Origin of the sequence: Cysteiniphilum marinum, from assembly GCF_014857925.1 — a bacterium.
Taxonomy (GTDB): domain Bacteria; phylum Pseudomonadota; class Gammaproteobacteria; order Francisellales; family Francisellaceae; genus Caedibacter; species Caedibacter marinus.
On record NZ_JACYVZ010000007.1, the window covers coordinates 57672 to 115342 of the forward strand.

Here is a 57671-nt window from a genome sequence, read left to right on the forward strand (position 1 = left end):
AGGTCAAAACGCAAATACTATTAATGCTCTTGCAACACAGTGGTGTTGTTGAGAAGAAGCTTATTCATAAGAAATGTTATGACGAACCTTTTGATAGTTTTGATCGACGTATCGACGTACATATTTCGCAACTAAGAAAAATTCTTGGCAAAGAGATGATTGAAACCGTTCATTCAATTGGTTTTGCGCTAAATCACTAGGATATTAGGATGAAGGATAGACAATTTTTTCACCGTTATTTCTTAATCTACCTACTTTTAATTGCCGTTTATTTTATCAACCTGAGCCTTATTGATGATAAATATGCGATCACCTTACAACTAGATGATTTTTTTAATCGCACTGAAGGCATTTTATTTGCGCTGCCGTGGATCATTCTTCTGCCTAGCACTTATGGGTTTATGCGCCAAAATACCCAAATGATGCAAAACATTATGCTTTTTGCAGGTCTTATTTCAATGCTATTTTACGCTGTTGTTTATGATCACTACCCACATCATAGTGTTTTATATCTTGCCATGCTATTTAATGGAGGATTGGTTTTTGCTTTGCCACTTGCGATGATTAATACACTTCAGCGCACAGCTTATGCGCTATTTTTTGTTGTTTATTTCGTTGTCTGTGATTTCTTATTTTTATATATCGATATGTATATTTTTATCTTATATATAGCTGTTCCTGCCTTAATTCTTGTTCTCATAGCCAACCTACTTTCTAGCAAGTGGCAACATAAAAAGTGTCGACCAATCACTGTGATGGCTTATTTGCTTTTAGCCGATCGTAAGGCATCAGTCACTTTTCTAAGCCATACAGCAATCCTAATCATTATTACCTTGCTTTCAGTATGTGTCACAACCTTATCACCACTAGAATGGGTACAAGCCATAAGTTATCTAATTGGCTGCGTAATTATGTATTTGGTGGTTTATCGCAAACTTTCGATTAAGCCCCATTTGATACTGCTTATAACACTACTAATCAGTGCTTACTATGAATATTTTTTTATCGCATCCGTTGTGGCTTACTTGATGCTGACAATTGATTTGTCCAGACATATTGGCAAGCGTGATATCCTGATCTTTACAAGCTTTATTTTTTATCTGGTTGTTATCTATAATACATTACTTGCTAATGTGCTTTTAGCACTTCTCACCTAACTATTCACTAACAACAGAGCACTTATAATAGTTATCATAAGGTTGACGTTTACTTACATTTGTCAGCTTAACGACATAATGCTTTTTATTCTGCAATTGCAAAGCTAATGGAGCAGATGAATTGATACCTTGACAAAGATAATAGCTATAGCCATTACTCACTCCAACATACACATAATCTCCTTCATAATCATGTGCATATTGCCCAAAAGGCATCTGTCTAGTAAAGCTTTTAGCATTCTTATCAACAATAGCACTGAAACTATCTTTACGCATAGCTGTCCAACTATCGCTATCAGGCTTGATAATTTGATTTGGAAATATTGCAATATTAGGTAGACTTTCTGATGGCTGTTGCTCATCTGTCACTACAGTGATGTTAATATCATACTTACTTGATGGGAATGGAAAGTTATCCATCGCCCACGCACCCTGACATAAGCATATTAATATAAGACTAAATAATCGCATAGCACCCTACTCCTTTAATCTAAGTAACTTTTATATTTGCACATTACAAACATAGGTAGGATAAGCCGCCTGTGTATTAGTTACGATGACTTTAACATTACCCGATTTTTTCAATTGAATGGGTGCATTTTGATAGCTGCTATTCTGACATATTCTGTATCCACCATGCCCGTCTGGGAAACCAATATAAACATTGTCACCTTGATAGTCGTGCGCATATGTAGAGAACTTTACTTGCGAGGCACTTTTTGTGTTACCCGTAATGGAACCGTGATAGGCATCTTTCTTAACTAATTGCCAATAATCTGTTGCTGGCGCCGGCTGATCCGTTGGCAAAATAACAAGCTGAGGCAGATCTTTAGGTGCCACACCAGCGCCTTCAAAACTAATACTGAAACCACCTATTGCTTTACTAGAATCTATTGTTCCGGCATGAGCTAATGCACACAGCCCAGAAGCAAGTAATGTCGTTGTTACTACTAATTTATTTAAAGTTTTCATATCTTGTTCCTCTTTTTTGTTTGGTTAAATATGAAAGTTATTTTTTATGCTGTGAACTCACAATATCAGCGTTTGTTTTAATATGACTGCCTGTGCTGTCATGAAAGGTATTGTAAAAAAGTCTTTGTAAAGCGACTGCCATCAAAACGTAAGAAAAATGTAAATTGGGCAATGAATCATCGCACTTTACTTACATGCTCGACACCTGAAATAACCAATCATCATGACTTGCGGTTGTTTTAAGCATCAACATACATCCTTGCTGCTGAAAGCCTTCGCGGTCACATAAATACTTCTGTTGATAACTATTTTTTTGCCAGAAAGAATGCTGAGTATGGGTCGAATCCGGCATAAAGTAGCTGAAATCCAAATCATCTAACGACTTAAAGTTGTCATGAAAATTCTCTTGTGGGAATCCTATTTGACTAACAATCATCACCAAATCACTTCCTGAGACTTGATAATGACAAGATAAGCCGCTATCTGATGGGCGCTCTGGATAGTGTTTATTGTACATGCGCGCACCCATCCAACCAGAGCTAAGCTCAGCATAGTTAAAGCGCACTAAACCCGTCAGATTCTGCTGTTGTTGATACATGCGACTGCATTGACATTCATATTGTTTAACCCAAAGTATCTCAATATTTTTGAACCTATCTTTTGCAATAATTCGGGCATGACTTGCCAGTGGCGCTCTATCATCCTGAAGATAGCTTGCAACTTGCGCCTCTGTAGGACATTGAAACACTGCCAAGGTTTGTGCCATCAACAACATCGGATTAGCTATAGACAAGAGGCATAATACGCTTTTTATCATGACTAAAATTACCTACTTAAACACCACTGGCTTGACAGTAACTTGAGCTAACACCGGTAACTGAAGGCGCTATAGATTTAGCAAATTGACAATCATTATTGAAATCATGATTAATTGACCAAACCATTGCACCTCCGTATTGCGGTTGACTTGAAAGCGATCCATAAATATCTGCCATTTCACTATAAACAGTTTGACCCGGAGCAGGCTGCCACTGACTAAATACAGTAGCTAGTCCTCCCGCAGCTTGTAATGCTGGTTCACCCATAACAAGCAAAGTCTGCGCAGGAATATTAAGTAGCTGCTGCTTTGATGTTGTTTGCTGTGTTAAATAATAAAAGCTCGCATCGATATAGCCAGGCATTTCTTCTGAGCAATATAAGCGCCCATCATCATCTTCACCGTTGCAATAATCACTCTTATACTCTATACGATTACTTTCTTTGCCCGTGTTATAATCTTGTAGAAACAACATATCAAACGCCCCTGACTCCACCGCTTCCTTATAGTCTTGGTTCATAGCTGTTGTTACTAAGGATACACTATACATATCTTCTTTATTCGTTTGATTAAGCTGAGGCGCTGCAGTTACTGTAGCGATTTGTCCATTTGCTAATGGCTTTTGCTTTATCTTAGCAATAAGTTCTTTAAGCAACGTAGGGTTTACCGCTCCCTCCAAATCAAAGTCAATACCATCTAGATGATAGTAGTTTAAGAAATACCTGATATTTTCGGCCATGTTGTCAAGATTTTTATTATCAAGGCTTATGCCACCCGTTTCTCCACCAACAGAAACCAGTATTTTCTTTAATCCATATTTGTCTTTTGCTAATTGAATATCATCCAGCATTTTCTGCAAACTCGTTTGATCAAACGTGTTATAAGAGGTATAGGCTAAAAACATATCTCCATAAAACTGAATATTTGGTCTTGCACCTGTGGTTACAGGCGTGGCATCAGATAATCCACTAGCAAAAGCAATAACGATAACGTTATACCCAGCCTGTGCTGCATCTGAGATCGTTACTTTTTGATTCCAAGGACCATAATACTGATTTAAATAACCAACCATATAGTGTGAACTTTCTTTCTTATAACTGACATCTAAGTTAATTCCATCTTTATTTGCTATAAAGTTACTTGGTGAAACACTTGATAAATATCGATTTTTTTCTGTCATAATATTCGTTGCATCAGCATGCCAATTAAGGTTGTTTCGCGGAATATTTTGCACAGGGTAGCTGCCATTGTGATCCAATGTAATTGGTGCAATTGACGCACCTTTTTCATCCTTTAAATTCAGCTCAGCCTTAGAACCCTTTGGCAATCCAGATACTGTAATACTAACTTTCTCTGGTAAGATTTTCTCCAACTGATAAGTGATCTTAGCAGGCGTCGTTTTATCTGTTTGGATCGTAATATCGCGAGTTAGTTGCTCTTTGCCTTCCGGTTTATACTCGTAATCACCCTCGATAAATGAAGCAACATTAAGTTTATAATGCACACCTTCTGCAGATGATCTAAGTCCATCAATGAAGTTTGCCTTCCAGTCTAAATCTCCTTCCTTAACAACTACATTATCCATGGTTGTAATGACATAATGTGGATGTGTTTCAGGCGTTGATCCTTGTACAGTTGATGTGACTTTTAATGTTCCAGTTTCCACAGGCAGCTGTTTATACTTGATTTGAACTGATTGTGTTTGTCCGTTGCTAAGTACAAAGCTTGCTGGATCCGCTGATCCTGTCGCTTCATCTAAAGATGGTACGCTAATGGTTATTTTTGCTGTATCTTGATCGCTATTTAATGGTACTTTGACATCAAGCTTAGTATTCCATGGCTGATTATTAATCTCTGTGAGTTTATTGCCATCTTTATAAATAATAACATCAGCTAGGTGTCCTTCTTGGATAAAGTCTGGTTTTTCTGTCAGCTCAACTGAAATGTGTGCCTGAGATACTGGCGCCACAGGACCAACATGGAAATTGCTTATATTAAATTCATTACTTGATGGTGAGAATTGCATTGTCACCGACTGGTTTGCAGGTAATGTATATGGCTCATCTGGCCACCATTTTTTCACACTCACAGACACAGTACTGTCATCTTGCGTCAATTGGGTTTTACCATCGATTCCCCAAATAGAGCTAACCTTAACAGCATGATCAACATCAAAGCTGATTGGGTTATTGTATAAATCTGTTGGTTCATCACAGTGAAATGTGACACTTCCTGTCCAACCAGAACTAGACGAATCTAGCACGCAGTTAGCCATAGTAATTGTTGACAATGAAGTTAAAATCGCCGATGCGATGAGTTTTTTACTAAGTTTCATTATTGCTCCTTTTGGATTGTTGTAGGGATAGAAATTGCTACGAGATATTCTAAGAATCGACATGAATAAAAAGTGTTCTCCAAATGTAAAAAATAAGTAAATCGTGGCAAAACATACCGATCAAGTGACTTAATTTACTGGGGTTGCGCACTTTTGCTATTTCAACACCCCGCCTCGCAAGCTCGGCACCCCTCTTGCAAAGAGGGGAATTAAAATTATCGTTGCCCAATTCCCCTCTTTGCAAGAGGGGTGGCAGCCGTAGGCTGACGGGGTGTTTATAAAATCATAGCTTTTCTAAATACGTAACTTCAGTTATTTACTGATTGATAACCGTTTTGGTTAAACTTGCTAAGACATAAAGAATCTCGTGATAGCTTTGCGTTGCTGATTGTCCTGTTTTCTCAGAAAGCGCTTCAGATGCTAACATCGTAAGCTTTGCAACTTCATTGCCTTTTTCGGCACTATCGACCACTATTTGATAGTTTGTCACATCCCCTGATACCATAAAATCAATCACTTGCACACGATCAGATGCCGATTGCACTGTTTGATCAACTTGCGCCATTACCTCACGCATTTTGTCATTAAAAATATGCTTATTAAATAATTTAGCATTTTGGATTTGCTCATTAATCTGTGACACTTGCTTGGCAATCTCACGAGATTTTGCACTCACTAATGCTAGTTGCTGAAATTTTGGATTCGCCTGTAAAGAACCAATAACACTCTTTAACTGATCATCCGTTATATTGATAATACTTTTCGTCCCATCAATTACTTTATTAATCATCATAAATAATTGTTGTGGGTAGTCATAAGCTAACTGATTTAACATTGCCCAGCTTTTAATAGCCGCTTCTTTATCTTGCTGTTTGTTGATTGCTGCAATTCCTTCAACAATAAAGTAGTTACTCATATCATTGATGTAGTTGCCATTTTGCCACATGCTGCTGCGCTCATTCCAAATCGTATTAAAATCACTCTTGATGGCTTGCGTTAATACAGGGACTTCAACAAAGTTTTGAGTTTGTAATGCCGCAGTTAGCCCTTGAATACTGTTATTGATATGCTCAATGCTAAATTTCACCTTGTTATAGCTTGCTTTATAAGGCGAGAATCCAGTTTGAGCACTTTGTACAATCGAATTCAGCTCATCAAGTGCTGAGATCATTCTTAAGTGCTTAATATCCTCACTTAAATGTTTAAGATCTGTCACTGCAGGTGATCCCATCGTAATGCTTGAGTAGTCACTGACTTGTTGATAAACCTCACTACCATTGTGAACACTTGCTAAAGCAACACCTGTTGCCGCCGCTGTCATCATGATTGTAGAAAGTAGTTTTTTCATTGTTTATTTCCTCTTATTAGTTTTTATATTAAATTTGCTACCTTTTCGGTGGTTCAAATTTAACCAAACATCAAATGATTTAAAAACAAACAAAAACGCACATAGCTGTGCGTAAAGATTTATTCACATTAAAGAACAAAGAGCAAAAAATAATCAAATAAAGTTTTATCTATTATTATGTAAGGAGATAGCAATGAGCAGCAATACTTTACCATATGTAGTATGTCTGTTGGGATTGAGTTTATTTGGTTGTAGCGGTGGCGGTGACAATGACAGTAACGAAAATCAAACCAATCCAGAATCAACACAGTTTGAACCTAGTGTAAGTGTCATCGCAAACTTACCAAATGCAATTGCTTTGAACGAAGACGTCATTACATCATTTGAGATAGATTCCCACAAAAATGTCTACTTTGGTCAAATGGCTACAGCAGTAAATACAACACCATTGGAACTTCAGGGCATTAGTATTCCGCAACTCCATGGCATTGATATTCAACTGACTGATAATGATAAAACCAATAGTTGCTTTCCGACATCTTCAACCATTAAAAGGCTAAATAATAACGAACGCTGCCGTATTTCTTTTCGCATTAAAGCACATATTAGCCAGACGCTGGATGAACTAATCCGTATCAAGACAAATAGCGAAGATATTCATATTCGCCTTCACAGTCAGTTTGTTACTGACGACTCACCTTTATTGCAACATATTACTTTTAAGGAAAATTTGACGCTACGTCCGAATACTATTAGTACGCTGAGCTTTAAAAACACCGATACTCAACCTATTCAAAATATTCGTTTAAGCTTACCTGATTGGCTAAGCTCAGTAATAACACCAGTAGATAATGATCACCTTGAATATAATGCGCCAATTGCGCCGGGTGAGCGCGTTGATTTTAAATTCTTAGTCCATGGAGACTATGATCAAAAGCTAAGTGCTGAGCACAAAAAGATACTTGAAGATAATACTTCACAATACGCGATCACTGTCAAAGGAGCTAACATCAAAAAAGCATATCCAAAGGTTACACTCGCTACACTTCCATTTAATTTATATATACCAGATAAAACCTTTAGTATCACGCAAAGTGAGTTAAGTTTTGCCATTGAAAACATTTCTGATCAACTGCTGACATTGACTCAAATTAACGATTCAACAGGTGTTTCACTCACACAAAACAATGCACTAGGGCTACAACTTAACAATAGCTTACCACTAACCATTAAGCCGCATGAGCAACAGCTTTTAGATCTGAAACTAATCAATCCATATGCCCAATCTGATGATATGCAGATCGTAATCCATGACCAAACAGGGAATGTTTTTTCTCAAAAGAACCAGATAAGCATTGAGAATCCAGCGCCTGTTCCAGTGCCTAACCCCACTGTTTCTGGTGATTTAATTGGTAGCCAACTTAGTATTACAGTGATCAATAGCACAAAAGAGACTTTGAACGATCTTGCAGTTGATCTTGGAGAACTTACGCAATACGTTGATGATAAACAGGACAACACCCTAAATCTTGCCACACTTGCCAAAGGTGAGAGTTATACTTTTAAAATTTACTTTAAATCCGACAACACAAGTCTAAAAGCACTGTCAATGATGGAGGCACAGTTGCGTAATAATAAGACAACTCAACTGGTTAAATTCACCGTTGAATCGAATAACACTATTTACCCTAGTCTTAGTGTTTATATCACCCCTGCAACTTTAGAAAGCACAACACTGACAGACGTTGGAATGCAATCCATAACCTTTAAAAACAACACACCACATGCCTTAAGTATTAAAAATATTTACTTTGCAAAAGGCGCATCACTGACAGGTGTTAATCTATTAAAAAAACAGTTAGCTGCCGCAAGCTTTCAAAGCCTTAAAATTCCTCTGGAAATCATGCCACACGCCTTAGGGCAGGGGCAAATAGTCGTCGAATATATCGACCTTATTTCAGATATAGCCTTCAATCAAATCACAACAGCAATAATTGATGTTGATAGCCATATTAATCCACAGGCTATCGTCGTTAGCATGCCACTATTGTTTGCCAATAAAGATAGTGAGCAAACTTATAAGATTAAGCTTACAAATATGGCTGACTTTAATTGGACGCCATCAAACAATGTTAGTGACTACATTTTATCTAACACCGATGATATAAATATTGACGCACTTAATAGCAGTTGCTTGAATAACCCTGTTGTGATGAAAGGACAGTCCTGTCAAATTGAACTTATCGTCAAAGCAAATGCCAAAGCATCTGATTCAACACTTACACTCAATACAGCAAACACCAACTTAGCACAAGCCAAAACACTCGATATTAACGTTAGTGAAAACCCACTTAATATTACCGTTTTAGATATGCCCGAGGTGATTGCTAAAGGACAAAAAGCGATTGCTAAAGTCTCCCTTAACAATCAAAGCTTTACTTCAGCAATCGATATCGAAACAATCACTTTTAGTCAAGGCATCATCACACACTCTAATCACTGTCAGAATTTAAGCATCCTCGCACAACAAACGTGTGAATTTTTGATCGAAGTAGATGAGAGCCTTCCCCAAGTGCAGGGTCTAGCCCAAGGCGAAATAACGATTCACAGCAAAAACATAGCCCGTGTACAGCAACGCTTTATCACAGAATTTGTTGAAATACTCGATAATAAATTAGTTGATATTAATCTTATTGAGATCACACCTTTTTACAAAAAAGATGAGCATTACTACATCACGATTTACAATGGCTCGGATACAAATTTAAACAATCTACACATCTCAGTGCCTGACGCGTTAGAAAATCTTTTCACACAAAATGACAAAGTCCAAGTCAACACATTAGCCGCAGGAGAAACCACGACTTTACACTTTGCGCTATCTGATGCTGTAGACAACTACTTAACTAACAATGCAACTGCTATAGACAACAATAAAGAAAGTCATTTTATCGGTATAAAAGCGGCTAATATGTCACGCCCTCTTTTTGATATACTTGATAGCAGTCAATTCATTCGCTTTGACAATGTGGATCATATTATCCCAGAACAAATACATAGCGTAACACTTAATAAAATGATTCATTCCGATCTTTATTTGGTCGACTACCACGATGAATCTACTTACTTTAATCTTGATATTTTATCACCGACCAAGGATAAATTACCGCTTCTTATTACACGAGATAAGCCACTAAACTTTACCGTCAAATCCACAAATTACAGTAGTGCGAAAGATAATCGCTATGTATTTAGCTTGAGTGATCGCGCGGGTAATTTGTACGTTATTAGCACCAATCTAAGCCTTGCAACAACTACAGCACAAATTGATATGGCAGATAGTATTGTGGCAGGAGAAAGTGCTGAAATTAAAATCACCAATACTGGAGATATCCCATGGCTCTTGCCAAATGACAGTTCAGGGTTAGCATCTGGTTTTTCAATCGTGCCAAATGATCAAATACAACTAACTGATGTGGCACAAAAAACACCTTGTCACCATGGCATGCTAGCATCTGGTGCAAGCTGTTATATCCAGATGCAAACAACTAAAGATGCTAGCAACTATATCAGTAGAAACTTCAAAATTAATAACGCCTATCATAATCTTGTTTCCAATTATGGTAAATCATTCTCAATCACCGCAAAAACAACACCTGAGCCAACACCAGAACCCAACCCAGAACCAATACCTGCAAGCTCAGAACATATTGCTTTAATGCCATTTAAGGATATTACGTTTAATATGGTTTGGTCATCAAACCCTGCAACCTCAAATATTTGGGAAATTGCAGATAATACTCAACATTATGATTATATGTTTGCTTTCATTACACAAGATGCCGCTAAATCTAGCTGTGCTCCAAGCTGGGGTGGATTATCATCACTGGCACTAAGCAATAACCTTTATGTCGCAGGAGCTCAATATTTGCAACAAAACAGAGGACGCTTAGGCATTTCATTTGGCGGAGAGAATGGCAACACGATTGCCAATGTTTGCAGCTTAACGGAGCTTATTGATGCATATCAACAAACCATTGATATGTATAAACCTTTCGTTATTGACTTTGATATTGAAGGGGCTCATTTAGGTGATGTCAAAGCCAATGAAAAACGACTAAATGCATTAACCGCCATCAAACAAGCAAATCCTGAGTTACATATTTCATTTACCCTACCTGCTAATATTGATGGATTCCCCGCAAATGCGCTAGCTATTATTCAAAGTGCTAAAGATAAGGGCTTGGACGTTTTTGAATGGAATATGATGACAATGGCATGGTACTCACAAAAATTACCAAATACCCCTATCTCACAAAGTGTTATTGCCGCTAGTCAAAAAGGCGTCACTCAACTAAAAACGATCTATCCGCAAAAAACAAATGAAGAAATTAAACAAATGATTCGTTTAACTCCTAAGATTGGTATCGATTATGATGCCAGCGTATTTGACCTAGCTGATGCTGAAAACTTGGCAAAATACGTTACCAACAATGGCTTTGCGGGCATTTCATTTTGGTCTATTGATATTGATCGCAACCAAAATAAAGAAGGTGACTTAGGCGAGCATGCTAATGCCGATTATTCAGGTATTGATCAAAAGCCTTATGACTTTACCAGAACCTTCTTAGCCCATTTATCAAATACGCAACCACCCACAGACCCTAAACCTTCTCCACAAGAAGTAAATGTTCAATTTAACACAATAAATGTGCCATCTAATGCCGAAGGTAATGTCATCTTCACTAATTCAACAGGTGACAAAACAACCTTTAATCTCACTGAGTTAAAAGCCGCAGATGGCATAAAGCTCACCATCGATGACTATACGCTTAACTCGATTATTACACATGGTAATGACACTTATACGCTAACCACCACTAAGATTGCGGTAACGCAAGAAACAAGCGCCTTGATAACACTTAACTATCATAAAGCTACAGTAGAAACGGGTCGTTTACATGTGAGCTTAACAGGATTACCTCAAACAGCACCGCAACGAAATATAACGATCTATGATAGCGCATATGATGCTATCACAACAAAAGTAACTACTAACTATTTGGCTGAGTTTGATTTACCTATTGGCACTTATCATGTGGTTTATCAGGACTTTTTTGATGCGGTAAACCAGCATCATTACAGTGCTGCACAAAAGCAAAATGTATTGATCACACCAGATGTGCAGCTTAATTTAACCGCAAATTACACATTTGATAGTGCTTTTTATCAAATAGGCGCCTATTACCCTGCATGGGGAACTTATGGACGCAATCACCAGATTCATGATTTAGATGCCAAAGACCTAGATGTGCTTTACTATGCTTTTTTAAACTTTGATGCCGACGGTAATGTTATGCTCGGTGATAGTTATGCTGATACTGGAAAGCGCTTCACTGAAGATGTTATCACTGAACATGGTACTTATAAGGCAGGCACTTGGTTTGGTGAGGGCTCCAACAAGCCATTTTATGGCAATTTAGAGCGTATTTTACAACTTAAAGCGCTTGCCAAAGAGAAATATAACAATGATTTAATTGCTGTGTTTTCAATTGGTGGATGGACATGGTCAACACATTTCCCCGCCGTTGCCGCTGATCCACAAAAACGTGAGAACTTCGCCAATACTGCTGTTGCTTTAGTAGAACAATACGACATGGATGGTTTGGATCTTGACTGGGAATTTCCTGTATGGGGTGTGCAAAATGCCTATCTCAATGCTGCTAATGCTGAGATTGCAACACTTGATCCCAACCCAAGCACAACCCAAAAACAAGCTATTTATGACAAACACCTTATCTACCAAGAAGCACAAGATTATGTTGAGTTAATTAAAGTCGTACGCCAAAAGCTTAATACTTTGAGTAACACAACAGGTAAACATTACCATTTAAGTATTGCTATTAATCAAGCACCAGATAACATTGCTCTTAACCAATATGACAAGATGATGCCGTACTTGGATTCAATTAACATTATGTCATATGACGCAGCAGGTACTTGGAGCAGTATTACAGGTCATCAATCACCACTTTCCGCAGCAGAAGGACAAGATGCACCAAACTATGCAACAACAAAAGGCTCGTGGAATCTAATAAGCTCTGTCGCTGCTTTAAATGCCCAAGGTGTGCCCAATAATAAAATTGTTGCAGGGCTCCCCGCCTATGGACGACAATGGATTAATGTCCTTATGGGAAATGCTAACACCCCTGGGGTCTATCAAACAGGCTCAACAGGTTCTGGAGAATGGGAACCAGGTAATTTAGGCTACAACTGCCTAATGGGTAATTCATTTTCAGTACAAAAAGATACTCAGATATGCCAAAGCTTTGCCGATACCGCCAATCAGTATACCTATATTCTTGTGCGCGACGGTAATAACACACTGAAAAGTGTGGGTAACTTTGGCGAGGTTACGAGCTCTGGCTATCGCGTTGCTGAAGCACTTTACCCATTTGGTCAGATCGTAGAAAGCTACTATTACAACCCACAAACAAAAATGTTTATTACCTACGATTCAGCCACTATGGTTAAGATCAAAGGGCAATGGATCAAGCAACAAGGGCTACAAGGTGGTATGTTTTGGGATACTTCAGGGGACACCCCTAATCCGCATAATAATGCTGATCCATCACTTATTGATGCATTATCTGAGACTTTTAAAACCAAATAAACGCACATAACTGTGCAAAAACATTGATTTAAAAAGTCTCAAAATATGAGAAAACTTAAATCACCTAAATACAATATTTAAGATACATCATGAGAAAATTATTAACACAACACGTAAAGACAATTTTTGCTTTTACACTATGCTGCCAATTTATCTCATCCAATGAGGTATATGTTGGCACCTATACTGAATGGGGCACACCCCCTGGTCATGGCATTTATCACTTTAATATTTCAGACACTGGACAAATAAGTCCTATAGCGCTTGCAACACATGGTGATGATAAGTCTTTAAATCCGACGTATCTGTTGAAAGATCATGATCTGATATACAGTACCAATGAACTTGAGTCTGGTCAGATCACCACCTACCAAAGCAATATAAATAAGACATTGAGTAAAATAACACTATCCAGCAGTAAGCTTGCCAATCCAGTGCATGCTTTAAAAAGTAAATTATACCCTGTGATGATTGTTGCCAATTATGGTAACGCAGCAGGCGAAGAATCAGGGATCTCACTACTCCAGATCAGTAATGACGGCACACTTGATGCCAAACCACTTCAAGTTATTCCCTATCATGATCATAGCATTGATCCTGAACGACAATCTGGATCTCATGTTCATGGCATTGAAAGCACTGTTATTCATGGGATTGAGTATGTTTTTGTTTGTGATTTAGGAGGTGATACGATAACGGTTTATCGCCTTGATGGATCAACACATGAGCTCGTGCAATTAAGTAAGATCAAAACAACTTCTGGTGCAGGTCCAAGGCATGCGCTTATCAGTCCAAACAAAAAATACCTATATGTTGTGAACGAGTTAAACTCAAGTATTAGTGTTTTTAAATTCGACGTTAATACAGGAAGGTTAACCTATATTTCTTCTCAGCCAACAACCTTAAGCTCGCCACAAAATTCATCAGAAAGAAACTATCCCGCTGAACTTGTACTTTCAAAAAACAGCACAAAAGATAATAACTACTTATATGTCTCCAATAGAGGTCTCAATAGCATTGCTAAATTTAAGCTCAAACAAAACGAAAAGATGCTAAAGCTGCAAAATGAATATGACGCTTTTGGTAATTACCCTAGAGATCTAGCGATTGATAACACTGAAGAATATCTTGTTGCAGCTAATCAGCTGTCAAACAACATTAGTATTTTTAAGATTGACCATAGCGGAGCGCTTGATTTTCTCCAGAGTGTACATGTTAATTCGCCTGTGACAGTTACTTTTTAGCACATTACTGCATCTTAGCCAAACGTCCCTTCAACCCTCTCTGAAATATTAATGCACAACGTTGTGCGTCAACATTTGTACACAAGAAGAACGTATTTATTAAATAATAACGGTTAAAACATAACCATGTTGTATAACCATTTTTGAGGCAATTATGAAAAAGAAAACCTTCCCCAAAATCATTCTGTTATTATCATTAACACTTGCCGGTTGCGGGGGAGGTGGAGGCAGTGGTTCCTCAGGCCCCCCTTCACCTTCACCAACGCCAACGCCCATACCTATTACCAATCTAACGTATAGTGCCAGCGAAACGAATCCAAAAGAAAGCATCTTGGGACTTAATGCAAGTTATATCTATGAGATCAAAAATATTGGCAATGAAGATCAGATCATTAGTTCCTTTGATTTCTCTGATAACAATTATGTTTTGGATACGACACAAAGCAATAGCTGTCACAGTGGTTTAGTACTGGCAGCAAAAACTGGAAGTTGCTATGTATACTTACATGAGTTGCCATCTGTGAACGTAGAACAAAAAGCTTCTTTGCAATCTCTACAAAGTGGTACTCCGGGACTTAATATTCATTTTGCATCAGGTGAAAAGCTCAGTATTGCGATTGATAGACAAAAAGTCGATAAACCGACGACAAATATGAGTACAATGACACTTACTCAAGCAGTAAGTGCCATTATGCCAGAGGACATTCAGCTTGATATAAAAAATACTGGTAAGAACTATATAAACACCCCTCAGATCATTATCGATACCACTAAAACAATCGGTCATATAGATAGCGCTGCTATCACCTTAGCGGATCTTATTGATATCAATAACTCAAGGCTGATTGATTACACCTCCTTGGCACCAGATGAGAAACTCTCAACACCGCTATGGTTAAAACCAAAAGAGAATTTATCCAGTAAACAGATTGATCTGTTGATATCCGCACTTAACAACAATCAATCATTAAATGCACTACAAATTATGGGTAGCAACTCTCACAGTATTACGCCAAATATTGAGGTTAAACTTCCGCTTAATATCACTCGACAAGACACGATCACACACCTGCCTTCCGTCGGTGATTATAAACCTAGTATTAATTTGGGCACAATTAGCAACATCTCCGCTAATGTGTTTAATGTTGACTTTAGCGCATTTTTAGATAAGCCTGAGCTTGCATTTAATACTGTGGTCGAAGATAGCTGTTTTTATCATTTAACTGATAACATTAAAGAGCTCGATGCAAATACAACCTGCCAACTACTTTTTGACTCCTCTATTAAGGTTAGTACTAATATTCCTTGGTATATCACCTATCATCAGCAAGGATTTTCGTATCAGCCAAACGATTACATCACACCTATTAATATTCTTGGTGGTAACCGTTTAATCACAGACAATAACATTCCCCATAACATCTTTGCAGGGAATAAGACACAATTTGACATTCAAAACATTGGTATTGCTAAACTGCCAAATGGCAACTTTGTTGGCAATGCTTTGGCAAATATACATTTTCAAATTGTGGATGATCTAAAGCCCTATATTGACTCTGAAACGCCAAGCTTTTCACTTGATTTAGATAGCACAAAAACACTTACCTTAACTTTTAAAGATGATAATGCGCTAACGGTATTTGCGGATGCGCTAAATAACAACTTGCAAACTCAACTGATCCAAGTGGTCGCCAATGACACAAACACAGGTGATAGCATTAGCATTACCCCAGCGTTTCGCTATAGTAGCAGTCTTGAGATTTCCGGAGATACTACCCTTTTACCAAGCAAAAGCTATCAATACACGTTAACCAATAATGACCCAGATGACAGTTATAAAATCATCTCCATCAGTGAAGATCAACTGCCTCAAGGTGTAAAAATCACCAACAATAACTGTGATGTGCTAGCACCTCATCAATCTTGCCAAGTCGATATCGAAACCGACTCATTGCTTTCAGGTAATGGGCAATTTAAACTTAATTTCCGTAACAATAATAGCAGTACTGAAGTATCACACACTCTCACACTTGCACTTAAAACCAATGTCCAGCTTATCGATGCACCTTATGCTGATATTTCAACAGCTGCTGTTTTAAGTGATCAATCAGTGCCAAAAAGTATTAACATTCCGGTTATGCATAAAGGAAGTCAAGGCGATGTCAAAGATATTGATCAACTGACACTTGTCGTTGCTGATACAATTTTACCCTTAGTAGATATTGATAAATCAACCCTAAGCATCAATAAATTATCACCTGAGCAAACACAAACATTTGTTATTTCATTTAAAGCAGATGCTTTGTTTACTGCTGATGATATTCGTCACTTAGAAAACACTGACACGCCTGCTATTTTAATTACCGCAGAGAATATTATTCCAAAGCCTGTTTATATCAATGTAAATGAAGGGGCGAGCTTCATCATTGATAAACCGATTGATAAACCAGATGATTACACCTACACATTGACCAATAATGACGCTCAAGCTGTGACAGTCGAGCAGGTTGATACAACGCAACTACCTGATGGTGTTAACCTCAAGAATGAGACCTGCCATTTATCGACCCTTTTGCAGCATCAAAGCTGTCATGTCACCTTAGAAGTGAGCGCATCAGCCAAAGCATCAAGAGTTGCCACCAACACACTTTCTTTAGCCTATCATTTTGGGAATAAAGAAGATGGCAATATGTTTACACTCAACCATGAGGTAACAATCCCAAATGCCTCATTATCCCTTGTCTTAAAAGATCTTGGTACAAATACACCAACGGATTACTTCCGTGAGAACACATTGCAAGATATCGATGTCCTTGTGACAAACACGAGTCCCTTTGATGCTGATATCACAAAAGCACGGTATGGCTTTAGTGATACGACTGACCAAGCAGTCAATGGTTTCTCTACTAAAAACGTCATCAATACGATTATTCCTGCTCACAGTGATAGAGTATTTACCATCAGCAAGTCTCAAGCAGTACCATCTGGTGAGTATAAAATTAATATCACACCGGATATCACATCTAACATTGGTAATGTGACTTCAAAAAGCTTTTATGTTATCCCTCCATCAAGTGTTACGATAAGTGAAGATACGCAATATAACGAAAACCATCCAAATACCATTAAGCTTAATGTACATAATGATGATTCAAGCGACGTTAACTTAGCGAACTCATTTACTGGTAATAACTATATCAAAGCGCGAGCAATGACAGATAGCTGCACAGATACGCTTTCATCAGGTCAATCTTGCTCATATTATTACTACACGCCTAAGAGCTTTGATGTGTCACAACCCAAAACAATCAATATCACAATTACGGCAACTGCAGATCAGAAACTGCCTATCACAGTCAATTATAAGCTTATGGCAAAAACCTTTTTATATACCCCGCATTATTGGGATATCTTCCAGTATGGCTTTTTTGATGATGCACAAGCATCCATTAAAAACATCTCTGATAAATCGGCAAATGAGCCTCTAAGTGTTTTATTTTCAACACCTGAGTTCACCAACGAAGGAAGAATCTTAAATATGCGCAGCTTTGGTGACGGTCAAGTCGCACTGCTTAGATATGACAATAGCAATAGTTACAATCAAACCCTTTATACTTTCTACCCACAAGATCAATATTCTGGTGTTGATAGCAATAGCTTCAAATACCTTTATAAGGTTCCAAATGTAAACAATCTAGTTTCCAATTGGACAAGCTCAATTTCAGGCGCCATGGGTAGCGGACTTGTTTTAAATTCACGTGCTGTACATCAAAGCATTGACTTGGGCAAGACATGGAATAAATTAAAAGACAGCCTTAATACCAATTGGTTTAATAGTACTACCAAATCAGCAACGGTTCCTAATAGCAATGATTACTTCATCTATCCGCGCTGGGATGATAAAGACTATGGCGTCAATGCCAATAATGCACAAGGCGTTATATTGGTGTGCAATACCAACCAAACGTGCAAAAGGCTAAAGTTTAATTATCCATCTGGTTTTTGGGTAAAAGATAATCCTATGTATCAAACGTTAGTATCCGAGATGTTTAAAGTTACACCAAATGGACAGTATTTAGTGCTTCATGCTGATTCGTGGGAGTATGGTGTTACAAGCACACACCGTCGTGCATTTTTAACCTTTGATGTTCAAACCTTATTGAATGCGAACAATAATCAAACAGTAACACCAATCAGTCAAAGCAGTACATTTTCAGAAAATTTCTCTCCCATAGACTTAACTGATCAGACGATTTATACACTGTATGACAACAAAATCAGACGCTACAATTTATCGAACTATGCCACGTCAACAATCAGTATCCCATCTGGCACAGCAACAATTTCACATGACGATGATAATAACTTGTATGCACTTGTGAAAGATACAACGATAAATCCTAATAAGCATTATTTATACATACAAAAAAATGGCTCAAGCACTTGGCAGAAGCTTGCTAACTCTGACTATGTAGCGATATACAATCATGCAGGATTTGGTAATGCCTATAATTATGGTGATACTCTGTTACTTGCAAGCCCACTACTTTCAGTTTCACCTACCTCTTAAACGTTAGTCCATTATTGCTCGCTTTGAATAATGCACAGCACTGTGCATTAACATTTGTGTAAATGAAGACCTCAAAGCCAAATAATAGTGTTTAAAAATAAACCAAAATCAATTTGAGGTTATTATGAAAAAGAAGAAAATTACGCATTTATTTCTATCCCTTGCGCTTGGACTTAGTGGCTGTGGAGGCGGCGGAGGTTCAGATACTTCTGAGGCTGAAAAGCAAGAACTTGAACCAAAATTACAATCTTCAGGGTTACCTAGTATTATTGCCGTCAATCAAGAGGCAATTACTAGCATTGAGGTCGATGCCAAAGGCAACCCTGTATTGCGCTATAGCGTTGGTACAGTTAATGAGGAAGCTTCACTCCAGATTAAAACACTGAGTTTGCCAGTACTTGCTAATGCAAGTGTTAAAGCCATCAATACCACACAACCTTCAAGCTGTATTAACATTGAGGGTACCGGCAAGTTACTCCATCAAGGCGAAACTTGCACACTTGATTTATCACTATTAAGCACCAAAGCACAGCAAATCAATAACAAAGCGATTTTAAGCACCAGTAATGGTGACATTGAGATTGAACTAAAAGCAAATATTGTCGCTGAGAATTCTGCTGAGCTTCTCGCCGTTGCCGCTGACCCAACAATGACGCTGCGTCCAGATACCATCGTTAGCTATACATTAACCAACAAAGGTGACAGTGCTATTAATAATTTAAAGTTGGTCACGCCATCATGGCTTAAGCCTTATATCTCCGATTCACAGTCAACAAGTTATACGCATATCGCACCAGGGCAAAGTGTTACTTTATCCTTTATGATGAGTGGTGATTATTATAAAGCCCTTAGCGCTCAAGACATGGCAGCACTTGCTGATAATAAAGCAAGTAAAGCCATTTATATCACCTCAGCCAATGCGCAAGTGATCACCCCCAAGATCACACTTTTTGACTCCCCAATTGATGTCAATGTCGCTAATGTAACACTGGATAATACACAACGTAAATTATCTATTATTATTGATAATAAAGCCGATAATAAAATCACCCTTAGCGATATCACAACCGCTCAAGGTGAGTCGCTAATGCATAGCAATATTTTGGGTATTGTCAGTAGTAATCCATTCCCCATAATAATGAATGCTAAGTCACAAACTGCGATTACATTAGATCTAGATCAATCACCCAATAAATCAGCAGCTCAATCCGGTAAGTTTATTATTCATACGATAGACAGTAATCAAAACCAGTTTGCAAGCCAACAATACCTAAAGGTAAACAACACAATTGATAGCAATGATTTAGCTGTAGAAAATCATACCTTAAACACAGAGAGTAATCGCATTAAAATCACAAACAACAGTGCTTTTAATTGGCGCCCATCAACCAAGCCAAGTGATTTTGTTTTTGATGACAGTCGTATTGTCATTGATTCACAAAGTAGTTGTTTAAGTGGCAGTATTGTTAAACCAAATGACTATTGTGAACTGCAATTTACTATTCCTCAGAACTTTGACAAAGAAAGCATAAATTTAGCGATACAAGATACCGATGACTCAACTGAACAAAACGCGCTGACAAAAGCGCTTAACACCACGTTCAATGTGCAAATTGATACACAGTCAGTACAGGCTTTTGATGATATTAGCTTCCCTAAAACGATTGTTGAAAAACAAGAAGGGTATATTTATTTTGAGGTCAAAGCCGGCAAAGATATCTCTCAGAGTCTAACCATTACCGACTTACAGCATTTCTCCAATAACGAGATTGAATTCACACCTGATACTTCAGGCACGCTTAGCTTACCATTATGTCAAATAGGACAAACGTTAAACCCTGGTCAAAGCTGTGTAATTGCAGGTACGATTACACCACAAACAACAAATATCACTGATAAAGACATCAAGATTAGCTTTGATAAACCTGAATTTAATATCACAAAATCCTTAGACACCACGGTAGTTGATGAAAACCATGTAACCCTGCAAGCTCCTGCTACTCAAGCGCAGTTATTAGAACATAAGCTGATCTTGTCATTGACTAATGATACAGATCAAGTGCTCAATACCATTAAGCTTGAACTGGATGAACAGTTACAAAATATTATAGACAGCTCTGCTGTAAACACATTAAGTTTGAATAAACTAGATAAAACTGCTAGCACAAACTTGGTTGTACACTTTGCAACAACTGAGCACGCTAAACAAATCTTAAACGACCTATCCTCCAAGCTTAACGATAATCCAAACAGTAAACTGATCAAAGTGGTCTCTTCAGGGTCCAAAACAGCATATCCTGATATTAGCGTGATGAGCAACCTGATTGCACTACAAGATAAGCTCATTGCCAGCACTAAAAATCAAAGTATTTCACTACAAAACTTAAGTGATCGTGTGCTGACAGTAAAATCAATTATGCCGGTTGGCGGTGACGATCTACAGGGCATTGAAGTAAATAATAACCTTAATCTAATGATTAATCCACAAGCGCAAATCGATATCCCATTGTCTGTTCTTACAAATGCCAAAGGCTCCGGTAAGATTCGTGTGTTGGTAACAGATCAAGATGGTACGATGTATACCAGTGATGCCATAGCAACTATAGACCATAAGCTCAATGCAACCGATCTTTCTTTATCACAAACGAGTCTACTTGCCCCGCCTAATGGCTCTGAAGAAAACACTCTTTTCATTCAAAACAAAGGCGAGTTTGATTGGTATCCTGCTTCAGATCCTGCGCTGTATGTTTTTGAGAATGCCAAAGGTCTAACAATCGATGCAAATAATAGTAGCTGTCTTATTGCCGGCTCTGTTAAACCTGGATTAAATTGCAGTTTAGTGATCAATGCAACAAATGAAGCCATTGCAACTACGCCAAAACTCATAATACCTGCTCATGCCAATACGCTAAAAACAGATAAAACTATTGATTTAACCATCAGCGAATATCCTGTTGTCTTGACGCTAGATCAAGCTAATCCACAGTATATCCGTAAAGGTAAATCAGCAATGCTCGCCTTAAAGCTAAGCAATAACAGCGATGTTGATGTCAATATAAGTCATATTAATAAAGGGACAAATAGCAAAAATATCAGCGGGAGCTGTTTAACAAGCAATATATTGCCAGCAAACAGTCATTGCCTACTGATTACCGATATCTACAAGAATATGTTAATTCCAGGTGATACTGCCAATTCATTCGTTGAAGTGATATTTGACAATATGTCACCACATGCCGTACAACAAAACTTCTCAAGCACCTTTGTTGATGAGTTACACGCTGAATTAGTTAATCTCAATGATATCGACATCACACCTTTTCACTATGATAGTGGCGTCTATAGCGTCAACATTCGCAATAATAGCAATAAAGTGTTAAACAATCTTGAGCTGATACTCCCTGAAGATCTAAAAACACTTTTAAATAGTGACGATCCAATACAGTTAAACTTCTTAGCACCTGGGCAACAAACAAGCTTAAGTTTCACAACAACCGCTGAAGTATCTAACTGGGTGCAAGCACATCAAACTGAGCTTGATAATAATATGACAACAAAAGTGATCGGAGTGGATGCTGCGAATTTAGCACAAGCATACTTTGATCAATTTAATGAGAATAATCTTATAACGATCAATACCGATCATGCAACAGCACCTACTGAGGCTGAGATTATTAAGCTACGCAGCAAAACTTCCGCCCAATTAAAGCTTGCAAATATTGATGATAGCCACTTACCAGTTGGCGTTAGTTTAGATGTTACGCAATCAGCTCAACCCAATACATTACTTGCCAATGATCAAGATACATTAATTAAATTAATGAGTATGGCACATGCCTATGATACAACAAGCAATCATTACTTAACGATCACACTAGAGGATAGTGCCCAAAAACAATATCAACAGCAGATTGCCATTAATGTCAATAATGCACAAATTGATATTAGTGCTAATAACATTGTCAAAGGTGATACTCAAGATATCAAAATTAGCAATATCGGTAACGCAATTTGGGGTACCCCATCAAAAACAAGCTTTAAGCTACAGCATCAAGGCACAGATTACAGTGATGCGCTTACTACGCCAATACATCAGCCATCTTGTTTTAAGATGGCAATTAATACCAATGGCACTTGTTATGTTGGTGTCAATAGCAGTAACTTGCCGATTGCAGATTATCAATTCGTGATTTATGGTGCCGAGACTAATTTAGCACAAAACAACACGCAAAATATCTCAATCATCAATGAGGTTAGGAATTTCAGCACTCAGATTGACAGCAATCAAATTACCCCACAAAGAAAGCGTATTACGGTCACGAATACCAGTGATCACGATATCGTCATGCAGTTAACGTTAACAGATCCTGAGAATAGCTTTACCCTATATGATGGTAATAATGCACTCTCACGAAAAGGCTACTGGTGCTCACAGTCTGAATGTCCCATGCCTTTGCTTGATGGCATAACTTTAGCAAAAGGGCAAACCCGCTTTATTTATGTCTACGCCAAAGCTGAAGAGATCAACATTGATCAAATCAAAAGTGCTACACTTGAAATCACAGAGAAAGACAACCCTCAAGCGACTACTGATCATTATCAGCTTAAAAATAAAGGTGTCATGTATAATTATATGAGCGTTAGTAATACCAATAACTTTTATAAATATCAAGATGGTATGCAAACACTGATCCCAAATAATATTGGCTATACACTCTATAGCTCCAGACGCGTATTAGATAAAGATGCAACAGGGCATATTTATGGCTATGGCTCTAAAACAGGTGCCAGCATGATTATTCGTCTTGATGCAGGTGAGGTCAAAGAAGCTGATAACTTACCATTTCTTGATAAACATTTCACACAACTTTATTTTACAAAACACAGTAGCGGCTCTACCGAACTTAAAATATTAAACTACCAAAATGGCAACTATTTCACCACCCTGCCAACTTCTTTATCCATTTGGCATGCTGATTATAATAACTTAGTTGATGGCTATAGTTATATTGCCACCGATGGGCGTGTTTATTCTGGATCAGCTCAAGCCTATGTCCGCAATGGGTTTGAAGGCTCTAAGACTGATATTAGCACAGGACTTCCTGAAGGCTCATCTAATGGCTTTGTTGGTGGTACTTATGCTGAGGACAGTATAGGCAATATTTACACCATTCGTCATACTGCGGGTACGTCAGGATCTCGCTCATTATACCGCTTTGATGATAACGCTAAACAGTGGAGTAAAATAGGTCAGCCATTGCCTAATGCTTTTGATAATAACTACTATCCGACAAGTTTTACCATTCACAATGATATTATCTATACGGGGGCTTATGATCCAAGCAGTAAAGCATTCTTCTCAACTGATTTTGGTCAGACTTGGCAAGAATTATCAGGATCTCAATATGGATATTACTTCAATATTCTATTAGCCAATGAGCTTAGCCTAAGTAAATAATGGTTATTAATCGTCAGTGGTTCCCGCTGAAAAGCTTTCTGAAAGCCTATGGTTGAGAGGTTTATTAGAAAAAAGATTACGAAAATCATTTTCTGGAAGCCTTGATTTATCTAGTCTTGCGAGGTTAGTGGAAATTGCTGATTAATCGTCATATTCGGTCTTCATCCGAATATTCATAATTACCAATAAATTTCATCAGCTTATACCGCTTGTAAATCATTTTTAAGCGGTATATACCTCTCCCCTTGCGGGAGAGGTCGTGCAGCTTAAGCTGCACGGGTGAGGGGGATTATCCAGCACTTATTTGGACTTTACATATTTTTTACATTCACCTCACAGCTTATTTAACGATCACAAAACATACTACACACGTGTTCAACCACATCATTAATCATATCGGAGAAACAATGAAAAATACAAATACAGACAAATCCATGGGCAAGTTTAAAAAAGGGCTATTACCCTCTTTACTCTTAGGTTCGCTACTAACCCTTAGTGCTTGTGGTGGTGGCGGAGGTGGTGACACGCCTGCGCCAACGCCGGGACCAACACCGGCAACAAAGCTTGGTGTGCAAATCAGCATTCCTAATGCAACAAGTGGCAGCATTGAAGAAGGTAAAATCTCAGGCACAGGCATTGATGTTGTTATCAACAAGCAAGCCCTAAAACGCGTTGCCGGCATTGGTGCTGCCAATGATGGCTTTGCCTTAGTGCTCAAAGAAGACTTAAACCCACGTGATAGCGAAACAGCCTCACAAATGGGTACTAGCAATATTTTAGCAGGTGCGGTTGATCAAGGTAATAAAACGTATTTGATCAATGTTATGACAGACACTAATGGTTATGTACATATTCCTTTTGATGCGAGTAAGATTCAATCAAGCGGTAATATTTCAGGTATCCACCATTTTGAAGTAGTTAGCATCGATGGCAAACAGGATTTTGAAGTAACCGATGACAATATTCCACATGGTCTTAATATCAAAGTGCCAGTGAAATTCTTTTTACGTGATATGAATAACAATACAATTGATAGCAATCAAGAGATTGCCAGTGGATCACAGCTACAACTTTGTGCTGAAATCACCAAAGACTACAATGAGGGCGTCACTGTTTTTTATGCACAAAAAGATATCAATCAGAATTTGCGTCAGGGTTTAAAACTTAATGATGACCCATTTAGTGTAACCATTGCAGCAGGTGACGACAATCAAACGGCTTGTAAAACTTATACCGTTGACAACAAAGTAGATAAAGGACAAGAGTTATTAGCACAAGCTAAGAGCTATCAATATCTAGCGGATGATACCAAGAACACATCAATCCAAGCGCAATATGATACTGCTCAACCAATTATTACCGTAGATACAGATGACTATATCAATTGGCTAAACGCAAACAGTTGGCCAAGTGATGCTCAATTTGACGACAAAGGACAATTTCAACTTGCCGATATCAACGTCCATTTCGGTCATATGAAATCAGGTGATGAGTTTGTCAATGCACAAAATGATGATGTAAACGCAAGCTGTGAGGCGTTTGTTGATGGACAGTTAGATCCCAATGTAAGTTGTAGCTTAAATAATGGCGTATTAGCATTTACAGCAACGGGTGATAGTATATTTAAAACACATACCATTAACCTGACGTTCACACAACAAGGGACGAGTGTGACACGTAGTTATAATAACTTAACCATTAGTGGCGCCAACGAGCCTAAGCAAAATGTTATCCAATGGTCAGAGCAATCGGCTGGATTTGGCAATGCCAAAGGTAAAGATCAAGAGAAAAATAACTACCCTGTTGCAGGCGTATTCTCACCAACCGCCGTGGTTGTTCATGAAGATGGCAGCACATCGGATCAAGTCGATTACAGTTGTGAGGTTTATGACGATCAAACAAATACTGTTGTCACAGGAAGTGATTGTCGTCTTGTGGTAAGTAACAATGACATATTTGCTTCGGTGCCTGAGTATAAATACACTAACAAAGATGGCAAGATCAGTATGCCAAGCTTTAGTGTTAAAATTACCGCGCATGATGCCTCAACAGCTGATCCTAAACTTCAGGCGCATGATGTCACCACTAAAAATCAGCATCTTCCTTTCCCCGTGATTGATGAGGATGGTGTCTCTCTTCACTTTAAAGCAACGGATGGTAGTGAGCATATTGCTAAATCCATTGATGATGTACGCTTCCCACAAGTGCTTAATCGTGCTTCGGGGTTAAGTGCTGAAAGCTTTGCTGAAAACAATGGCAAACAAATCCAGTTAGATCAATTACCAGATTCATCTACCTGGAAAATACAAGATGATAGTTCCCCCCTTAATGATCAAGTTTACACAGTGACTAAACTAGGTGAGGCATTCCCTAACTTTAATTGGTATGAGCATGTGACCGTTGACCCTGCGGATAAGCCTTATATTGATGTAGGTGATACCGATTATATTAAAAAGGATGTTTTTTTTCTTTTTTCTAATGTCGAAGATACTCAAGGTTATACTGATGCTCCATTCTCATTGGATCGCATACAGTTAATAAATACGCCGGAAGACGATAAAATTAATGATACCTGGACTTGTGCTATCGTTGACAGTAAAGGCAACCACCTGGATGGTGATTGCTCGCAAAAACTTCTCATGGGTCAATATGTAGCACTTGTAAATAATTTGAATCCATTACAAAAAGGGCGTCAAATTCAACTCTATCTTCAGGATAACGATAAACTAGTTGAGCCTACAGCAGTTTTCCCTAATGGCAAAGGAGTTAAAATCCCTGATACTATATCAAAACCAAAGCTAATTGGTTATGTCACAAACTATGGTGTTTATGGTAATAACTCCTGTGTTGGAGGCACAGGTGGACCAGGGCATGCCATTCCTTATACCTCATACCCTATTCCTCGTAAAGACGCTTTCCCTGCCACTGGAGCACCTATTTATCAGGCAACAAGTGACACAACTTGTAGCATGATTGATGAAGGTAATAAGCAAACTATCGCTCTTCAAAATAGTGACATGGCTGATAAGGTCAAACAATTAACAGGAGTTGCTTACGCATTCTTATTTGTTTATGACGGAAGTGTCGGTTTGCCTGAAGATGCCCCATTAGGTGCTATTCATTTCAGTGACCCTTGGAGCGATTTAAAACGTGACAAAACCAACGAGGATTGGTGTAACGCTTCAAATATGAACTTTAGAATCTGTATAGCAGATGCACGCGTTCATAAAGGTGATGATATAGAGTGGCAGATGAACTTTGGTAACTTCGATGCCTTTGCTAACCTTGACCAATACAATAAAGACCTTGATAAAATCGTTTCTATTGGTGGTTGGGATGCTATTAATTGGGGGGTTTATCAAGGTGCTGGTTCTGATGAGCACATTAATAATCTAGTAGCATCTGTTCAAGCTTTAGCTGATCACTTTAATATCACTGAAGTTGATTTAGATGTCGAAAACGATGGCAAAACAGCTGACTTTTTTGGTTTCCTCAAGAAAGAATTAGCTACAGTAATTAATGAATTGCATGAAGTCAAAACGCAATCGGGTGCTGCATTAAAAGTTTCATTAACGATTCAAGCAGATCCAGCTATTATCGATGCTTTAAAAGATTCCGTCTTAAGCAAAGAAAACATTGATCATTTAGAATCACTTAACTTAATGACTTATGACTTCACTGTTGCTCAATCATCAGGTGGCAAAACAGGTTTCAATCAAACCTTGTTCCAGCCTGAAGGAGACGCACCTAATGAATTTACGATTGATTTAGCCGTGCAAGCAGCTAAAGACGTTATGCCTGGCAATGAGCACAAGATCAATATGGGGCTTGCTGCTTATTCACGTGCCATTAATGGTCCAAGCACCTTAGCAAACAATCATGGTTTTGGTAACACCTACACCGCTGACGACTCTTTTGTCTTAGCAGGAGATCTAGACAGTGCAAGCTGTAGCACAAGCTTAAAAGATGGCAACCGATGTGCATCAAGCTTCAACAACCGTTATTTACTACAGTTTGCAAAACCAGAGGAAACTTATGACTTCACGGTTGAGAAAGATGGTAAAACCTATCATGTTGGTTCAACAGCAGTTATCAATGGCTTGAAAGCACCGCAACCAGCAGGGCTTTTTGATATCACTCCTGCGACGATTTCAAGCTACTGGCAAGATATTTACGCAAACAAACTTGCCAAAAACACCAGTGTATTTTTCTATACATCCGGTGCTGATGCTAAAGATTACGGTCGCTATGCACAAGAGCAAGGTATTGGCGGTGCGATCATGTGGACGATTGATGGTGATGTTCCTGTAGCTGATACCAAAAACTCATTGATTACTAACTTTATCAATGGCTTCACCGGCAACAACTAAACCTATTGGGCGTACGCCGTACGCCCCTACTTTAACTAATGAAGCCTTGAGCAATACTCTGCTTAAGGCTTTTTCTTTTACATTTTTATTACACTATTGCGCCTTTTTAGTTACATGCTTTTTTTTACAATGCCCAACAATTCAAGGTTTAAGCAAAAGGTAAAAGCAATGACACGTTGTTTTAACGATTTATACACTTTCAATGTCGTGGTACAGAAAACATCATTCTTAGAGGCTGCCAAGGCACTCTCAACAACACATACAACGATTTTGCGTCAGGTGACCAAGCTTGAAGACAGTTTAAAAACCAAGCTTTTTCATCGCAGCAACAAAGGGCTTGAGTTAACTTATGCCGGACAAGAGCTTTATCAACGCACCAAGAAGCTCTATAGCGACCTTTCGCATGTTGTCGATGACATTGCACTATCTAACACATTAAGTGATGGCAAAAGTCATACGATCAAAGCACTATTATCCGTTGGAATGAGCATGTTTTTTATCAACTACGTTTACCCTGAGCTATGTCAAAAGTTTCCAAACTATACACTTGAGATTGACACCTATACCTTACCAACACTGGATAGCAACGCACATACCATTAAGATGATGTCTCATCAATACGATATTATCCTCATGGAGTCCTCGTATTATCATTTGATCCAAGAAGATGCATGGCAGCTTGTGCAATCATGTCATGATCACTTGGCATTGTTTGCATCAGAAGAGTATATTGCCGAGCATGGCATGCCTCAGACATTAGAGGAGCTAGCTAATCACAACTGTCTATATCCCAACATGTGGGATAAGAATATTTGGACATTTTATGATAAATACAAAAATGAATATAAAGTGTCGGTAAAGGGTAAGCTCACTGTTGATATCTTGTCATTAATCCCACAAATGATTATTGCTGGCCATGGTATTGGCTTGTGTCCCAAGCGCTCCTTTAATATGCCACACTTACAAAATGCCAATATTGTACAAGTCCTACCACAATATCATTCTGTGCAATATGAATATAATATTCTGCAAAATATCCAAAGCAGTCATAGTGCAATTGCTCGCGTCATTGCTTCAAAAATCAAAGAAGTTGCAACACGTTTAACAATTGATTCAACACATCAAGTTTATAGTCAGCATTAATTGGTTTTATCTAGATCTTCTGTTATTGGGATAAAGCAAGCAAAACATGTTTTGGATCTTTTGATATCGCTTTTAGCAAAGCTTTAGCAGGGCCTGTAGGTTCTCTGCGCCCTTGCTCCCAATTTCTTAGCGTTGGCAGCTTCACATTAATTAATCTGGAGAATTTCGCCTGAGATAATCCCGTTTTATTGCGAATCTCTTTTACTTGCATTGCATTGATTGTGAATTCACGCGATGGGGCACGCTCTCCATCTATGATTTCATTCATTTGCTGCATACTTTCAACTAATCGATTAAAGAGTTTATTTTCCATCACTGCCACCTTTCATTTAATTGCCTTAATATTTTCTTTTGCTCTGGTGTCAAATCATCTTGCTTACCTTTTTGGTAAATTAATAAAAGTCGGATCTGTGAGTCAGGCAAGACATAATAGTATATGACTCTAACACCACCTCTTTTACCTTTACCCCTTGCTGACCATCTAACTTTTCTTAATCCCCCAGTTTGCTGTATCAGATTACCAATTAAAGGATTCTCTGCCAAATAGACCTGAAACTCAGCATATTCATCATCGCTAAGTAATGACTTTACATCTTCAGTAAAAATATCTGTTTCAATAAAGATCAATTTCACACACCCAGTATGGCTCACTTACCGCTCAGTTTAGAGCACACTCAAAAGTAAGTCAATGGCGCACAATAATCCAACTCATAAGATCGTCTAGTATAACCCTACTTTCCTCGATAGAAATGGTAAAAATAAACTGCTAAAACTGAAATCCACAACGCCTTGCTGCAACGTATCGATATTTATGCTCATTTTCCGGATAGCATGTTGACTCCAAATAAGCACTAAAACTCAACTTAATCGCATGCTCCCAGTCTTTATCATGATCCAAAGCCAAAGCCCGTTTGAAAATTTCTGACCAATCAGGCACATCATTAAACTCCACAACTTCCTGTGCTAAGAAGGAAATCGTCACTGGCAAGGTTACTGCTGCTGCAATAATACCGCGCGCAAAATTATGGAGCACAATAGGTTGTTTATCCTCTGTAATATAAGGTAAAACAACTCTCAAGGCTTGCGTTCCTGTCAAAGCATGCAATGCCGTGAAATTATTAGTACGCAAGTATAAATTCAAGGATAAGTCAGCTATTGCTGTAAGCGTCCAACGATCATTTGTTTTTGTTAATGTGTTAAATACACTATTAAACGCAGATAATCCATCAATATAACGCATACGATCTGCAATTAAGCCATTGATTTTATGCACTTTGATCACTTCTTCATTCTGTCTAAACTCCTCTAAGATTGCAAAAGCATCAAACGCTTGCTTCTCGGACGAAGTATTCTTGGTTATCAATTGTGGCGTGATCACTGAACAAGCATCTGCAAGATATGCCAAAGCTGCAGCAGTTTCACTTTGACTCTCAGCCTGAATAGCAAAAGCCAATCTAATCAATGGGTGAAATGCTGCTGATATTAGATTTTGGCTGAGCCTTTGCACATATTTATTTAATGTTTTGTCAATGCCCTCATTTTTAATTTCACTCGCAAAAAAGGCTTCTAAATCAACAAAATATTTTTCCTTAAAACAATACGCTTGCCAGTTCTCTTGAGAGATCATCATGTTGCTAATAGGCTTTATTTCCAACTTTGGCTTGTAATACTCGAAAAATTTCTGCATTTGACAATCATTCGCGCCCATTTGATTGAGCGCAATTAATGCCATTGGTAAATGCGTTGCCAACTTTCCGAGATAGTAATTATCATAAGGTTTTACTTTATCTAAATAGTCCTTTATCTGCATATCAACCACTTAAACCCTCTGTTCTAAAAACTCTCCTTTTAGGAAAGACGGTACATCTTGCACAAAATAATCAATCTCAGGGTGCGCAATAAAACGCGCATGCGCCATGTCATCAGCATTAACAAGCACCGTTGCCATTCCCATTTGTTTGGCTGGGATTAAGTTATGCGATGAATCCTCAAAAAATACTGCTTTTTTAGGGTCTATATTCAAACGCTCAAAGCAAAATTGATACGCTTTAGGATCTGGCTTAGGCACAAGTCCCGTGCACTCTAATGTGACAACATCTTCAATCACTTGATTAAGGGACAGTTTCGACATCACCCGATCCGCATGATAAAGCGAACCATTCGTGAAAATAGATAAGTGTTTACCTTTTGCTTTCAAGTCATTCAACATGCCTAAAAGCTCATCATCCAAGCGCAAACGCTCCAATGGCACATTATCAATCACTGCCAAGAACTCATAGGGATCAATTGCATGATGATGCATTAAACCGTGCATTGTGGTGCCAAAGCTGTGATAGTATTCTTCACGCAAAAAATCGGCTTCTTTGCGCGTTACTTTTAATTTCTCAACAATAAAGTCCGACATATTGCGTAATTGCAAATCAAAAAATGCCGAACTTGCCGAATAAAGCGTGTTATCTAAGTCAAAAACAAAGTGTTTAAAATCTAAGTGCATAAGATGTTGTAGCTATTTCCTATGGCATCAGCTTATACCAGTTGCCAAGCATTTTACAGTGTTTCTTTTTAAGAACTTATCAACCACTGATGATCAAGTCAAACGAGAGGAATCATTTACATTCAGACATTTTGACACGAAAAACTATCAGAACATTCCTTTAATCGTATCCATTGCGATCAACACTTAGCTTTTTCATTTCTAAACACATTAACTGCCCATATAAGCGCTCAAGTGTTGGCATTTCTAGATCCTTTAAGCGCGCCATTTCAAGCACATTCTCATAAATACTACCAAGCTCCATCGGTTTATTTTCATTGTAGTCATACCACATACTAAAATAAGCGCCACTGTACTTAGGCTTGGCCAAAGCAATAAGTAAATTATCAATCGCTTCAACATTAAGCTCAACGTTATAAGCATGTGCTACGCTAATAACCTCAAGCGCAATCTGACGAATCATCTGCGCAATCTGTTGGTTATTTGCCAAGGTATTCATATCTGCCTGAAACACAACCGATGCACCATTGCATGGCGCACTCACAAGTAGCTTATGAAAGCGTAAGTCCAATACACTTTCTTTCTTATTCGCTTCAATAAAAGCCTTACTCAACAAGCGATCAACACTTACATTATCTCTTGGCTGCATATAAGCATAATCAATATTACATAACTGATTATGCCACGTGATTTCATTACCTTTTTTACTCACTTTAATATGGCTTATTGCACCAATGATTGTATTACTATCATCTAAGTATTGTCTAAGCTTATTCTCTTCATTAATTCCATTTTGCAGCAACACAATCCACTTATTGCGCACATTTTTTAGCGATTCAAATAACACACTATTTACAGTTGACTTGGTGCAAATAAAAATAAGATCACCATCAATACCTTCAACACAATCAACAAGATCCTTAAAACTTGCAGCAAGCGCCATACCTCCGGTGACCTTAAGATCAACCGCTTGTTGATTTTTTGGCTTTTGCTTTACAACCAACTGCACTGCAACACCTGCATTTTGTAAGCGCACAGCAATAAACCCACCAATGGCACCAACACCAATAATACTTACCTTCATAACAATTCCTTTAATCCTTTTTATCCTACCTTAGCTTGTGATATATTGCCTTTTATTATGCGAAAACAAAAGACTATTACCATGCCCATTCGTTCATTTAATGGTAACACACCGAGTATTGCTACAGATGCGTTTATTGACCCAATGGCAACCGTCACCGGCGATGTCTCTATTGGCAAAATGAGTTCTGTGTGGCCTAATGTTAGCATTCGCGGTGACCTTCTAAACATCACCATCGGTTATAAAACCAACATCCAAGACAATTCGATTTTGCATACCACACAATTTCTTGACAACCTCGGCACCGGTTACGATACACGCATAGGTGACGAGGTCACCATTGGGCACAGTGCGGTTATCCATGGCTGCCATATCGGCAATCGCGTGCTTATCGGCATGGGCGCAATTATTTTGGATGGCGCGATTATCGAAGATGATGTCATTGTTGGCGCGGGCTCTCTGGTGCCACCAAGAAAACGTCTTCAATCAGGTTTTTTATATATTGGCTCACCTGCGGCCCAGTCTCGCTCATTAAAAGATAGCGAGAAAGCTTATATTAAAGCCAATGCCCAAAACTATGCTGAAGTCATGCAAATACATAAAAAAGAGCTTGGGGTCTAAAGCCCATGTTTAAAAAACATATTCCCTCTACCATCGCTTTATATTCTTTGATTACCTTCGTTCTTTTATTAATAACAGGTTGCACCACAATAAGCACACCTAAAGCACCTCTTATGCCAACGACCTCACCACAAACACAGTGGCAAAGTTATCAGCAAAATCTACAGAAACTAACCCAATGGCAAGCGTCAGGGGTGATTGGCATTATCATCAATCACAAAGGCGAATCTGCTAATTTCATCTGGAAGCAAAACAAACAAGATTTCTGGATTCAAATTTATGGACCATTAGGCATCGGTGCTACGACTTTCTCAGGTGACAATCATCAAGTAGAGCTTAAGCGTAGCAATGGTGAAGTGATTAAATCACAAAGTCTTGAATCCCTTATGCAATCACAACTTGGCTGGAGTTTACCGATTGAGGGCTTATATTATTGGGCGCGCGGTTTATATATCCCACAAGTGCCTTATCGCAAAACGCTTAACAACTTTGGTCTAGTACAAAACCTAAAGCAGCAAGGTTGGCAGATCCAATATAAAGACTATATGCTGTATGACACGCAATATCCACTTGCTGAGAAAATCATATTTCGTTATGGTGATGATTTAAAAATTACACTCGTGATTAAATCATGGCTTTTGAACCCGTAACTTATCCCTCTTATGCCAAGATCAATCTTTTTCTGCATATCACCAGCAAGCGCGATGATGGCTATCACAATCTGCAAACTTGGTTTCAGTTTATTGATCTTAAAGATTTTCTATATTTTTCATTTACAGAAGATTATCAAATCAATCTATCTAGCAACGTTAACATTAGCCAAAAGGAAGATAACCTAATCTACAAAGCAGCACTTGCTTTAAAGCCTTTTGCTAAAGCGCATACTGGTATTGATATTCATATTGATAAGAATATTCCAATGGGGGCGGGTCTAGGTGGCGGCAGTAGCAATGCAGCAACCACGCTGATTGCTCTTAACACATTATGGCAGTGTCATCTTTCTAATGAGCAATTACACAATATTGGTCGAAATCTTGGTGCCGATGTACCGATATTTTTACTGCAACAAGCAGCTTGGGCTGAAGGGATTGGTGAGATACTAACGCCTAAAGCTTATATCGAACAATATGCACTGATTATTAAACCCGACTTTCATGCCAGCACTCAGGAATTATTTAACCATCCCTTATTAAATAAGAACAAATCGCTATTAAATCATCGAGAAATCACTAACCCACTAGCGCATGACAATGTCTTTCTTGAAGTCATTCAAAAGCTTTACCCAGATATATGGCAAAATTTACAAAAACTACCCAATGCACAAGCGCTAAGATTAACTGGATCAGGTGCGTGTTTTTACCTCCTTAGCACGGATTACAATCAGCTTTTACAAAATCAGAAAAAGTTAGAAAAAGATGTTGACAGTTGGATAGTGAAAACATTAAACTTTGCACCTGTCGAGCGATGACAACCCCTTAACTAAGCGGTTTTCACGATCAATATTGGGCTGTCGCCAAGCGGTAAGGCAACGGGTTTTGATCCCGTCATGCGCAGGTTCGAATCCTGCCAGCCCAGCCATAAAATATCATATTTTTTCAAGATACAATAAGAAACTCCAAGCATTATCTATTTTGTTTTATTAAAGCATTATTATCATCATGCTTCTGATCTATTAAGCTCAAATCCGTTAATGCTACGCGTATCTTGGTCAAAGGAAATACCGATTTCATAGATAGGCAAATTGAGGCTTAAAAATTTCTGCTTATAATCTCTGTCAATTATTTGCTGCAGCGCTGCTTTTGCGACATTGTTGCCATGACTTACTTTAAACTCAAATAAAATAACCTTATTGTCAGGCACAATAATTGACATGTCTATTTTCCCCATAGAAGTTGCATTCTCTGCCGCTGTTTGCATGCCTAACGCCGTGAAATAACTATAGATCACAGCACAATAATGCCCCTCATAATTCTGAATTGGATTATTCCTATACCAATCATGCGGAATAGCAGAAAAAAGCGACTTAATACATGACTCAAAAAATACCCAATCATCCTTTAGCAATGCCTGATAAAGATTATTCTTATTGCGATTATTATGGTAACTCTCAACACCAATTCTCGATATTTCTGCATTTAATGCAGCTTTGACCTCCATATTAGGATACGTTAATACAAAAGCTAACTGTGTGCCAATATATGCTTTTTCTTTAATGGTAAGATAGCCTGTTTGAAACAATACTGTTTCTAATGGCAAATCATTAATATCAATATTGTTCAACATATCCTTACTCACCAAACAATGCTCAAAGCTCGGTACATTATACTGCCCTTGCTTTAACAGTTTAATTAAGAAGCTTGGCGTACCTGTTCTAAACCAATAGTTATCAAACTCTTTATTGTGACGAAAGAACAATAAAATATCATAGGGATTATATACACTGTGATCCGGATTCCCCGAGAAGTTAAAACCATTATACCACTGCTTTAATTTAACCTTATCAACCCCTTGCAAATAGTCCTTAAAATAAACCTCAAGCTCAGCTTGCGTGTAACCACAAATCTCTGCATATTGTGGCATAAAACCAATATCATCAAGGTTATTAAGCCCTGAAAACAAACTGACTTTTGAAAATTTTGTCACGCCTGTAACAAACACAAACCGCAAATAGGCATCATTATCTTTGATGACACTATATAAACCTTTTAAAATCTCTCTATTAACTATCGCCTCGTCAGTTTGATTAATCACATCTAAAATTGGTTTATCATACTCATCAACCAGCACCACAACATGTTGATTATACTTTAACTTCAACGCTCGAATTAATGCATGAAACTGCACACCAAACTCACGTTTTGGCAAGGTAATATCATGCGCTTTAGCATGTTCTTCAAGTGTGTTTTCAATAATATCAAGAAGTGCTTTTTGACTTTCAAAACCTTTTGACCCACCAAAACTAAAGTGAATGACTGGAAATTGTGCTCCCCAATCCCAATGCTTTTCTGCATAGGTTCCTTTAAAGAGTTTTTGATTGCCTAAAAAAAGCTGTTTTAATGTATCAACGGTTAAGGTTTTACCAAAGCGTCTTGGTCGAGAAAGAAAATAATATTTGCCCTCATTCACAAGCTTCGTTAACAAATGTGTTTTGTCTACATAAGCTGCATTGTGCTTTATGATTTCCTGTAAACTGGAGTAACCCAGTGGCAGATGCTGGAGATTATCCATAGCTAATTTTCTCATCAATGCAAATTTAACGTAAAGTATAACGAAATTATGGGTTATTACATAGCACGTTAAACCAAGATCTGCTCTAACTCCAACTGCACTTGATAATGTATTAACACTGCCTGCTTAATATGCTCGACTAATTGAAGTATCTGTTGACCTGTAGCATTACCGGTATTGATAATTACACCACCGTGCTTAGGTGATATCTGCGCGCCACCAATTTGAAAACCTTTTAGCCCAATTTTCTCAACCATCTCACCAACAGTAATATGATAGTTAGGGCGCTTAAACACGCTTCCCGCACTTGGCTCAGGGGGTAGCTTTGCTTGGCGCTGTGACAGGATATCATCCATTTTATCTTTAATTTCCATCTGTGACTTTACCGATAAATCAAAACATGCCCCAAGAATAATCACAGCGCCTGTTTTAAACATCGAATAGCGATAGCCATAATCGATATCCGCTTTATCAATCTGCTGTTGTGTAAAGCTCTCACGATCCAAAATATCAACATAGCGCACATGATCATAAATTTCATCGCCATAAGCGCCGGTATTCATAATCATTGCCCCACCAATACTCGCTGGCACATCAAAAAATGTCTCAACACCACTTAAACCATGCTCATAAGCGTATAAGGAGAGCTCTTTTAACAACACACCAGCCTCAGCATAAATACCTTCGCTCACGTGAGAGATCTTTTTAAATTGATCCTTAATCACGATAAATGCGACATCCTCATACACACTTTGCGTCAAAATGATATTACTGCCATTACCCAAGATAATCACCTTTGTATGGCGCTTGTATATTTCAATGATTTCATCTATCGATTGCGGAAAATATACATGCTTGGCAAAGCTCTCGATATGGTAAGTATTATAAGGCTTTAATGAAAACATAGTCACTCTTCTTTATCAATGCTGATGTGCATAAAGTGGGTAAGGTTCTCCAGTAGATTCTCATAGCCGCGAAAAATCTGCTCAGCTGACGTAATCGTACACACCTGGTCGGATAACGATGCACCCATCACGACTGCCATTCCCGCTCTTAAATCATAGCTTTTCATACTTGTCGCATGCAAAGGCTCAACAATACTGCCTAATACTTTAATCTTATTATCTTGGTAATCTATCGGAAAGTTCAGCTTTTTAAGCTCATCAACATACTTGATGCGCTCAGGATAAACGGTATCAGTAATCTCAGATACACCATCAGCTTTAGCACACATTACCGCGAAAATCGGTTGCAGATCCGTTGGAAATTCTGGATAAGGCATTGCCGTGATGTTCACCGGTGTTAATACGCTTTTTTTACCATAGAAACAAATACGACTACGCTCAGCATCAAACTGCCATTTCGCCCCCATTTGTTTTAAAACATCCAACGGTTTTGCAATATACTCTTTGGTGTCAACCCCTTCAACACAGACATTTAAACCATGCAAATAAGCTAAAGCCGCATAGGTCATCGTCTGAATACGATCATACATTACACGGAAAGTAACACCAGAGAGCTTCTCGACACCATCAATCTGCATAATGCGCGCACTGTGATCAATTTTGATCTTGGCACCGGCATAATTGAGAAAACTTGCAACTTCAATCACTTCCGGCTCTAAAGCAATGTTATTAAGCTTCACCTGAGCAGTTCCTGTTGCAGCATATAACATCAAGTTAATACTTGCGCCCACCGATGGATAGCGTAATGTGTGCTCAACTGATTTATCCGCCTGATGCTCAATCACAATATGATATTCATCATGTGTAACCTTTGCTCCCAAAGCTTCAAAACCTAATAGATGGATATCAAAGGGTCTTTGCTCGCTAAAAGAGCATCCACCAGGATAGCCAATTTTCAATAGACTAACTTTCTTAGCCAAAGCACCAAGCAGCATCAATGATGTTCGTGTGCGACGCGTGTAATTACTAGAAAGCTCTATTTTATTGACTTTTTGCGGAGCAGTAATAGTTGCCACACCCTCTTTTCTATCAACCTTACCACCAATTGCCTGCAAGATATCACACACAGCATGGTAGTCACGCAAACTGGATGGCACATTATCAAACGTCGTTGCTTCTTCAGTTAGCAAACTCGCAAACAACAAGTGTAACAAAGCATTCTTAGCGCCTGATAATTTAATATTAACATCTTGAAGATGGTGACGTTTACTGACTTTTAACTGCATAAAATAACTAATCTTTGTATTGCTTTAACGCACGTTTTTTCTGCATTTTCTCCTTCTGCGTCTGCTTATCCCTATAACGTTGCAATGGTGTTGATTTTTTTTGTTTCGTTGGTTCATATGGATTAACCGACTGCTTAAACTCAAAATTAATCGGCGTACCCACAAGATTAAAAGCCTCACGGAAAAACTTCTCTAAATAGCGCTTATATGACGCAGGCAAATTATTTACCTGATTACCATGAATCACGATAATTGGCGGATTGTGTCCACCCATATGCGCATATTTTAGTTTGATTCTTGATTTACCGGACATCGGTGGTACATGATCTTGTGTCGCCATTTTTAAGACTTGGGTCAACTCTGGTGTTGATATTTTTTTCGTAGCACTTCTATAGGCATTTTTCAGTGATGCAAACAAATGCCCAACATTAGTACCATGCAGAGCCGAGATAAAATGAATATCAACATAGTCTTTTAAAAATACCAAGCGCCGATTAATCTCTTCTTTGAGATTTTCTCTGTCTGACGCACTCATGCCATCCCATTTATTGATCGCAATAACCATCGCCCGCCCCGCGTTTAACGCAAAGCCCATCAAGTGCATATCTTGATCAGTTAACCCTTCTTTAGCATCGATTAACACAATTACCACATTGGCATCTTTGATCGCTTGAAGCGTTTTAACCACCGAGAATTTCTCTAATGTTTCTCTGACCTTACCCTTACGGCGAATCCCTGCAGTATCAATAATGGTGTAATCTTCCTCATTGCGTGAAAAAGAAATATAAACACTGTCAATCGTGGTACCCGGCATATCATAGACAACCACTCGATCTTCACCTAACATACGATTGGTTAGTGTTGATTTACCAACATTCGGACGACCTATTAAAGCAAAGCGAATACCGCGCTTATTGGCTTCACCTTCGGCATGTTCGGAGTCTTTAATTGCTTTATCACACAAAGGTAATAAAGTGTCTGATAATAAGTTACTGACACCACGGCGGTGGCTTGCGGCAACCGTGAATAATGCATCAAAACCCAATGAGTAAAAATCAGCCGCAGCAACTTCTTCCTGCATGCCATCAGTTTTATTAATCACTAATACAGAAGGCTTACCACGTGTACGCAGAAGCTCAGCAATATACAAATCTCCCGCTGTTAACCCAGCTTGCGCATCAACAACGAAATAAACAAGATCTGCCTCTTCAATCGCAAGCACAGATTGGTCCGCCATTGATCCATCAACACCGGCATCATTATCAGATAAGCCACCGGTATCAATGACAATAAAAGGTTGCTCTTCAAATTCCGCTTGACCATACTGGCGATCACGCGTCACCCCTGGCATATCGTAAACCAACGCATCACGCGTGCGTGTTAAAGCATTAAAAAGTGTCGATTTACCGACATTCGGGCGACCGACTATTGCAATGACAGGAACCATAATTCTAGAACTTAAGTACTCTTGATATTTCTGCTTGGCACTATAGCTTATTTAGGTCTAAAGAACAAATGCTGATACGCGATCAACGCAACCTTTCGCGCGGCTCATCATGACCATCATCCTTGTGATCATTGCTTTCATTTTGATTTTCTTCCTGTTGAATAAATTTCTCGTCCTCCTGACGAGCTTTCTCAATTAACGAGTTCATTTTATTACCATAGGCTAGCGACTCATCATAGAAAAATCGCAAAGCCGGAGCGATACGTAAACGCAGCTCTTTGGCAAGCGCTGTACGGAAAAACCCTTTGGCTGAATCCAAAGCTTTCACTACCTGTGTTGGATGCGTTTCCGTGCTTAATGATGAGAAAAACACCTTGGCATAAGATAAATCCTTGGATACCTCAACACCAGTAATGGAAACCCATTGCAAGCGCGGGTCACGCACTTTAGTTGCTAGCAATGCAACAATGATCTTTTGAATCTCATCACCAACACGCTCAACGCGTGAATTACTTGCCATAATTATATTTCTCTCTTGATTTCAACCGTTTCAAAGACTTCGATCTGGTCACCAACTTTAACGTCATTATAGTTCTTAACACCAATACCGCATTCTATGCCTTTTTTGACTTCAACGGCATCATCTTTGAAGCGCTTTAATGACTCTAAAGAACCTTCATAAATGACCACTTGATCACGCAATACGCGAATTGGGTTGTGACGTTTAATCACACCATCAATAACCATACAACCAGCAATCGAACCAAACTTCGATGATCTAAAGACATCACGCACTTCAGCAACACCAATAATTTGCTCTCTTAGCTCAGGCGACAACATCCCCGACATCGCTTGTTTCACATCATCGATTAAATCATAAATAATGCTGTAATAACGCAGCTCAATACCATCAGCTTCAGCTTGTTTTCTGGCCGTTGCATCCGCACGAACGTTAAAGCCAAAAAGCACTGCTTGAGAAGCTACCGCCAATGACACATCAGAAATAGTGATTCCACCAATACCTGAAGCAATCACATCAACCTTAATCTCATCATTACTAAGCTTAACCAGTGATTCGCGAATCGCTTCTACCGAACCCTGAACATCCGCTTTAACAATGACATTCAAGGTTTGACGCTCACCTGTGGACTCACCCATGCGATCAAATAAGCTTGATAACTTACTGGCTTGTTGCTGCTTCAAACGCTCATCTTTTTTCTTTTGCGATCTATATTCAGCAACTTCGCGCGCTGTTTTTTCATCTTTAACCGCAACCATCTCATCGCCGGCATTTGGCACACCCGAAAGACCTAAAATCTCAACAGGTGTTGACGGACCTGCCGTGTTAATTTTTTGCCCAAGATCACTCATCATCACACGAACACGGCCATATTCCGTACCGCATAATACGATATCACCTTGGCTTAATTCACCACTTTGCACCAACACGGATGCAACAGCACCACGCCCTTTATCTAGGCGTGATTCAATGACAACACCTTTTGCTAAGCCTTTATTAACCGCTTGAAGCTCTAATACTTCAGCCTGCAATAGCACAGCATCTAATAATGCATCAATACCTAATCCTGATTTCGCTGAAACGTGAGCAAACATTATATCGCCACCCCATTCCTCAGAAATGACATCAAGTTGTGAAAGCTCAGTCTTAACACGATCTGGATCGGCTTCAGGTTTATCCATCTTATTCACTGCAACGACAATCGGCACGCCAGCAGCACGTGCGTGTTGAATTGCCTCTTTAGTCTGTGGCATCACACCATCATCGGCAGCTACCACCAAAATCACGATATCAGTACTTCCCGCACCTCGAGCTCGCATTGCAGTAAATGCTTCATGTCCAGGTGTATCCAAGAATGTAATCTGACCTTTTTGTGTTGTCACCGAATAAGCACCAATATGCTGTGTAATACCACCAGCTTCACCTACAGCGATACGTGTTTTACGAATATAATCCAAAAGGGAGGTTTTACCATGATCAACGTGACCCATAATCGTCACGACTGGCGCACGCGGCATCACTTCTTGACTTGAAGAGTCAACAACCACCGTCTCTTCTAATGTTTCATCACGATGCAGTGTGTATTCATGGCCTAACTCTTCAACAATCAAAATCGCTGTTTCTTGATCTAATGGCTGATTAATTGTTGCCATCACACCCATTTTAAATAGCACCTTGATAAGTTCAGCTGCTTTTACTGCCATTTTTTGCGCTAACTCATTGACTGTAATGCCTTCAAAGATCACTACTTGTTTCATAACCTTTTCAACTGGCTTAGTAAATTGCTGTGTTTTGACTTTGTTTAACTGCAATTTCTTAGGTTTAGAAGGTTTACGTGAAAAACCATAACCATCTTCATCATCATACAGTCCACGTGAGCCTTTCTTTGCTGACGCTGATTTTGATTTTTTTGCCCCTTTGCGTGAGTCATTATTGTCATCTTCACTTGCTCTACGCTTTGTTTTGTCAAGCGTTTTCTTATGTGTGGCTTTTGCTTCATTAACCGAGTTATCTTCTATTACTTTATCTTCAACAATCTCAGGTCTTGACGTTATTTTAAAGCCATTATTTTTTGGTTTTTCAGCAGATTTTTCAGTAATCATAAAGCCACTGTCAGCTGTTTGATCTACTACGTCATCAGCTGTTGTTGACTTCTTTTCAGCTTTTGCTGGCTTCGCTAATTTTTTAGGTTTAGGAATAGACTTGCCAGTTTGCGCTTTAGCTTCTTTCACTTCTTTGGCTTCTTTTGTTTCTGAAGATACATCATCAACAGTAACTGCTTCTACCTCTTGATCTGCTTGAAGTTGCCCAGACGTTACTACTTCTTCTGTCACATCATCGTTTGCTATAACCGCGTCTTGTGTCGTCTCTGATTCAATTGCTGATTCATTATGGACCTCATCATTAACCTGTTCAACACCAACCGGCTCATGCTCTTTGGCAACCTGAGTGTCATCCTTAACCTGCTCTTCAGCAACATCAAGCGCCGGCGCAACAAGCGTTTTCTTTTTGCGCACCTCAATATTAACCTTGCGATTTCCAGCGACTTTCAACTGTTTTGTTGTCTTTCTTTGCAAAGTAACTGATGATTTCTTCTCCGTTGAGCCGCCTTGGATAAAACTAAGAAGCTGGTTTTTTTCGGCATCAGTCACTAAGTCATTGATGCTTTTCTTATGCACACCTGATTGTTCAAACTTCTCAAGTAGTACACTTTCATTAATTTTAATTAGTTTGGCTAGTTGCGCCACTGTCATCTCTGCCATCACATTTCTCCTACTTCTCGTTATCCTCTTCAAACCAAGGCGCACGCGCAGTCATAATCAAAGCTGCTGCCCCATCTTCAGAGATCGAAATAATTTCGCGTAAATCATCAACGGCTAATTCAGCCAAATCTTCCATTGTAATCACATCTTTTTGTGCTAATGTCTCAGCCCACTCAGCCGTCATTCCTTCCATATTTAGCAAGTCTTCTGCCGGCTTGTTTCCAGCTAAGGCTTGTGAAATAAGCGCTGTTTTAGCCCGCTCTTGTAGCTCTTCACAGATCTCATTGTCAAAACCTTCAATCTCAAGCATTTCTTCACGCGCCACGTAAGCGACTTCTTCAAGACTGGTAAAACCCTCTTCTATCAATACTTCAGCAATATCTTGATCAATATCCAAGGCCTCCATAAACAGCTGAATATTTTTCTCTTCCTCTTCTTGCTGTGCTTTCTCAGCAACGGTACTTGAGATGACATTAATATGCCAACCAGTTAAAGCAGTTGCCAAACGCACATTTTGCCCACTTTTACCAATCGCTTGTGATAATTGATCTTCTTTAACAGCCACCTGCATTGCTTGCCTGTCTTCATCTTGAACGATAGACGTCACTTCAGCAGGTGCTAACGAATTCATTACAAATTGCGCTGGATTATCATCCCATAATACGATATCAACACGCTCACCTTGTAATTCATTAGTGATCGCTTGAATACGTGAGCCACGCATACCAACGCACGCGCCAACAGGGTCAATACGCTTATCATTCGACTTCACAGCCACTTTAGCGCGAGAACCTGGATCACGTGCAATACTAACGATATCCATCAACTCTTCAGCAACTTCAGGCACCTCAAGAATCAACAAGGCATGCAACATTTTCTTGTTCGCACGTGACAAAATAATTTGCGGCCCCTTGCCATCATCATCGATACGTAAGATACAAGCGCGTAATTTATCATTTAAACGATAATTCTCTTTAGGTAATAGCTCTTTTCTAGGCAACACACCCTCAGCGTCTTCACCTAAATCAATAATAAGGAAATCACGCGTAGTGCGCTTAACTTCGCCATAAACAATCTTGCCAACTTTATCGCGGAACTTTGCCACCATTAAACGACGCTCTTCATCACGCACTTTTTGCATGATAATTTGCTTAGCGGTCATCGCGGCAATTCGTCCAAACTCGACTGACTCAACGGGTTCCATCAGCACATCACCAACGACGACGTTATGCCCTTTCTCTTGAGCAACATCAACATATAACTCAGCCGCGTAATTCTCAATCTCATGATCTTCATCAACGATTTGCCATTGACGATATGTTTCATAATCACCCGTTTTGCGATCAATCTTAACAACAATTTCAGCCTCTTCTTCAAAGCGCTTTTTAGTTGCCATCGCCAAGGCTTCTTCCATGGCTGAAAAAAGTAAATCTCTTGAGACTTCCTTCTCATTGGCAACGGTTTCAATAACCAGTAGTAACTCTTTACTCATAACTTTCACCTATATCCACATTATTAAAGATTAAAACTTGGGCACAACGCGCATTTTATCAACATTGTGAAAATCAAAGCGAATTTCTTCGTCTTCTTCTGTTTTAACAACTACTTCATCATTGTCTACTGAGATAATCACACCTTTAAAACGGCGGCGATTATTCTCTGTTGCTTGATGCAATTGCACTTTAACCTCAAAACCCTCCAAGGCTTTTGCCTGTAGCGCATTAAATACACGACGATTCACCCCTGGGGAAGATACTTCCAACGAATAAGCACCACTGATTGGGTCTTCAACATCTAAAATTGCACCCACAGCACGACTGACTTCTTGACAGTCATCAACTGAAATGCCTTCTTCATGATCGATAAAAATGCGTAAGGTCATGCTGCCGGTATCTGCAGAATATGCATCCATTTCAATCCCCCATAAAATAAATCCAAGGCTCTCTACTTCTGGCGCAATAAGCGCTTCTAACTGATCAACCAACATTCCAACACACTCCTTGGGGTATAAAAAAAGGACTACTATGAGTCCTTTTTATCTACAAAACAAAAAGGCCCATAAGGGCCCGAAATTTCTCAAAATCTTTTTAGGTTGGTAGCGGGGGCTGGATTCGAACCAACGACCTTCGGGTTATGAGCCCGACGAGCTACCAGGCTGCTCCACCCCGCGTCAACTGTGGGACATATTAGCAAATCTTTTTTAAATTGCAAGACTTAAGTTTAAAATTTTCTGGCTAAGGCTAAATATTCATTCACAAGCGCTCACCGCACCCTAAGCTTAAATCGAAGCGGTGCACTGAGCACCAGTCGAAGTGGCTAAGCTTTGGAAAACAACACTTCATAGAGGCTTCGACTTACGCTCAGCCAACGCTTACACAATAAAAGTGGTCCGAAACATGGTCATAGCCAATTTTTTTAATCACTTGAAAAACATTTTGACTAGAATAATAAACACACAAAACAAAAAACATGCTTTTACAGTAAAATTTCCTTACACTCTGAATTGGATCCAAAAGAGGAGAGATATACTTGAAAACACTAACAGCAAATCAACCACACGGCTTATGGTACCTATTTGGCGTTGAGGTATGGGAGCGCTTTAGCTATTACGGAATGCGCGCACTACTTATTTTATATCTAACCAGTGAATATTGGGGCATGAGTGATACTGACGCATATTTAACTTATGGTGCGTATGTCGCCTTTGTCTATATGGCACCTGTAATTGGCGGCTATATCTCAGATGCTTACCTTGGTCATACAACGAGCGTTAAATATGGCTGTGTACTGATTGTGATCGGACACTTACTATTGACGGTTGAAGCAAGCTTCTTTGTTGGTCTTGCCTTTGTTGTTGCCGGAACTGGATTTTTTAAATCATCAATGGCAGCAAGCATCGGCAGGTTATATGACAAAGGTGATAAGCGTCGCGACGCGGGCTACACTTTGTTTTATATGGCAGTAAACTTCGGCTCATTCTTTGCCGTACTCTTAGTACCTATGCTTGCAAAATATTTTGGCTGGCATGTTGGCTTTGGCGCTGCTGCTGTTGGGATGGCATTAGGGTTAGTTGTTTTTTTATTAGGTCAAAAGAAAGGTGTATTACCTAAAGATCAATTTAGCGCCTCTAAATTAACGCGTATTTTAGCAATCGTTGGCGCATTATTATCCGTAATTGTCTTTACTTACTTTATTGCTCACCCAACAGACACTTCAACGCTACTGTATATCGTAGCAGGCTTCGTTGGCTTATATTTACTCTACAAGGCGATCAAAGGTGGTAAAGAATATATTCTAGCAATTTTAGCGGTTGTCAAAATGTCGCTTATCATTATGATCTTCTTTGCTCTTTTTGAACAAAAAGCCACGAGCGTCTTACTCTTTACTGAGCGCTTAGTTGATCTTAATTTATTTGGCTTTGAAATTTCATCAGCGAGCACGATGTCTTTAAATCCATTTTTCATTATTGTGCTTGCCCCTTTCTTTGCTGCACTTTGGTCAAAGTGGAACCCAACCGTATTTGCCAAAATGGGGAGCGGAATTTTATTAACAAGTGCGGCAATGGGTGTCTTAACACTCGGCGCTTATGAAGCAATGCAAGGCTCACCTATTTCACTGCTATGGATTATTGGTAGCTATCTACTGATTACCATGGGCGAGTTGGCTTGCAGCCCAACCGGACTTGCCGCAATCAGCAAAGTCTCACCAGTTGATGTCGTTGCGGTATTATTCGGTGTATGGGGTATTAAATCCTCTTTTAGTAACTACTTTGCCAGCTATATTGCAACATTTACCGATGTTGGTGGCAATGGCACCGAACAAGCTGCTGCTTATTTCAATGTATTTTATCATTTAGCACTTGTTGCTTTAGCTGTCGGCATTATCGTCCTGATCTTATCACCATTATTAAAACGTATTTATAAGATATAACATCTTCGTCTTTGTTTTTTATTTACTGGAGTTACGTACTTTTGCTATTTCAACTAAAATTTCATAGGGTAATCGATCTGAACGAAAATACGAAATAATACGTTTATAAAAACTTGGGAATTTTTGAGATGCCTGACGATGTCTTACTTTCACATGGCGAATGCCACACTATCATCAGCGCTAAGCTGTTTCACTTCTGAGTTCGGAATGGAATCAGGTGGTACCAACTTGCTATTATCGTCAGACGAACGGTATTCTATATATTTTGAGATAAATGTCTAGAAGTTTTTTTGATTAAGAACGTTTTGCTTTGTAAATCGCCGTATACTTCTTAGTGATATACCACTGTTGTGCAATACTGATAACGTTATTTGTCAACCAGTACAACACTAATCCTGATGGGAATGATGCAAAGAACACTGTGAAAATCACTGGCATCAACATCATGATTTTTGCTTGCGTTGGATCGGCTGATGTTGGGCTAATTTTTTGCTGCACAAACATCGAGATACCCATCAAAATTGGCAGGATAAAATACGGATCTTTTGATGCCAAGTCATGAATCCAAAAGATAAATGGCGCTTGACGCAATTGCACACTTTCCAACAACACCCAGTAAAGCGCGATAAACACAGGAATCTGAATCAAGATCGGTAAACAACCACTGGCTGGATTGACCTTTTCTTCTTTGTACATCTCCATCATCTTGCGCCCAAGCTTCTGGCGATCACCCTTGTAAAGCTCTTGCAGCTTCTTCATGCGCGGTTGCAACATGCGCATTTTTGCCATTGACTTATAGCTTTTGGCAGACAATGGGTAAAACAATAATTTAATTAACACAGTGACCAATATAATCGATAATCCCCAGTTAGCAACAACGCCATGAATAATTGTCATCAACCAAAAGATAATCACTGAAATAAATGACAACATGCCATAGTCTACGAGCTTATCTAAACCATCTGGCTTATTGGCACCGAAGTCTTTAACAATCGCTTCAAGATTCTTGGTAATCGTAGGACCTGTATAAAGGATATTGGTATTTTCAACGCTTTGATCAGCATTTAATACAACAGACTGTGTTTTAACACCTGATTGGTAGGTATTATCGGCAAGCTTATTGGCATAAACGCTAAAGCTTGTACCTGGATTATTTGGCACCCAAAGACTCACAAAATAATGTTGAATCATCGCCGCCCAGCCCTTATTGGTTGAAACATCCACTTTTTCACTGGATTTAGCTAAATCTGCAAATGATTCTTTTTGGAATGTACGTTGTGATGAGGACAAACCAACACCTTGGAAAGAGTACGAATGCGCATCTAAAATACTAAAGCTATGACTCTCAGGCTTCACTTGACGTGTAATTTCATTATCAAAACTAACACTTAATGGCGCTTTAGTGGTGTTTTTAACACTTTGCTTAAGTGTGATTTCATAGGTGGTATCGTTAATAACATACTGACGCGTAACATCCAAGCCTTGAACAGTTGCCTTTAAAGTTACAATCGTTTGATCATCTTTTTTAGCTGTATGCGCTTGACCAAAAACAATACTTTGTGGCTGACCGTTAATGTAAATAATACTTTGCGCAATGTATTTGCTACCCGCTGTATTATTTAACATCGGCATCGGGTTTTTATCCGTTAAGCTCACGTTATAATCTTTCAATGCAGCATTAATAATCGCACCATTTAATGGGCTAATTTGCAAATCACTAAACACCGCTGTATTTAATGTGATAGGCTTTAGGTCTGTCTTATTAAAGTTTTGCTTAGTGACATCCGTCGTTACACTTTGATCATCTGCATTATTTGCATTAACATCTTTGTTATCTTTTTGCACTGCTGTTGTTTGTGCTGGCGTATCAACTTTCGCTGGCTGCTTAGGCGCATACATCTCCTCCCAGCGCGCCATCAACGACATAAAAATCACGACAATAAGCGCGATCAAGAATATTCTCACGTAGTTTGACTTCATTATACTTAACCTTTTTACCCTTTTTTAACCTTTTCTTTCGTTGGCACTGGATCGTAACCGCCTTTGCAAGCTGGGTGGCATTTTAGCAGTCTTTTTGTCATTAGCCAAAGCCCAAACACTAAACCATGCAATTTAATTGCTTCTAGTGCATATTGTGAACAAGTCGGATAGAAACGACAACGAGGCCCAAGATATGGACTAATTGCTATTTGATAAAAGCGAATGAGGAAAATAAAAGGCAATGCACTAATTAAGCGTATTTTGCGAGAAATTCGTTGATAGAGTGCCACAATTCCTCCTTTGTCGCGCGTGCGGCGTTGTGATTTGTAACAACGATCAACATTGTCTTTTCAAACAACGCTTTATGCTGGCGAAACATCTCTTTATTTAAGCGACGACACAGATTGCGCTGCACGGCCCTTTTAACTTTTTTTTTGCCTGTAATAACACCGACACCTGAGTGCAGATCTTCACCTTTAGCAATCAAATAAGAAAAGTGTTTGGTATGAACCTTTTGACAGATACGAGAAAAGCCAAGTGAAAAACCCTTGGCATCTAAGATAAATTCTTTGGCTAAGCTATTAAGCTGCAAGCTTATGTCTGCCCTTAGCACGTCTGTTACGAATCACTTTCTGACCACTTAGCGTCTTCATGCGTGCGCGGAAACCGTGCGTTCTTTTTCTCTTTAAGTTACTAGGTTGAAACGTTCTTTTCATCGTATTATCCTCAGTTTGTATTTGTATTTATAAAATTTACTGCAAATCTGCCACATTCATGCAAGGCGCCGATTCTACGCCAAAAATAAATTTCGGTCAATTAAAATGCCCTAGCAATTTCAACCGCGCATTCTAGCGCAAAATATAGGCGCTGTCGATAGCTATCCTTGGGTTATTTATGTGCGCGGTAGCGTCACGCCTCTCTGCCCTTGGTATTTACCACCACGATCTTTATAAGATGTCTCACACACTTCATCAGATTGATAAAATAGCATTTGCGCAACCCCTTCATTAGCATAAATCTTAGCAGGCAATGGCGTGGTGTTTGAAAACTCAAGTGTGACATGCCCTTCCCATTCTGGTTCTAAAGGGGTGACATTGACAATAATGCCGCAACGCGCGTAAGTCGATTTACCTAAACACACAACCAATGTGTCACGCGGAATTTTAAAGTACTCAACCGTACGTGCTAAAGCAAAGGAATTCGGTGGGATAATACAAACATCACCGACAAAATCGATAAAGTTGTTATGATCGAAGTCTTTCGGGTCAACAATCGTTGAATTAATATTAGTAAAGATCTTAAATTCATTCGAGCATCTGACATCATAACCATAGCTTGATGTACCAAATGATACGATCTTGCCTTTTTCATTATGACGTACTTGTCCTGCTTCAAATGGGGCAATCATATCCTGCTCCATCGCCATTTTTTTAATCCACTTATCTGATTTGATGGACACTTTTTACTCCTTACTTATTTTCACTATTTGCATTATTTTTACTATTATCACTAAACTCAACTTTGACACTCGGCATATTGATCATCATCGCTTTTGGCAATGCTGCAAGATTAGCTGCAAGTTTCAATGCAATTCTCTCATACACTCCAGCAATTTTATTATCTTTGTTCGCTGTTGGCTGCCCCTTATCGGCATCTTCTCGAATAGATATATCCAACGGCAAAGCACCTAAAAATGGTAAATCAAACTGTGATGCCAATGACTCAGCGCCATGCACGCCAAAGATCGCTGACTCGGTACCGCAATTTTGGCAAATATGCACACTCATATTCTCAACAATACCTGCGACATGAATATCAAGCTTATTAAACATCGCAATCGCGCGTTTAGCGTCGATTAAAGACAAATCTTGCGGTGTTGTTACTGTGACTGCTGCCGTTAATGGAATCTTCTTCGTCATCGTTAATTGAATGTCACCTGTACCTGGCGGCAAATCAATCAACAAGTAATCAAGCTCACCCCAGTTAGTGTCATTTAACAGCTGCATTAAAGCACCTGACACCATAGGTCCTCGCCAAATAATTGCTGAATTCTGATCGATTAAATTGCCCACTGAGATCATCTTAATACCATGGCGCAATAGTGGCTCGATTTTCTTTTTATCATTGGTCTTGGGATTATCATAGCTACCCATAATGAGCGGTTGACTAGGACCATAAAGATCCGCATCTAAAATACCAACCTTGGCACCCATTTTCTGCAATGAGATTGCAAGATTTGCCGTTGTTGTTGATTTGCCCACGCCACCTTTACCTGAAGCAATCGCAATAATATTTTTGATACCTTTAATCGGCTTTAACCCAGACTGCACTTTATGCGTAGTCACATCACATAACACACTAAATTCAAAAGCTTGTGTAATATTCTGAGCATATAAATAATCACTTAACTGCGCAATCACACGATCTATCTGACTAGCGCTGAGATAAAACCCCAGACGCAGCGAAATAGTAGCAACACCTTCTTGCTCAATGATTTGCAAGTTGCGTAGAAAATTCTCAGCTGGCAGGTCTAAAATGGTTTGACGATAAGCTTGCAGGCTTTGTTTTAACATAAAAAGTAATTGATGATTTCAAAGATCTAGACAGTCTATACCCATCGAAAACCAATTTACAGAATTTTTTGCTTTGCATTTCGCGTGCCTTTAATTAGTTAAATTTTGACAATAGTCCTAGCTATTGCCTACAATCCAACTAATTAAAATCAACACAAACTACTTCACAACTAACACCGCAAAATGATTCACGATGGGTATAGCATTACGACGATTTATAGTCTACATTCTTTCAGGCACTTCTATCCCAAGTAGCCCTAGAACAAAAATTAATTGCTTCAAAGTTAACTGACATAAAGCGATTCTTGCCTCTTTTAATGCATTATTTTGTTCATTAGCGATCGGTGATTCAGCATAGAATTTATTAAACTGTACAGCGACTTGATAAGCATATTCACATAAATGATGCGGCTCACATTTATCATAGGTTCTTTGTAAAACTTGCGGTAATTCGGTTAATTTCAACTGTAAATTACGCTCAGCATCATTGCTTGCCTTGCCAATATCAGTATTGACATTTTCCAAATTGCGACCAAGCTTACGCAAAATAGATTTAATACGCACGGCTGAATATAACAAATAAGGTCCCGTTTTGCCCTCATACTGCGAGAATTTGTCTAGATCAAAAATATAATCCGAGGTATAAACATTCGCCAAATCAGCAAACTTAACCGTAGCCAATGCTACTTTCTCAATAATATCTGCCTTTTCAGCTTCAGTTAAGCCCTCTTGCTCACGCAAACTAGCACGTGATTTTGCCTCATCGATTAAGGTACTTAAACGCATCACTCCACCTGAGCGCGTTTTAAATGGTTTGCCATCTTTGCCATTTAGCGTACCAAAACCAATATGCACAAGCTCAGTCTCTGGTGCAATGCTTGATTTTTTAGCTGCTGCGAATACTTGTTTAAAGTGTAGACTCTGACGCTTATCAACCACATAAATAATTTTTTGCGCCTGATAGTCCTGGACTCGCTCTAAAATCGTTGCTAAATCGGTTGTGCCATACATTACCGCACCATCAGACTTCACCAAAATCAATGGTGGCGTTTTGTCATCTTCATTTTCAGCCACAGGAATAATAATCGCACCTTGACTGTTTTCAGCAACTTTTTGCTCTAAACAATCCGCAACCATTTGCTCAATGATTGGTTGAACATCACTCTCACCTTTCCATAGATCAAAATAAATCCCAAGATCACCATAATCTTTTTTAAGCTCAGCAATAGATACATCCACAAAATGCTGCCACAGTGCGCGATAACCGCGACGCCCTTTTTGCAGTTCAGCCGTTGCTATACGTGCTTTTTCCATCTCATTGGCATCTTCTTTGCAACGTCCTGAAGCCCGTGGATAAATCTCAGATAATTCATCCACTGTCACAGGTGATTCCTTAGGGTATTCTCCAGTGTAATGCTCATCAAAATACGGTAAATCAGGATACATTTTGCGAATTTCTTCAATCAACATCCCCATCTGTGTGCCCCAATCCCCTAAATGCACATCACTTAACACCTCGTCACCATAAAAGCGGTAAACACGCTGCAAACAATCTCCAATCAACGGTGAACGAATATGTCCAACATGCAATGGTTTGGCGACATTAGGACCGCCAAAGTCCATCATCACTTTTAATGGATTAGTGGTTTTAGGGCAACCTAAACGTGAATCTTTAAGCATACTGTTTGACCAGTTCGCCAAGAAATCATCACTTAAGGTGATATTAATAAACCCAGGCATCACTGCATTTACATCACTAAAAACCTTATCACTGTAAACTTGTGTCACAATATCATTAGCAATTTGAATTGGTGCTTTCTTAAGAATTTTAGCTAAAGGCATCGCACCATTACATTGAAACTGCCCAAGCTCGGGGCGTGCTGATAATTGCACTTTGGCAAAACGACTATCAAAACCTAAAACATCAAAGGCTTGCACAAATAAATCGGTTAAGTAATTCTCTAAAATAGCAGTATGATTCGCCGTAGCTGTCATTATCTAAAACTCATTATGATAATTTTGAAAGCTCGATTATATACCCAGCATAAACCATTTTACAGTATTTTTGCCATTGAATTTATCGCGCTTTTGAGCAGTTGAATTTTGCTAATAGCCCTCACTATTACCTGCAGTTCAACTGCCCAAACACATCAAAAACTTCCTCGACACTGAACACCCTAAAATGATTTACGATGGGTATATACCCACAGGCAGTTATTTTACAGATTTTCTTGTACTGCTTTTTCAATTGTTGCCACAGCCAATATCAACTGCAACGACTGTCCTGTCAATTCAATAAAGCCATAATTTTTATAAAACGCCTTTGCCTCATCACTCTTGGCGTCGACGATAACAGCAAAGACGCCCATAATTTGCGCTGCTGCCACAATTTTAAGCAGAGCATCTTTTAGCAAATAAGCACCAATACCCGCGCCCTTATGCTGATTATTCACCACTAAGCGGCATATTCTTGCAGCACTAACAGGATACCTTGGATGATTGATATTCTCGGGTAGTGCTTTTTGAATGATCTCTGCCGCAGTAATTGTATAGTAACCCATAATCTCATCACTATCCGTAGCATGTGCAACATATGTTTTGCTGTACATCTTCTTTTGATTTTGCAGTGCAAATTTCTGTATAAATATATCAAGCTCAGGAACGCCACAATTAAAGAAACTACGATTAAATGCTTTACTCAGCGGACTAACCTTAAGCCCCATCATGATTTGAGCAGATCTTTTAATTTCTGATTTGGTTTAGGCGGGTTATCCAATAATGACAAGAACGCTTGTGCCGCTTTACTATCCAAGCTGACTCTCTTTTCATTTTCAACAATTTTTCGCGCTTTAGGCAAACAATTACTAATAATAAATGCCGATACTGCCATACCAGAAAGTGCGGCAGCCTTCTCTATCGTTTGTTTGATATCATCCTTAGTGTTTAACTCAATTCTTGCATGCGCCATAACTTATACCTCACATTTACCTAATTACAAAGATCTAAATATAACCCGTTATTTTAACGGTAAGCATAATGAATTTCGCATAAGTTTCAAACCTTTAAATATTAAAACAATTCGCCATTACTTTTAATACCTCATCGCCTTCATGCACAGTTGCCGACGAAGTGCGCGTTAGTAATAAAGCCTCATGCGGCACACTTAAAGCCTGTGACTTACTAATACCTAGAATACTATTTTTATCATAAATCGTTGCCAATGGTGTATTCGGCTTTTGCAGTGCACCCAATAAATTATCCTGATAATCAACCATACCACCAACAGGGGCTCTAACGCGTGAAAAGTCCTGCTCATAACAAGCGTATTTCTTATCGGCATTTTTTACATTGACTGGATTATTAATATACTCAAGAACACCTTCCAACAAGTGCTTAGCATTCTTTAGATCAAAACTTTCCTTACTGCCCATCTCATAGGTAAATGCATGTTTTGGCGGTATTTTATTATCGCCCGTTATGCGATTCCAACACTCAGTTAACTGCCACCACGGATAAAAAATAGCTTGATTAAAGCAACCACTAGGCTCATTTGGCGTCAGAATAAATGCATTACTATTAAAGTGTTTTAGGCGCGTTGAATGCAAATAACTTGGCGCATAAATATAAGGTGCTGAAATTGAATCACAATGTAAATCAAAGCTAAAATCAGCAGCTAATGCCAAATCATGCAGAATGTTGGCAAGCTTCTCATGAGGTGCTGTATCATTTTGCAAACTCACAGCCAAGCGCGCGCTCAGAAGCTCTGAAAACCGCTGACATAGCGCATCAAAGCCTTGATTTTGATACGCTTTAACAAACTCATCAAGATCAATCTTCTCTAAACCGGCATGTGCCGTAAGCAAGTTTTTAAACCCGCGATTCCAGTTTTCACCAGTTTTAGCATCAAAACGTCCATAGGTATACTCACCGACTTTAACATCCATGGCAAACGGATTGGCAAACGGCACCAATGTGACATTGTATGGAAAATCATGCGTTTCTAGGTACTCACGCAATAAATAAATCAATGCAATACCATTGCTCTCAGCCGCATGTAGTGCTGCTTGCATATAGATATTCGCTTTGGCTTTTGGATGTTTGTATTCAATCACACTCATGCTATGCGTTAAGCCTGAGATCGTTGTTCTAAAAGGGATTTCTCTTATATTTATCATTATGCTACTTCTATTTGACCATTAAAAATCAATCTCACCACACCGCTTAATCGTACTTCTTCCGGCGTGCATTCAACGGTTAAGTTACTGATGGCATTTTCCACTACGACTTTAGGCTTCAAAAGCCCCAATGAAACACCGGCATACACACTGGCAATGCTGCCACTACCACAAGAAGGCGTTATTCCCGTGCCACGCTCCCAATGATCTAAGTAAATACGATCTTTGGATAACTGCTTTAATGCATGCACATTAATACCGCCAGCGTATTGTGTTTGCAGCATTCTACCCAGATCATCGAAATCTTTTAACTCAGTATGTTGCGAGCGAAACAATACCAAATGCGGATTACCCACATCAACCTCTAGTGCGTGATCAAAGCCCGAGCCATCCATCAATTTTTTTTGGCTCTCATTAACTACAGGCAATGGAAAAGCTACCTCAATCCAATCATGCGCAACCAAGCGACAACAGTGAACAAACCCTCCGACCTCAATATTGACTTCTGAGCTTGCTTTTTCCGTGAGTAGCAAACTTGCCACTGCACGCAAGCCATTACCACATTGCTTGGCTTTAGAG

At 38.9% G+C, this 57671-nt stretch carries 41 protein-coding genes, 2 tRNA genes and 1 rRNA gene (2 of these 44 cut by a window edge); 13 read left to right on the plus strand and 31 right to left on the minus strand.

The genetic code is table 11. The features are described from left to right. Nucleotides 1-200 carry the end of a response regulator transcription factor gene (locus IE867_RS05585; protein WP_192483792.1) on the plus strand. It extends 481 nt beyond the left edge of the window, so only the last 200 of its 681 coding nucleotides appear in the window; its start codon lies beyond the left edge, outside the window; it ends in the stop codon at nucleotides 198-200. A 9-nt stretch (nucleotides 201-209) separates the two neighbouring features. Continuing rightward, nucleotides 210-1157: a hypothetical protein gene (locus IE867_RS05590; protein ID WP_192483793.1), complete on the plus strand. Its 948-nt coding sequence runs from the start codon at nucleotides 210-212 to the stop codon at nucleotides 1155-1157. Here the strand turns inward: IE867_RS05590 and IE867_RS05595 are convergent, their stop codons facing one another. From IE867_RS05595 to IE867_RS05615, 5 genes are all read right to left on the minus strand, one after another. Further along, complete coding sequence (locus IE867_RS05595) at nucleotides 1158-1628, minus strand: hypothetical protein (RefSeq protein WP_192483794.1); 471 nt, start codon at nucleotides 1626-1628, stop codon at nucleotides 1158-1160. A gap of 30 nt (nucleotides 1629-1658) precedes the next feature. After that, nucleotides 1659-2129 carry a hypothetical protein gene (locus IE867_RS05600; RefSeq protein ID WP_192483795.1) on the minus strand — a complete coding sequence of 157 codons (471 nt, stop codon included), beginning with the start codon at nucleotides 2127-2129 and terminating at the stop codon, nucleotides 1659-1661. Between the two features lie 190 nt (nucleotides 2130-2319). Next, nucleotides 2320-2946 (minus strand): hypothetical protein, encoded by a 627-nt coding sequence (locus tag IE867_RS05605; RefSeq protein WP_192483796.1) that lies wholly within the window; start codon nucleotides 2944-2946, stop codon nucleotides 2320-2322. A gap of 16 nt (nucleotides 2947-2962) precedes the next feature. Next, the gene (locus tag IE867_RS05610; protein WP_192483797.1) at nucleotides 2963-5281 is read right to left on the minus strand and encodes a glycosyl hydrolase family 18 protein; all 2319 of its coding nucleotides are present in this window, start codon (nucleotides 5279-5281) and stop codon (nucleotides 2963-2965) included. A gap of 316 nt (nucleotides 5282-5597) precedes the next feature. Further along, complete coding sequence (locus tag IE867_RS05615) at nucleotides 5598-6629, minus strand: hypothetical protein (RefSeq protein ID WP_192483798.1); 1032 nt, start codon at nucleotides 6627-6629, stop codon at nucleotides 5598-5600. 193 nt (nucleotides 6630-6822) lie between these two features. Here IE867_RS05615 and IE867_RS05620 point away from each other — a divergent pair, with 193 nt between their 5' ends. The 6 genes from IE867_RS05620 to IE867_RS05645 all read left to right on the plus strand — a co-directional run bounded on the left by IE867_RS05620 (nucleotide 6823) and on the right by IE867_RS05645 (nucleotide 30087). Next, entirely contained in the window at nucleotides 6823-13302 is a 6480-nt protein-coding gene (locus tag IE867_RS05620; protein ID WP_192483799.1) for a glycosyl hydrolase family 18 protein, read from the plus strand. 89 nt (nucleotides 13303-13391) lie between these two features. Then, nucleotides 13392-14546 (plus strand): lactonase family protein, encoded by a 1155-nt coding sequence (locus IE867_RS05625; protein WP_192483800.1) that lies wholly within the window; start codon nucleotides 13392-13394, stop codon nucleotides 14544-14546. A 154-nt stretch (nucleotides 14547-14700) separates the two neighbouring features. Next, on the plus strand, nucleotides 14701-19116 hold the full coding sequence (locus IE867_RS05630) for a hypothetical protein (RefSeq protein WP_192483801.1): 4416 nt from the start codon (nucleotides 14701-14703) through the stop codon (nucleotides 19114-19116). A gap of 124 nt (nucleotides 19117-19240) precedes the next feature. Beyond that, on the plus strand, nucleotides 19241-24574 hold the full coding sequence (locus IE867_RS05635) for a COG1361 family protein (protein WP_192483802.1): 5334 nt from the start codon (nucleotides 19241-19243) through the stop codon (nucleotides 24572-24574). A 407-nt stretch (nucleotides 24575-24981) separates the two neighbouring features. Then, the gene (locus IE867_RS05640; protein WP_192483803.1) at nucleotides 24982-28944 is read left to right on the plus strand and encodes a glycoside hydrolase family 18 protein; all 3963 of its coding nucleotides are present in this window, start codon (nucleotides 24982-24984) and stop codon (nucleotides 28942-28944) included. A 168-nt stretch (nucleotides 28945-29112) separates the two neighbouring features. Then, the gene (locus tag IE867_RS05645; RefSeq protein ID WP_192483804.1) at nucleotides 29113-30087 is read left to right on the plus strand and encodes a LysR family transcriptional regulator; all 975 of its coding nucleotides are present in this window, start codon (nucleotides 29113-29115) and stop codon (nucleotides 30085-30087) included. 22 nt (nucleotides 30088-30109) lie between these two features. Here the strand turns inward: IE867_RS05645 and IE867_RS05650 are convergent, their stop codons facing one another. The 5 genes from IE867_RS05650 to IE867_RS05670 form a co-directional block, all read right to left on the minus strand. Continuing rightward, on the minus strand, nucleotides 30110-30400 hold the full coding sequence (locus IE867_RS05650; protein WP_192483805.1) for a helix-turn-helix domain-containing protein: 291 nt from the start codon (nucleotides 30398-30400) through the stop codon (nucleotides 30110-30112). Continuing rightward, nucleotides 30400-30714, minus strand: coding sequence for a hypothetical protein (locus tag IE867_RS05655; protein WP_192483806.1), 315 nt, complete (start codon nucleotides 30712-30714; stop codon nucleotides 30400-30402). Before IE867_RS05655 ends, IE867_RS05650 begins: the two co-directional genes overlap by 1 nt. A gap of 139 nt (nucleotides 30715-30853) precedes the next feature. Then, the gene (locus IE867_RS05660) at nucleotides 30854-31897 is read right to left on the minus strand and encodes a questin oxidase family protein (RefSeq protein ID WP_192483807.1); all 1044 of its coding nucleotides are present in this window, start codon (nucleotides 31895-31897) and stop codon (nucleotides 30854-30856) included. Nucleotides 31898-31906: 9 nt separating this feature from the next. Next, nucleotides 31907-32581 carry a pyrimidine 5'-nucleotidase gene (locus IE867_RS05665; protein WP_192483808.1) on the minus strand — a complete coding sequence of 225 codons (675 nt, stop codon included), beginning with the start codon at nucleotides 32579-32581 and terminating at the stop codon, nucleotides 31907-31909. A 160-nt stretch (nucleotides 32582-32741) separates the two neighbouring features. Beyond that, entirely contained in the window at nucleotides 32742-33665 is a 924-nt protein-coding gene (locus tag IE867_RS05670; RefSeq protein ID WP_192483809.1) for a ketopantoate reductase family protein, read from the minus strand. A 57-nt stretch (nucleotides 33666-33722) separates the two neighbouring features. Between IE867_RS05670 and IE867_RS05675 the strand changes: the two genes are divergently transcribed. From IE867_RS05675 to IE867_RS05690, 4 genes are all read left to right on the plus strand, one after another. Further along, nucleotides 33723-34286, plus strand: a complete 564-nt coding sequence (locus tag IE867_RS05675; RefSeq protein WP_225629969.1) for a gamma carbonic anhydrase family protein — start codon at nucleotides 33723-33725, stop codon at nucleotides 34284-34286. Between the two features lie 5 nt (nucleotides 34287-34291). Further along, nucleotides 34292-34936 (plus strand): lipoprotein insertase outer membrane protein LolB, encoded by a 645-nt coding sequence (lolB, locus tag IE867_RS05680; protein WP_192483810.1) that lies wholly within the window; start codon nucleotides 34292-34294, stop codon nucleotides 34934-34936. Further along, nucleotides 34918-35754, plus strand: a complete 837-nt coding sequence (gene ispE / locus IE867_RS05685) for a 4-(cytidine 5'-diphospho)-2-C-methyl-D-erythritol kinase (protein WP_192483811.1) — start codon at nucleotides 34918-34920, stop codon at nucleotides 35752-35754. Before lolB ends, ispE begins: the two co-directional genes overlap by 19 nt. 35 nt (nucleotides 35755-35789) lie before the next feature. Continuing rightward, a tRNA-Gln gene (locus IE867_RS05690) sits at nucleotides 35790-35864 on the plus strand. Nucleotides 35865-35942: 78 nt separating this feature from the next. On the opposite strand, the gene IE867_RS05695 is transcribed toward IE867_RS05690, so the two are convergent. The 9 genes from IE867_RS05695 to IE867_RS05735 all read right to left on the minus strand — a co-directional run bounded on the left by IE867_RS05695 (nucleotide 35943) and on the right by IE867_RS05735 (nucleotide 46604). Then, nucleotides 35943-37514, minus strand: coding sequence for an ATP-binding protein (locus tag IE867_RS05695; RefSeq protein WP_192483812.1), 1572 nt, complete (start codon nucleotides 37512-37514; stop codon nucleotides 35943-35945). Between the two features lie 68 nt (nucleotides 37515-37582). Beyond that, nucleotides 37583-38419 (minus strand): UDP-N-acetylmuramate dehydrogenase, encoded by an 837-nt coding sequence (gene murB, locus IE867_RS05700; RefSeq protein WP_192483813.1) that lies wholly within the window; start codon nucleotides 38417-38419, stop codon nucleotides 37583-37585. 2 nt (nucleotides 38420-38421) lie between these two features. Beyond that, nucleotides 38422-39705, minus strand: a complete 1284-nt coding sequence (locus IE867_RS05705) for a UDP-N-acetylglucosamine 1-carboxyvinyltransferase (RefSeq protein WP_192483814.1) — start codon at nucleotides 39703-39705, stop codon at nucleotides 38422-38424. A gap of 7 nt (nucleotides 39706-39712) precedes the next feature. After that, on the minus strand, nucleotides 39713-41152 hold the full coding sequence (gene der / locus IE867_RS05710; RefSeq protein ID WP_192483815.1) for a ribosome biogenesis GTPase Der: 1440 nt from the start codon (nucleotides 41150-41152) through the stop codon (nucleotides 39713-39715). 82 nt (nucleotides 41153-41234) lie between these two features. Beyond that, nucleotides 41235-41672, minus strand: coding sequence for a 30S ribosome-binding factor RbfA (gene rbfA / locus IE867_RS05715; RefSeq protein WP_192483816.1), 438 nt, complete (start codon nucleotides 41670-41672; stop codon nucleotides 41235-41237). Between the two features lie 2 nt (nucleotides 41673-41674). Next, nucleotides 41675-44434, minus strand: a complete 2760-nt coding sequence (gene infB / locus IE867_RS05720; RefSeq protein WP_192483817.1) for a translation initiation factor IF-2 — start codon at nucleotides 44432-44434, stop codon at nucleotides 41675-41677. A gap of 10 nt (nucleotides 44435-44444) precedes the next feature. Then, a complete protein-coding gene (gene nusA, locus IE867_RS05725; RefSeq protein ID WP_192483818.1) occupies nucleotides 44445-45926 on the minus strand; it encodes a transcription termination factor NusA in 1482 nt (493 codons plus the stop codon). 30 nt (nucleotides 45927-45956) lie between these two features. Beyond that, nucleotides 45957-46421, minus strand: a complete 465-nt coding sequence (gene rimP / locus IE867_RS05730) for a ribosome maturation factor RimP (RefSeq protein WP_192483819.1) — start codon at nucleotides 46419-46421, stop codon at nucleotides 45957-45959. A gap of 106 nt (nucleotides 46422-46527) precedes the next feature. Beyond that, nucleotides 46528-46604 (minus strand) — tRNA-Met (locus IE867_RS05735). A gap of 359 nt (nucleotides 46605-46963) precedes the next feature. Here IE867_RS05735 and IE867_RS05740 point away from each other — a divergent pair. Beyond that, nucleotides 46964-48364 carry a peptide MFS transporter gene (locus tag IE867_RS05740; RefSeq protein WP_192483820.1) on the plus strand — a complete coding sequence of 467 codons (1401 nt, stop codon included), beginning with the start codon at nucleotides 46964-46966 and terminating at the stop codon, nucleotides 48362-48364. 130 nt (nucleotides 48365-48494) lie between these two features. Here the strand turns inward: IE867_RS05740 and rrf are convergent. The 12 genes from rrf to dapF form a co-directional block, all read right to left on the minus strand. After that, nucleotides 48495-48609: ribosomal RNA gene (gene rrf / locus IE867_RS05745) — 5S ribosomal RNA — on the minus strand. 49 nt (nucleotides 48610-48658) lie between these two features. Beyond that, nucleotides 48659-50344 (minus strand): membrane protein insertase YidC, encoded by a 1686-nt coding sequence (yidC, locus tag IE867_RS05750; RefSeq protein ID WP_192483821.1) that lies wholly within the window; start codon nucleotides 50342-50344, stop codon nucleotides 48659-48661. A gap of 14 nt (nucleotides 50345-50358) precedes the next feature. Next, nucleotides 50359-50634: a membrane protein insertion efficiency factor YidD gene (yidD, locus tag IE867_RS05755; protein ID WP_192483822.1), complete on the minus strand. Its 276-nt coding sequence runs from the start codon at nucleotides 50632-50634 to the stop codon at nucleotides 50359-50361. Continuing rightward, entirely contained in the window at nucleotides 50595-50936 is a 342-nt protein-coding gene (rnpA, locus tag IE867_RS05760; RefSeq protein ID WP_157968254.1) for a ribonuclease P protein component, read from the minus strand. Before rnpA ends, yidD begins: the two co-directional genes overlap by 40 nt. Next, entirely contained in the window at nucleotides 50926-51060 is a 135-nt protein-coding gene (gene rpmH, locus IE867_RS05765; RefSeq protein ID WP_100550565.1) for a 50S ribosomal protein L34, read from the minus strand. The genes rnpA and rpmH overlap by 11 nt, the downstream gene beginning before the upstream one ends. A gap of 176 nt (nucleotides 51061-51236) precedes the next feature. Further along, entirely contained in the window at nucleotides 51237-51803 is a 567-nt protein-coding gene (gene dcd / locus IE867_RS05770) for a dCTP deaminase (protein ID WP_192483823.1), read from the minus strand. Between the two features lie 10 nt (nucleotides 51804-51813). Beyond that, nucleotides 51814-52917, minus strand: coding sequence for an iron-sulfur cluster carrier protein ApbC (gene apbC, locus IE867_RS05775; protein WP_192483824.1), 1104 nt, complete (start codon nucleotides 52915-52917; stop codon nucleotides 51814-51816). Nucleotides 52918-53139: 222 nt separating this feature from the next. Next, the gene (argS, locus tag IE867_RS05780; RefSeq protein WP_192483825.1) at nucleotides 53140-54912 is read right to left on the minus strand and encodes an arginine--tRNA ligase; all 1773 of its coding nucleotides are present in this window, start codon (nucleotides 54910-54912) and stop codon (nucleotides 53140-53142) included. Nucleotides 54913-55136: 224 nt separating this feature from the next. Further along, the gene (locus tag IE867_RS05785) at nucleotides 55137-55643 is read right to left on the minus strand and encodes a GNAT family N-acetyltransferase (protein WP_192483826.1); all 507 of its coding nucleotides are present in this window, start codon (nucleotides 55641-55643) and stop codon (nucleotides 55137-55139) included. After that, a complete protein-coding gene (locus IE867_RS05790; RefSeq protein ID WP_192483827.1) occupies nucleotides 55640-55885 on the minus strand; it encodes a type II toxin-antitoxin system TacA family antitoxin in 246 nt (81 codons plus the stop codon). The genes IE867_RS05785 and IE867_RS05790 overlap by 4 nt, the downstream gene beginning before the upstream one ends. Nucleotides 55886-55979: 94 nt before the next feature. After that, nucleotides 55980-57092, minus strand: a complete 1113-nt coding sequence (locus tag IE867_RS05795; protein WP_192483828.1) for a M14 family metallopeptidase — start codon at nucleotides 57090-57092, stop codon at nucleotides 55980-55982. Beyond that, on the minus strand, nucleotides 57092-57671 hold the 3' portion of the coding sequence (gene dapF, locus IE867_RS05800; RefSeq protein ID WP_192483829.1) for a diaminopimelate epimerase. 206 nt of this gene lie beyond the right edge of the window; 580 of the gene's 786 nt are visible here — the last part of the coding sequence; its start codon lies beyond the right edge, outside the window; its stop codon occupies nucleotides 57092-57094. Before dapF ends, IE867_RS05795 begins: the two co-directional genes overlap by 1 nt.

What these genes read in the sequence shown, in the direction of transcription:
- IE867_RS05590 (WP_192483793.1), top strand. Translation starts at nt 210, where the DNA reads ATGAAGGATAGACAATTTTTTCACCGTTATTTCTTAATCTACCTACTT.
- IE867_RS05595 (WP_192483794.1), bottom strand. Translation starts at nt 1,628, where the DNA reads ATGCGATTATTTAGTCTTATATTAATATGCTTATGTCAGGGTGCGTGG.
- IE867_RS05600 (WP_192483795.1), bottom strand. Translation starts at nt 2,129, where the DNA reads ATGAAAACTTTAAATAAATTAGTAGTAACAACGACATTACTTGCTTCT.
- IE867_RS05605 (WP_192483796.1), bottom strand. Translation starts at nt 2,946, where the DNA reads ATGATAAAAAGCGTATTATGCCTCTTGTCTATAGCTAATCCGATGTTG.
- IE867_RS05610 (WP_192483797.1), bottom strand. Translation starts at nt 5,281, where the DNA reads ATGAAACTTAGTAAAAAACTCATCGCATCGGCGATTTTAACTTCATTG.
- IE867_RS05615 (WP_192483798.1), bottom strand. Translation starts at nt 6,629, where the DNA reads ATGAAAAAACTACTTTCTACAATCATGATGACAGCGGCGGCAACAGGT.
- IE867_RS05620 (WP_192483799.1), top strand. Translation starts at nt 6,823, where the DNA reads ATGAGCAGCAATACTTTACCATATGTAGTATGTCTGTTGGGATTGAGT.
- IE867_RS05625 (WP_192483800.1), top strand. Translation starts at nt 13,392, where the DNA reads ATGAGAAAATTATTAACACAACACGTAAAGACAATTTTTGCTTTTACA.
- IE867_RS05630 (WP_192483801.1), top strand. Translation starts at nt 14,701, where the DNA reads ATGAAAAAGAAAACCTTCCCCAAAATCATTCTGTTATTATCATTAACA.
- IE867_RS05635 (WP_192483802.1), top strand. Translation starts at nt 19,241, where the DNA reads ATGAAAAAGAAGAAAATTACGCATTTATTTCTATCCCTTGCGCTTGGA.
- IE867_RS05640 (WP_192483803.1), top strand. Translation starts at nt 24,982, where the DNA reads ATGAAAAATACAAATACAGACAAATCCATGGGCAAGTTTAAAAAAGGG.
- IE867_RS05645 (WP_192483804.1), top strand. Translation starts at nt 29,113, where the DNA reads ATGACACGTTGTTTTAACGATTTATACACTTTCAATGTCGTGGTACAG.
- IE867_RS05650 (WP_192483805.1), bottom strand. Translation starts at nt 30,400, where the DNA reads ATGGAAAATAAACTCTTTAATCGATTAGTTGAAAGTATGCAGCAAATG.
- IE867_RS05660 (WP_192483807.1), bottom strand. Translation starts at nt 31,897, where the DNA reads ATGCAGATAAAGGACTATTTAGATAAAGTAAAACCTTATGATAATTAC.
- IE867_RS05665 (WP_192483808.1), bottom strand. Translation starts at nt 32,581, where the DNA reads ATGCACTTAGATTTTAAACACTTTGTTTTTGACTTAGATAACACGCTT.
- IE867_RS05670 (WP_192483809.1), bottom strand. Translation starts at nt 33,665, where the DNA reads ATGAAGGTAAGTATTATTGGTGTTGGTGCCATTGGTGGGTTTATTGCT.
- IE867_RS05675 (WP_225629969.1), top strand. Translation starts at nt 33,723, where the DNA reads ATGCGAAAACAAAAGACTATTACCATGCCCATTCGTTCATTTAATGGT.
- lolB (WP_192483810.1), top strand. Translation starts at nt 34,292, where the DNA reads ATGTTTAAAAAACATATTCCCTCTACCATCGCTTTATATTCTTTGATT.
- ispE (WP_192483811.1), top strand. Translation starts at nt 34,918, where the DNA reads ATGGCTTTTGAACCCGTAACTTATCCCTCTTATGCCAAGATCAATCTT.
- IE867_RS05695 (WP_192483812.1), bottom strand. Translation starts at nt 37,514, where the DNA reads ATGGATAATCTCCAGCATCTGCCACTGGGTTACTCCAGTTTACAGGAA.
- murB (WP_192483813.1), bottom strand. Translation starts at nt 38,419, where the DNA reads ATGTTTTCATTAAAGCCTTATAATACTTACCATATCGAGAGCTTTGCC.
- IE867_RS05705 (WP_192483814.1), bottom strand. Translation starts at nt 39,705, where the DNA reads ATGCAGTTAAAAGTCAGTAAACGTCACCATCTTCAAGATGTTAATATT.
- der (WP_192483815.1), bottom strand. Translation starts at nt 41,152, where the DNA reads ATGGTTCCTGTCATTGCAATAGTCGGTCGCCCGAATGTCGGTAAATCG.
- rbfA (WP_192483816.1), bottom strand. Translation starts at nt 41,672, where the DNA reads ATGGCAAGTAATTCACGCGTTGAGCGTGTTGGTGATGAGATTCAAAAG.
- infB (WP_192483817.1), bottom strand. Translation starts at nt 44,434, where the DNA reads ATGGCAGAGATGACAGTGGCGCAACTAGCCAAACTAATTAAAATTAAT.
- nusA (WP_192483818.1), bottom strand. Translation starts at nt 45,926, where the DNA reads ATGAGTAAAGAGTTACTACTGGTTATTGAAACCGTTGCCAATGAGAAG.
- rimP (WP_192483819.1), bottom strand. Translation starts at nt 46,421, where the DNA reads ATGTTGGTTGATCAGTTAGAAGCGCTTATTGCGCCAGAAGTAGAGAGC.
- yidC (WP_192483821.1), bottom strand. Translation starts at nt 50,344, where the DNA reads ATGAAGTCAAACTACGTGAGAATATTCTTGATCGCGCTTATTGTCGTG.
- rpmH (WP_100550565.1), bottom strand. Translation starts at nt 51,060, where the DNA reads ATGAAAAGAACGTTTCAACCTAGTAACTTAAAGAGAAAAAGAACGCAC.
- apbC (WP_192483824.1), bottom strand. Translation starts at nt 52,917, where the DNA reads ATGTTAAAACAAAGCCTGCAAGCTTATCGTCAAACCATTTTAGACCTG.
- argS (WP_192483825.1), bottom strand. Translation starts at nt 54,912, where the DNA reads ATGACAGCTACGGCGAATCATACTGCTATTTTAGAGAATTACTTAACC.
- IE867_RS05785 (WP_192483826.1), bottom strand. Translation starts at nt 55,643, where the DNA reads ATGATGGGGCTTAAGGTTAGTCCGCTGAGTAAAGCATTTAATCGTAGT.
- IE867_RS05790 (WP_192483827.1), bottom strand. Translation starts at nt 55,885, where the DNA reads ATGGCGCATGCAAGAATTGAGTTAAACACTAAGGATGATATCAAACAA.
- IE867_RS05795 (WP_192483828.1), bottom strand. Translation starts at nt 57,092, where the DNA reads ATGATAAATATAAGAGAAATCCCTTTTAGAACAACGATCTCAGGCTTA.